The sequence below is a fragment of the Streptomyces sp. NPDC040622 genome, from assembly GCF_055593965.1.
In genome coordinates, this window is sequence record NZ_JBVIXD010000016.1 from 70,969 (window position 1) to 121,175 (window position 50,207).

Below are 50,207 nucleotides of genomic sequence, written 5' to 3' on the forward strand. Positions count from 1 at the left end.
TTGGTTTTTGTGGGTGTCGGGGAAGGGGGAGAGGGGGGGGTAGACGAGCTGTTCGGGGGGGGGGGGGCCAAGGAAAAATCCCCCTTGTTGTGGGGGGGGGGGGGGAGGCGCCCCCCCCCCCCCCCCCCACTCCGGACGGTGTTGTTCAGGTCAGACGGACGAGCGCCTGCTCAGACGGCGAGCGCCTGGGCGCGGCGCTTCACCTCCGTGCCGCGATTCTCACTCAGCGCCTGCGCGGGGGTGCCGGGCAGGGTCGGGTCGGGGGTGAAGAGCCATTCGAGCATCTCCTCGTCGGAGAAGCCGTCGTCCCTCAGGAGCGTCAGGGTGCCGGACAGGCCCTTGACGACCTTGTCGCCGTCGATGAAGGCGGCCGGCACCTGGAGCGCCCGGTTCTCACCCCGGCGCACGGCGATCAGCTGGCCCTCCTTGACCAGCTGGCGCACACGGGTCACCTCGACATCGAGCATTTCCGCGATGTCGGGGAGGTGCAGCCAGTCGGGTACGAGAGCATCAGTCTTTGCGTCAATCTCGGTCACGCGGTCCAGCGTATCCCTGGCCGGGGCAACCGCGCCGGGCGGTGGATCCGGGTCGCCTACAGAGAGGCCTTCTTCAGGGGGACGGAGGGGTCCGACGCCAGGGACGGGTCGAGCCGGGTGCCCGACTCGATCAGCTTGCGGCCCTGGGCCAGGTCGCGGGGGCGGCCCACCGCGAGCACCGCCACCAGGGCGCCGTCCCGCAGCCAGCACACCGACCAGGCCACGCCCGTCGGGTCGCCGCGCCACACCAGCTCGTCGGCCCCGGCGTGATGGCCCGCGTACTGCACGAAGCGGCCGAACTGCTCCGACCAGAAGTACGGCACGGGGTCGTACGCCGCCGGGGTCTCGCCGACGATGTTCGCCGCCACCGTGCGCGGGCCCTGCAGGGCGTTGTCCCAGTGGTGCACGAGAAGGCGCTCGCCGTACCGCCCCGAGGGGAAGGAGGAGCAGTCGCCGACCGCGTACACGTCGGGCGCCGAGGCGTGCAGCCCCTCGTCGGTCACGACCTCCCGGTGGGCGCCGAGCTCGATGCCGGAGCCGGTCAGCCAGCCCGTCGTGGGCCGCGCCCCGATGCCGACGACGACGGCGCCCGTGAGCAGCCTGGTGCCGTCGGACAGGACCACCGCGCCCGGTTCGACGCGCTCCACGCGCGCGTGGGTGCGCAGCACGGCTCCGGAGTCGGCGTACCAGCCGGCCATGGGGGCCGCGACTTCCTCGGGCAGCGCCCCGGCGAGCGGCCGTCCCGCCGCCTCGACCACGGTGACCGAGCAGCCCGCCTCGCGCGCGGCGGTCGCGAACTCCGCGCCGATCCAGCCCGCCCCGACCACCACGACGTCGTGCTGGTCGGCGAGGACGGGGCGCAGCCGCTCGGCGTCGTCCAGGGTGCGCAGGAGGTGGACGCCGGGGATGCCTTCGGTGCCGGGCAGCCGGATCGGCTCGGCGCCGGTCGCGACGACCAGGACGTCGTAGGCGAGGGGGCCGTCGGCGGTGTCCAGCTCGTGGTCGCCGGGGCGTACCCCGGTGACCTCACGGCCCAGGACCAGGTCGATGCCGAGCGCCGCGAAGTCGATGTCGAAGGCGGAGCCTTCCGCCTTGCCGAGCAGCACCGCCTTGGACAGCGGCGGCCTGTCGTAGGGCCGGTGCCGTTCCGCACCGACAAGGGTGACCGCACCGGCGAACCCCTGTTCGCGCAGGGCCACCGCGGTCTGCACCCCGGCCATCCCCGCGCCGACGATGACGACGTGCCGCTCCGCCTGCGGCGGCTTCCCGGTCTGCTTCCGCTGCTCGCTCACCCGATCACTCTAGGGCGGCCGCCCGGTACGCCCTCAGGTGGATACGAGGAGATCTCTGACACACCGTCACTGCCCATACCCGGACAGCTCCCCTACTGCCGCGCGAAGCGACGGGCTAGGGTGGCCGCTGCAGAGCACTCGCGGGAGCCCGGACGCACCGGGCTGAGAGGGAGGCTGGACGGCCTCCGACCGTACGAACCTGATCCGGGTCATGCCGGCGAAGGGAGGGGCTGGACGCCCATGCATCCACGGACGACATCCGATGCCGCCAAGAGCACGGCCGCGAACGCCACGAGCGACGTCCTCGTCGTCGGGGGCGGCATCATCGGCCTGGTCTCGGCCTGGCGGGCCGCGCAGCGCGGACTCTCCGTCGCGGTCGTGGACCCCGCGCCGGGCGGCGGGGCGGCCCAGGTCGCGGCGGGCATGCTCGCCGCCGTCACCGAGCTGCACTACGGCGAGCAGACGCTGCTCGGCATCAACCTGGAATCGGCCCGCCGCTACCCCGCGTTCGCCGCCGAGCTGACCGAGGCGACCGGGCACGGCCTCGGCTACCGCGCGTGCGGCACGCTGGCCGTCGCGCTCGACTCGGACGACCGCGCCCACCTGCGCGAACTGCACGCGCTCCAGCACCGTTCGGGCCTGGAGTCCGAGTGGCTGAGCGGCCGGGAGTGCCGCCGCCTGGAGCCGATGCTCGCGCCGGGCGTGCGGGGCGGGCTGCGGGTCGACGGCGATCACCAGATCGATCCGCGCAGGCTCGCGGCGGCGCTCGTGGTGGCCTGCGAGCGGGCCGGTGTGGTCTTCCACCGCGCCCTGGCCGAGCGCCTGACGGTCGTGCGCGAGCGGGCGCGCGGTGTCGTGCTCGCCGACGGGACCGAGCTGGGCGCGGAGCAGACCGTGCTCGCGGCGGGCAGCCTCAGCGGGCGGCTCGCGGGCGTCCCCGACGACGTCGTGCCGCCCGTGCGCCCCGTGAAGGGGCAGGTGCTGCGGCTGACGGTGCCGAAGCCGTACGCGCCGTTCCTGAGCCGCACCGTGCGGGCCGTGGTGCGCGGCAGCCACGTCTACCTCGTACCGCGCGAGAACGGCGAGCTCGTCGTCGGCGCGACCAGCGAGGAGCTCGGCTGGGACACGACCGTCACGGCGGGCGGCGTGTACGAGTTGCTGCGGGACGCCCACGAGCTGGTGCCCGGCATCACGGAACTGCCGCTGACCGAGACCCGCGCGGGCCTGCGCCCCGGCTCCCCCGACAACGCGCCGATGCTCGGCCCGACCCGGCTCGCCGGGCTCCAGCTGGCCACCGGGCACTTCCGCAACGGCGTCCTGCTGACGCCCCTGACGGGTGACGTCATGGCGCACGCCCTGACCACCGGCGAGCTGCCCGACGAGGCGCTCCCCTTCACCCCGCGCCGCTTCGACGGCGCCGTCCCCGGGGCGCTCGCCCCCTCCCCTTCCCGTACGCAGCCCTTCACGGAGCAGCCCGTATGAGCACGCCTTCCACCGTTTCCGTCCGCGTCTTCGTCAATGGGGAAGAACGCGATGTGGCCCCGGGCACGACGCTCGACGCCCTCGTGGCCACCCTGTCCGCGGCGCACTCCGGCGTCGCGGCCGCCGTCAACGAAACCGTCGTCCCGCGCGCGCAGTGGCCCGCCACGGCCCTCGCCGACGCCGACCGCGTCGAAGTACTCACCGCCGTCCAGGGAGGCTGAAGCACCATGGCAGACGACCCCTTCGTCATCGGCGGGCTCACCTTCTCCTCGCGCCTGATCATGGGTACGGGCGGGGCGCCGAGCCTCGACATCCTGGAGCGCTCCCTCATCGCCTCCGGCACGGAGCTGACCACGGTCGCGATGCGCCGCCTCGACCCGGGCGTGCAGGGCTCGGTGCTCTCCGTGCTCGACCGGCTCGGCATCCGTGTGCTGCCCAACACGGCGGGCTGTTTCACGGCGGGCGAGGCCGTCCTCACCGCGCGGCTCGCGCGCGAGGCCCTCGGCACCGACCTGGTGAAGCTGGAGGTGATCGCCGACGAGCGCACCTTGCTGCCCGACCCGGTGGAGCTCCTGGACGCCGCCGAGACCCTGGTCGACGACGGCTTCACGGTCCTTCCGTACACCAACGACGACCCGGTGCTCGCCCGCAAGCTGGAGGACGTGGGCTGCGCGGCGATCATGCCGCTCGGTTCGCCCATCGGCTCCGGGCTCGGCATCCGCAACCCGCACAACTTCCAGCTGATCGTGGAGCACGCACGCGTGCCGGTGATCCTCGACGCGGGCGCGGGGACGGCATCCGACGCGGCGATCGCGATGGAGCTGGGGTGCGCGGGTGTGATGCTCGCCTCCGCGGTGACGCGGGCGCAGGAGCCGGTCCTGATGGCGGAGGCCATGCGGCACGGCGTGGAGGCCGGGCGCCTCGCGCACCGGGCCGGGCGGATCCCGCGGCGGCACTTCGCCGAGGCGTCCTCGCCCGTTCAGGGCATGGCCAGGCTCGATCCGGAGCGGCCTGCGTTCTGAGGGCCCGCCCGGGCGGGGCGGGGAGCGTCACAGCTCGGCTGCAGTCACGCACCGAAGCCGCCCGGGCGGGGAGGGCCGACCGCGTCGCCTCGTAGACTCCCTGCGTGGACACGACCCTTCAGGACCCGCTCGTCGGGCAGCTGCTCGACAGGCGTTACCGGATCGACGGGCGCATCGCGGTCGGCGGGATGGCCACGGTCTACCGGGCCGTGGACACCCGCCTGGACCGCGTGCTCGCGCTCAAGGTGATGCACCCGACGCTGGCGGCCGACGCCTCCTTCGTCGACCGCTTCATCCGCGAGGCCAAGTCGGTGGCCCGCCTCTCCCATCCCAATGTGGTCGGCGTCTTCGACCAGGGCACGGACGGCTCGTACGTCTATCTGGCGATGGAGTACATCGCGGGCTGCACCCTGCGCGACGTCCTGCGCGAGCGCGGCGCCCTGCAGCCCCGGGCGGCGCTCGACATCCTGGAGCCGGTCCTCGCCGCGCTCGGGGCCGCGCACCGCGCCGGCTTCGTGCACCGCGACATGAAGCCGGAGAACGTCCTCATAGGGGACGACGGCCGGGTGAAGGTCGCCGACTTCGGTCTCGTCCGCGCGGTGGACACGGTCACGAACACGACCGGCACCGTCCTCGGCACGGTCTCCTACCTCGCCCCCGAGCAGATCGAGCACGGTACGGCGGACACCCGCGTCGACGTGTACGCCTGCGGGGTCGTGCTCTACGAGATGCTGACCGGCGCCAAGCCGCACTCCGGGGACTCCCCCGCCCAGGTCCTCTACCAGCACCTCAACGAGGACGTGCCGCCCCCGTCGGCGGCCGTCCCGGGGCTCGCCTTCGAGCTCGACGAGCTGGTCGCCTCCGCCACCGCGCGCACCCCCGACGTCCGTCCCTACGACGCGGTGGCGCTCCTCGCCCGGCTCAGGGAGGCGCGTGCCGCCCTGTCCGAGGAGCAGCTCGACGCGGTACCGCCGCAGGCGCACGCGACGGCCCACGACGCCCACGACAACGCGGAGGACCGTACGAGCGTCATCCCGCGCGCGGCACGCCCCGTGCAGCTCTCGCTGCCCGCGGAGGGCGAGCGGGAGGGCCGCGGCGGCGAGGACGCGCTGAACCGCACCAGCATCCTGTCGGCCCCGCCCGCGGGACCGCCCGCCCCCGCGAGGGCTTCCCGGCGCCGGTTCGACCCGCGCCGCCGCACGCTCGCGCTCATAGTCGGCGTCCTGCTCGTCCTGGGCCTCGGCACCGGTGTCTGGTACATCAACTCCGGTCAGTTCACCAAGGTCCCGCCGCTCCTGGCGAAGACGGAGGCGCAGGCGAAGCAGCGGCTCGACGACGCCGGCCTCGAGGTCAAGGACGTCAAGCGCACCTACAGCGACACGGACAAGCGCGGCACGGTCATGGACACCGACCCCGCGGTGGGCGAGCGCATCCGGCAGAACGACAAGGTGACGCTGACCGTCTCGCTGGGCCCGGAGACCGTCAAGGTCCCGAACGTCAAGGACATGCCGCTCGCGGAGGCGAAGAAGGAGCTCAAGAACTCCGGTCTCGCACCCGGCATGGTCACCAAGGCCTTCAGCTCCGGCATCGACAAGGGCTCCGTGGTCAGCACGGACCCGCGGGCCGGTTTCACCCGCAAGGCGGGCTCGGCCGTCGCCCTGGTCGTCAGCAAGGGCAACCCGGTCGACACCCCCGACGTGACGGGTGAGTCCGAGGCGGATGCCACCGCGGAGCTCGAGGAGGCCGGCCTCAAGGTCGAGATCGCCCCCTCGCGGATCAACTCCGACGAGGACAAGGGCGATGTCGCCAAGCAGTCCGTCCCCGAGGGCAAGCAGCTCGCCGAGGGCGACACGGTCGAGCTGACGATCTCCAAGGGCCCGCCGATGATCGAGGTCCCGGACGTGACCGGCATGGACGTCGACGAGGCGACGGACAAGCTGGAGGCGGCGGGCTTCGACGTGGAGAAGGACCGCGGTCTGCTCGGCCTCTTCGGCGACACGGTGAAGGAGCAGTCGGTGGACGGCGGGGACAAGGCGGCCAAGGGGTCGACGATCACCATCACGATCCGCTGAGGCCCGCTCCCCGGGGGGCCGCTCCCGGGGAACCGCTCCCGGGGAACGGGCCCCGGGAGTCCGCACGCGTACCGCGGCGGTCCGCCGGGACCGCTGTCGGAGCGCCTTCGCGCGCGTGCCACCCTTGACGGCGTGAGCAGCAACAACTCCCCCAGCGCAGCGTCCCGCAACCCCGTCGGCGGCCATGTCCCCGTCGCCGGTGGTCTCGCCTCTGTCGGCCTCTCGTACGCCCGTGACCTCGGCGCGGAGGCCGTCCAGGTCTTCGTCGCCAACCCCCGCGGCTGGGCGACCCCGCCCGGCAACCCGAAGCAGGACGAGGAGTTCCTCGCGGCCCGTGCCGCCGAGGGGATCCCGGCGTACGTCCACGCGCCCTACCTGATCAACTTCGGCTCGCACACCGAGGCGACCGTGGAGAAGTCCGTGGAGTCCCTGCGCCACTCGCTGCGCCGGGGCCGCGCGATCGGCGCGCTCGGCGTCGTCGTGCACACCGGCTCGGCGACCGGCGGCCGGGAGCGTGCCGTGGCCCTGGCACAGGTGCGCGAGCGCATGCTGCCGCTGCTGGACGAGCTGACGCACGACGACGACCCGTTCCTGCTTCTGGAGTCGACCGCGGGCCAGGGCGCCTCGCTCTGCTCCCGCACCTGGGACTTCGGTCCGTACTTCGAGGCGCTGGACTCCCACCCCAAGCTGGGCGTCTGCCTGGACACCTGCCACATCTTCGCCGCGGGCCACGACCTGACGGGCCCGAGCGGCATGAAGCAGACCCTCGACCTCCTGGTGGAGACGGTCGGCGAGGGGCGGCTGAAGCTCGTGCACGCCAACGACTCCAAGGACGTCGTCGGCGCCCACAAGGACCGCCACGAGAACATCGGCACCGGCCACATCGGCGAGGAGCCCTTCCGCGAGCTGATGGCCCATCCCGCGACCGAGGGCGTCCCGCTGATCATCGAGACGCCCGGCGGCAAGGAAGGGCACGCGGCGGACGTGGCGCGCCTGAAGGAGCTCAGGAACCCGTAGCGGAATACCCCTTGGGGGTATACGGTTCTTGCTGGACGGCAGGAACCGCTATCCGACGCCGGGGGCTTCCCATGCGGCACGACACGCACGCAGGGCACGGCACGGGACACGAGCTCGGCACGCACGACGAACACGCGCGCCACCACCACCAGCACCAGCACCAGCACCAGCACCACGCTCCCGGCCTCGGAAAGGTCAGCTGGCGTACGGCCGCCCAGGCCACCCTGCACTGCCTCACCGGCTGCGCCGTCGGCGAGGTGCTGGGCATGGTCGTCGGCACCGCGTTCGGCTGGGGCGACATGGCGACGATGATTCTCGCGATCGCCCTGGCCTTCGCCTTCGGTTACGCCCTGACGCTGCGCGGCATCCTCAGGGCCGGCGTCGATTTCAAGACGGCGTTCCGGGTCGCGCTCGCCGCCGACACCCTGTCCATCGCCGTCATGGAGCTGATCGACAACGGCGTCATCGCACTCTGGCCCGGCGCCATGGACGCGCACCTGACGGACGCGATGTTCTGGTGGATCCTGGCCATCGCACTGGCGGCGGCGTTCGTGATCACGACGCCGGTCAACACGTGGATGATCGGCCGGGGCAAGGGGCACGCGGTGGTACACCAGTACCACCACTGATCACCCGAAAATCGTCCCTGACCAGCACGGACAGCGTCGCGCAGGACTAGAGCTCGGGGCCGTCCCCGGGCTCTTCCTGGTAGGAGTAGCGCTGCTCGCGCCACGGGTCGCCCACGTTGTGATAGCCGCGCTCCTCCCAGAAGCCCCGGCGGTCCGCGGTCATGTACTCGATGCCCCTGACCCACTTGGGGCCCTTCCAGGCATACAGGTGGGGCACCACGAGCCGGAGCGGGAATCCGTGCTCGGCGGTGAGCAGTTCGCCGCCCTTGTGCGTGGCGAGAATCGCGCGCTCGGAGGCGAAGTCCGCCATCCGCAGGTTGGAGCTGAAGCCGTACTCGGCCCAGACCATCACGTGGGTGGCGTCCGGCGCGGGCGGCGCGATCTCCAGGAGCGTGCGGGTCGGGAGCCCGCCCCACTCGGCGCCCAGCATGCTGAACTTCGTGACGCAGTGCAGATCGGCGACCACGGTGTCGTAGGGCAGCGCGGAGAATTCCTCGTGCGTCCAGCAGTGCTTGTCGCCGTCCGCGGTGGCTCCGAAGACCCTGAACTCCCAGCGCTCGGGGCGGAACTTGGGCACCGGGCCGTAGTGCGTGACCGGCCAGCCGCGCTGCAGCCGCTGACCCGGCGGAAGCTCCGGCTCCGCCGCTTGTCGAGATGCGCGTTCCGCCGGCTGACCCATGGCTCCATCCTGACAGACCCGGGGCGGTGGACGTGACCAGCCGACGCCCCGCGGGTGCCGATCGGGGCAACTCCTACTAAGCGTGCACTTACTGGACGGCCTCCGAACACCGGTGCAAGGATGCGCGCTACCTGCCCAGTAACCCATGTGGAAGGAGCCTCTGCGATGCAGGGCGACCCCGAGGTCCTCGAGTTTCTCAACGAGCAGCTGACCGCCGAGCTCACGGCGATCAACCAGTATTTTCTCCACGCCAAGATGCAGGAAAACTTCGGCTGGACGAAGCTCGCGAAGTACACCCGGTCCGAGTCCTTCGACGAGATGAAGCACGCGGAGGTGCTGACCGACCGGATTCTGTTCCTCGACGGTCTGCCCAACTACCAGCGGCTCTTCCATGTGCGCGTCGGCCAGACGGTCACCGAGATGTTCCAGGCCGACCGGCAGGTCGAGGTCGAGGCGATCGACCGCCTCAAGCGCGGCATCGAGGTGATGCGCGGCAAGGGAGACATCACGTCCGCGAACATCTTCGAGTCGATCCTCGAGGACGAGGAGCACCACATCGACTATCTGGACACCCAGCTCGAACTGGTCGAGAAGCTCGGCGAGGCGCTCTACATCGCGCAGCTCATCGAGCAGCCGGAGAGCTAGGCCCGGAGAGCCGGAGCCGGAGCGTCAGGCCGCCTCGGGGAGCTCCGCGTCGGCGGTGAGCGCCACGGCGGGCTCGCCCTGGTCCACCAGCTCACGGCGGGGACACGCGCCCCGGCCGAGCAGCGCCTGGATGCGTCGTACGCACGAACCGCAGTCCGTGCCCGCCTTGCAGGCCGACGCTATCTGGCGGGGGGTGCAGGCGCCGTCGTCCACGTGCTTCTTCACCTGCGCCTCGGTGACCCCGAAGCAGTTGCAGACGTACACGCGGTTCACCTCCCGGACAGGACTGATCGGTAGCGCCGTCCCGATTAATCGGTGAGGCTAACCTAACCTTACCCGTGACGTCGGGCAGGCAAAAGCCCCGGATACGCCGGTGGGGCGCGGATCACACGGATCCGCGCCCCACACGTGCGTACTGCCGGGAATTACTGGTCGCGGTACATCTCCGCGACCAGGAATGCCAGGTCGAGCGACTGGCTGCGGTTGAGCCGCGGGTCGCAGGCCGTCTCGTAGCGCTGGTGCAGGTCGTCGACGAAGATCTCGTCGCCGCCGCCCACGCACTCGGTGACGTCGTCACCGGTGAGCTCGACGTGGATGCCGCCCGGGTGCGTGCCGAGGGCCTTGTGGACCTCGAAGAAGCCCTTGACCTCGTCGAGCACGTCGTCGAAGCGGCGGGTCTTGTGGCCGGATGCCGCCTCGTAGGTGTTGCCGTGCATCGGGTCGGTGATCCAGGCGACGGTCGCGCCGGACGCGGTGACCTTATCGACCAGCTCGGGCAGCTTGTCGCGGACCTTGTCGGCGCCCATGCGGACGATGAAGGTCAGCCGGCCGGGCTCGCGGTCGGGGTCGAGGCGCTCGATGTACTGCAGCGCCTCCTCGGCCGTCGTGGTCGGGCCGAGCTTGATGCCGACGGGGTTGCGCACCTGGGAGGCGAACTCGATGTGCGCGCCGTCCAGTTGCCGGGTGCGCTCACCGATCCAGACCATGTGGCCCGAGGTGTCGTACAGCCGGCCCGTGCGGGAGTCGGTGCGGGTCAGCGCCGACTCGTAGTCGAGCAGCAGCGCCTCGTGGGAGGCGAAGAACTCGACGGTCTTGAACTCTTCCGGGTCCGTGCCGCAGGCGCGCATGAAGTGCAGCGCGTTGTCGATCTCGCGGGCGAGCTGCTCGTAGCGCTGGCCGGACGGGGACGACTTCACGAAGTCCTGGTTCCAGGCGTGCACCTGGCGCAGGTCGGCGTAGCCGCCGGTGGTGAAGGCGCGGACCAGGTTGAGCGTGGAGGCGGATGCGTTGTACATCCGCTTCAGGCGCTCGGGGTCCGGAATGCGCGCCGCTTCGGTGAAGTCGAAGCCGTTGACGGAGTCGCCCCGGTAGGTCGGGAGCGTCACGCCGTCGCGGGTCTCGGTCGGCTTGGAGCGCGGCTTGGAGTACTGCCCCGCGATGCGGCCCACCTTCACGACGGGCACGGATGCCGCGTACGTGAGGACGGCACCCATCTGGAGCAAGGTCTTCAGCTTGTTCCGGATGTGGTCGGCGGACACGGCGTCGAAGGCCTCGGCGCAGTCCCCGCCCTGCAGCAGGAACGCCTCTCCCTTGGCGACGGAGGCCAGTCGGTCGCGCAGCTGGTCGCACTCGCCCGCGAAGACGAGCGGCGGATACGACTCGAGGTCCGCGATCACATCGCGCAGAGCCTCGGCATCGGGGTACTCGGGCTGCTGCGCCGCGGGCAGGTTGCGCCAGGTGTTGCCACCGGTAGCGGTGGTCTTAGCGTTCACGGTCACCTCGTCAACACTACGTGGTGAACCGGGTGGTCCATCCCCCCGCTCACCAAGTGAGACGGACCAGACACCGTGGGGTGAGCGCTTCCTCTTCGCCGCCCCGCCGATGCGCTAGGGTGCCGGACATGCGTACGCAGACGACGAACCAGAACTGGTGGTGGCCCGCCCATCCGGCGGCCCACTGACTCTGCGCACACAGACTCGCGAAGGCCGCCCGAGGGGCGGCCTTCTGTGTTTGCCGGGTCCTGAGGGCCCGCGGCCCGGGCCGTTCCTCTCCGAGTGAGAAGGAACCGACCCGATGCACCTCACCGACCTCCTGTCCGACGACCGCCCCTTCGCCCTGCTGCGCCGCCGCACGCCGGGCCGTGACCCCGACACGGTCGAGGTCCTCGTGGGCCCGACCCGGACCCACGAACGCCTCGCGGACCTCCCCGAGGGCCTCGCGCTCGTGCCCTTCCGGCAGATCAGGGAGCGCGGGTTCGACGTCCGCGACGACGGCACACCGCTGATGGTCCTGACCCCCGAGGAACGGTACGAAGTACCGCTCGCCGAGGCACTTCGGGCGCTGCCCGCGCACGAGGTGCGGGTCGAGGGCGGGGCCTTCGACGTTAACGACGCGGCCTACGCGGACATCGTGGGGCGGGTCCTGCGCGAGGAGATCGGGCGGGGCGAGGGCGCCAACTTCGTCATCCGGCGCACGTACGAGGGCGAGATCCCGGGCTTCCGCAGGGCCGACGCCCTCGCGCTCTTCCGGCGGCTGCTGGTCGGCGAGCGGGGCGCGTACTGGACGTACGTCGTGCACACCGGGGACCGGACGCTGGTCGGGGCCAGCCCCGAGGTGCACGTGCGGATGTCCGGCGAGACGGTCGTCATGAACCCCATCAGCGGCACGTACCGCTACCCGGCCGACGGCCCCACCCCCGAGGACCTGCTCACCTTCCTCGCCGACGGCAAGGAGACCGAGGAGCTCTCGATGGTCGTCGACGAGGAGCTCAAGATGATGTGCGCGGTCGGCGACATGGGCGGTGTCGTGGTCGGGCCGCGCCTGAAGGAGATGGCGCATCTCGCGCACACGGAGTACGAGCTGCGCGGCAAGTCGTCGCTGGACGTGCGGGAGGTCCTGAAGGAGACGATGTTCGCGGCGACCGTCACCGGCTCGCCCGTGCAGAACGCCTGCCGCGTCATCGAGCGCCACGAGCCGCCGGGTCCTGACGGCGTGGGCCGCGGCTACTACGCGGGGGCCCTCGCCCTCATCGGCAGGGACGCGGGCGGCGCGCAGACCCTGGACTCCCCCATCCTGATCCGCACCGCCGACATCTCCCCGGCGGGCCGGCTGCGGGTGCCGGTGGGCGCCACCCTGGTGCGCGGCTCCGACCCGATGGGCGAGGTCGCCGAGACCCACGCCAAGGCCGCCGGTGTGCTGGCCGCCCTCGGCGTGCGCCCCGGCCGCCCGCGCGGGGAGGGCACCCGGCCCGCTCTCGCCGACGACCCGCGGGTGCGGGCGGCCCTCGACGGCCGGCGGGCGTCGCTCGCGCCGTTCTGGCTGCGGATGCGGGAGCCCACCGGCGAGCTGAGCGGGCACGCGCTCGTCGTGGACGGCGAGGACACGTTCACCGCGATGCTCGCGCACGTCCTGCGCTCCTGCGGCCTGCGGGTCTCGGTGCGGCGCTACGACGAGGAGGGGCTGCGCGACACGGTCCTCGCGCACGAGGGCCCCGTCGTCCTCGGCCCGGGTCCCGGGGACCCGTCCGACCTCACCGACCCCAAGATGCGGTTCCTGCGCTCCCTGACGGCGGAGGTGCTCCGCGCCCACGGGCACGGCGTGCTCGGCGTCTGCCTCGGGCACGAGCTGATCGCGGCCGAGCTGGGCCTGGAGATCGTCCGCAAGGAGGTGCCGTACCAGGGTGCGCAGACGGACATCGACCTGTTCGGGCGGGCCGAGACCGTCGGCTTCTACAACAGCTTCGTGGCGCGCTGCGACGACGAGGCGGCCGCGGAGCTGGCCGCGCACGACATCGAGGTCAGCAGGGACGCGGCGAGCGGCGAGGTGCACGCGCTGCGCCGCCGCGCGGGCGCGCCGGGCATCGCGGTCGCGGGCGTGCAGTTCCATCCGGAGTCGGTGCTCACGCTGCGCGGGACCGCGCTCGTGCGGGACCTGCTCGGTCAGCTGACGGCGGGGGCGGGCACCAGGACGTTCTCGGAGCGGCGGCCCGCCCGGTAGTCCAGGACGTTCTGCACCGTGGTGTCGATGATCTGGCCGACCGCGTCCGCGGTGTAGTACGCCTGGTGGGAGGTGACCACGACGTTCGGGAACGTGACGAGGCGGGCCAGGGTGTCGTCCTCGACGACCTCCAGGGACTTGTCGAGGAAGAAGAGCCCCGCCTCCGCCTCGTACACGTCCAGGCCCACGCCCGTGAACCGGCCGGCGCGCAACTCCCTGACCAGGGCGTCCGTGTCGACGAGGCCGCCGCGGCTGGAGTTCACCAGGATCGCGTCGTCCTTCATCATCCGCAGGGCGTCGGCGCCGATGATGTGCTGGGTGGAGGGGAGCAGCGGCACGTGCAGGCTGATGAGGTCCGCCTCGGCGAGGAGCTGCTCCCTGGCCACGTACGTCATGCCGAGCTCGACGCAGGCGGGGTTCTCGGCGACGTCCCAGCCGAGCAGCCGCATGCCGAAGCCGTGCGCGATACGGGTGAACGCCTCGCCGATCTTGCCGGTGCCGAGCACTCCGACCGTGCGGCCCCGCAGGTCGCGGCCCATCAGGCCGTCGAGACGGAAGTCGAAGTCGCGGGTGCGGTTGCTGGCGCGGACGATGCGGCGGTTGACGGCCATCGCGAGGGTCCAGGCGAACTCGGCCACGGAGTAGGGCGAGTAGTACGAGACGCGGGCGACGGTGAGGCCCAGGCGCTCGGCGACCTCCAGGTCGATGTTGTTGAACCCGGTGGAGCGCTGGGCGATCATCTGTGTCCCGCCGGCGGCGAGGGTCTGCAGGACGCGGTTGTTCAGCGTGGCGTTGACGCTGGAGGAGACGATCTCGTAGCCCGCGGCGATGGGCGCGGTGTCCTCGTTCAGGAACACGTCCAGGCAGCGGACGTCGTGGTGCCCCTCGAAGGCCTTCTCGATCAACGGCTTCTCGTCGGACTGCACGCCGAATGCGAGGATCTCCACGATTTCTCCCGTACATCGCCAGGTGACCGTTATGCGGATCTGCGGCCGAATATACGGTGCCCAGGGCGGCGGTGCCGGGCGGGCGCCGCCGCCCCGGGGGACGTCGAGGAGCGGGTGGGATCAGCCGAAGAAGACGCCGACCTCCGCGTAGAGCGCGGGATCCACCGTCTTCAGCCGTGCCGTGGCCTCCGCGATCGGGACCCGTACGACGTCCGTGCCGCGCAGCGCGACCATCTTGCCGAAGTCGCCGTCCCGCACGGCCTCGATGGCGTGCAGCCCGAAGCGGGTGGCGAGCCAGCGGTCGAAGGCGCTCGGGGTGCCGCCGCGCTGGACGTGCCCGAGGACGGTGGTGCGCGCCTCCTTGCCGGTGCGCCCCTCGATCTCCTTGGCCAGCCACTCGCCGACCCCGGAGAGCCGCACGTGCCCGAAGGAGTCCTGCGTGCCGTCCTTGAGGACCATCTCGCCGTCCTTGGGCATCGCGCCCTCGGCGACGACGACGATCGGCGCGTACGACGCCTTGAAGCGCGAGGTCACCCAGGCGCAGACCTGGTCGACGTCGAAGCGCTGCTCGGGGATGAGGATGACGTTGGCGCCGCCCGCGAGGCCCGAGTGCAGGGCGATCCAGCCCGCGTGGCGGCCCATGACCTCGACGACCAGGACGCGCATGTGCGACTCGGCGGTGGTGTGCAGCCGGTCGATCGCCTCGGTCGCGATGCCGACGGCGGTGTCGAAGCCGAAGGTGTAGTCGGTGGCGGAGAGGTCGTTGTCGATGGTCTTCGGGACGCCCACGACCGGGATGCCGTACTCGTCGGTGAGGCGGGCGGCGACGCCGAGCGTGTCCTCGCCGCCGATCGCGATGAGGGAGTCGACCTCGTACTTGGTGAGGTTCTCCTTGATGCGGCGCACGCCGTTCTCCGCCTTGAACGGGTTGGTGCGCGAGGAGCCGAGGATGGTGCCGCCGCGCGGCAGGATGCCGCGGACCGCGGGGATGTCGAGCGGGACGGTGTCGCCCTCCAGAGGGCCGCGCCAGCCGTCCCGGAAGCCGATGAAGTCGTATCCGTACTCCTGCACGCCCTTGCGGACGACGCCCCGGATGACGGCGTTGAGCCCGGGGCAGTCGCCGCCTCCGGTCAGTACGCCAATTTTCTTGGCCCCCATGGGGAAGTCCCTTCGCCTCAGTGACCTGATGCGAGTCACGCTAATGGTGATCCAGGTCACTCCGGGACGGTGCGAACGGTCAATTCCTTTGCTGCGCAGGGGAGTTGATCATGCGCGTTCACTCGAACGAGGGTCAGGCGTCGTCGAGGCCCCGCTCGATGGCGTACCGCACGAGCTCCACCCTGTTGTGCAGCTGCAGCTTGCCCAGGGTGTTCTGGACGTGGTTCTGGACCGTGCGGTGCGAGATGACCAGGCGCTCGGCGATCTGCTTGTAGCTCAGGCCCTTGGCGACCAGGCGCAGGACCTCCGTCTCGCGGTCGGTGAGCTGCGGCGCCTTCGGGTCGTCCGGGGTGCCGGCCGCGGGCTCGGTGGCCAGGCGGCGGTACTCGCCGAGGACCAGGCCCGCGAGGCCCGGTGTGAAGACCGCGTCGCCGACGGCCGTGCGGCGGACCGCGTCGATCAGCTCCTCGGTCGACGCCGACTTCAGGAGATAGCCGGTGGCGCCGGACTTGACCGCCTCCAGGACGTCGGCGTGCTCGCCGCTGGCCGACAGGACGAGGACCCGCAGCGCGGGGTTGGCGCCGACGAGCTCCTTGCAGACCCGCACGCCCGGCTTCAGCGGAAGGTTCAGGTCGAGGACCAGCACGTCGGGGGCCGCGGCCTGCGCGCGGCGGACGGCCTGCTCGCCGTCGCCCGCCGTGGCGACCACGTCGAGGCCCGCCTCCGCGAGGTCACGGGCGACCGCGTCGCGCCACATGGGGTGGTCGTCGACGACCATGACCTTGATCGGGTCGGCCACCGCGCCGCCCCCCGCCGCCTCGGCGGCCCCAGAGGCCCCAGCCGTCCCACTGGCCCCGGTGAGTCCGCTCGTCCCCGTGGCCGAATCCTGCTGTCGCTGCTCGTTCATCTCGCCTTTTCCGCCTTCCCCCGTGCGTCCCACGCCTCTTCGCGCGGCACTTTCAGTTCCACTTCCGTGCCCTGGCCCGGCACCGAGATCAGCTCGGCCGTGCCCCCGATGTCCCGCAGCCGGCCCCGGATCGACAGGGCCACGCCCAGGCGCCCCTCCCCCTCGGCCTCCGCGAGCCGGCCCTCCGGGATGCCCGGGCCGTCGTCCCTGACGGTCACGATCACCCCGTCCGGCTCGTCCTCGACGAGGATCCAGGCGCGGGCGTCCGTACCGACGTGCCTGCGGACATTGTCCAGTGCGGCGCCGACGGCGGCCGCGAGCTCCCTGGCGGCCCCGGGCGCGAGGAGCACCGGCGCCCCGGGCTCGGAGAGCGTCACCTTCGCGCCCGCGTGCGGGACCAGGAGCGAGCGCAGATCGCACGGCGCCGCGTCGTCCCGCTCGTCGTCGTCCGGCACCTCCACCGCGCGGACGACGGCACCCTGCGAGGCGTCCTCCGACGCGTACGAGGCGGGCACCATGCCACCGGCGACCAGGGTGCGCAGCGCGACCTCCTGCTCACCGGCGAGGCGGCCGAGCTCCGCCGCCTCGCCGCCGAGCGCGGTGCCGCGCCGCTGCACCATGGCGAGCACCTGCAGGACGCTGTCGTGGATGTCGCGGGCGAGGCGTTCGCGCTCGCGGGTCGCGGCCTCGATCTCCAGGGCGCGGGCGAGGGTGCGCTCGGAGGCGCGGGCCAGCTCCACGACGTAGCCGATGGCGATGGAGGCGATGCAGACCAGCAGGACGTTGTGCAGGGTGTCGCGGCTGAAGGCGCCGCGCTGCACCACGTTGGCGACGCCCACCAGCAGGGACGCCGAGGCCGCCCAGCGCCAGCCGCCCTTGATCGCGAACGCGAGGACGGATCCCGCGGTCCATATGGAGGGCAGCGTCGGGCCGCCGTCGACGATCCGCTGCTGGGAGTCGGCGAGCGGTGTGAGCAAAATGCCCACGATCGCCACGGTCAGGTCCGCGACGAGGAAGCGCCGGGTGCAGCTCGCCGCGTTCGCGACGCGGGGCAGGGTGGCCAGGGTCCAGGGGGCGAGCACCGCGTAGTAGGCGACGGCCAGCCAGGGGCGGTCCAGCTTCTCGTGCGCCGCCACGAAGAGGCCGATCGCGTACAGCATCGTCAGGACCCGGTAGGCGGTGAGCGCGCGCCACAGCGGCTGCTCGACCGACATCCTCATGACTTTCTCGCGCTTGGCCATGTCCCCCACCGCCCTGTTCCCACCCCTGAACGGACGCGGCAGGGCGCCGGACCGTTCCTCGTCCGCCGCCCCGTCCTAGTCGCCCGTCTTCTCGCCCGTCTTCTCCGCGGCCTTCTCGACGCCCTTCTCAGCAGTCTTCTCAGCAGTCTTCTCAACGGACTTGGCGGCCTTCGCCGCCTCGCTGATCTGACGCTTGGCGGCCGTCGCGTACATGTCGACGTACTCCTGGCCGGAGAGCTTCATGATCTCGTACATGACCTCGTCGGTCAGCGCGCGCAGCACGAAGCGGTCCTGCTCCATGCCCTGGTAGCGCCGGAAGTCGAGCGGCTTGCCGATGCGGATGCCGGGGCGCATCAGCTTCGGCATCACCTTGCCGGGCGGCTGGATCTTCTCGGTGTCGATCATCGCGACGGGCAGCACCGGCGCGCCGGTGGCGAGCGCCACGCGCGCGAGGCCGCCCGGCTTGCCGCGGTAGAGACGCCCGTCGGGCGAACGGGTGCCCTCGGGGTAGATGCCGAAGAGCTCGCCGCGCTCCAGGACCTCGATGCCGCTCTTGATGGCCGCCTCGCCCGCGCCGCGCCCGCCGGAGCGGTCCACGGGAAGCTGGCCCACGCCCTTGAAGAAGGCGGCGGTGAGCTTGCCCTTCACACCGGGCGAGGTGAAGTACTCCGCCTTGGCGATGAAGGTGACCTTGCGGTCGAGGACCGCGGGGAGGAAGAAGGAGTCCGAGAACGAGAGGTGGTTGCTCGCCAGAATCGCGGGGCCTTCGGCGGGGACGTTCTCAAGGCCCTCCACCCAGGGCCTGAAGCCGAGCTTCAGCGGCCCTCCGATGGCAACCTTCATTGCGCCGTAGATCAAACCGAGTGCCTCCTGTTTCTGTGGATCAGACCTTAACCCGGGGTACGGCCAATGGGCCCGACGACCCTGGTCGGTGTCAGTCCGGTCGCGTACGGTGAAGTACTCCTCGAAACCCCCCGCTGATCCCCTTGCCACATCTCACGAAGGAGACCGAGGTGCCGGTCCTCCCCGGAGCCGAGCCGTACCGCCACGAAGGCGGCGAGATCGGCGTCCTGCTCTGCCACGGCTTCACCGGATCCCCGCAGTCGCTGCGCCCCTGGGCCGAGTACCTGGCGGAGCGCGGCCTCACGGTCTCGCTGCCGCTGCTGCCCGGGCACGGCACCCGCTGGGAGGACATGCAGGTCACCGGCTGGCAGGACTGGTACGCCGAGGTGGACCGCGAGCTGCGCGGCCTCCTGGACCGGTGCGAGCGGGTCTTCGTCTTCGGCCTCTCCATGGGCGGCGCGCTCGCCCTGCGCCTCGCCGCGAAGCACGGGGACGAGGTCGCCGGCCTCGTCCTGGTCAACCCGGGGAACAAGGTGCACGGCCTGGCGGCGCACGCCCTGCCGGTCGTGCGGCACTTCGTGACGACGACCAACGGCATCGCCAGCGACATCGCCAGGCCCGGCTCCGAGGAGATCGGCTACGACAAGGTGCCGCTGCACGCCGCGCACTCCCTGCGCCGTTTCTTCCGCGTGGTCGACGCCGAGCTGCCGCAGGTGACCCAGCCGCTCGTGGTCCTGCACAGCCCGCGCGACCACGTGGTGCCGCCCGCCGACTCCGCCCGGATCCTCAGCCGCGTCTCCTCCAGGGACGTCGAGGAGATCCTGCTGGAACAGAGCTACCACGTCGCGACGTTGGACTACGACGCGGACCGGATCTTCGAGGAGAGTTACGCGTTCATCGGCCGGCTCGCCCCCAGCGTCGGTAAGGAAGGGACGGCCACCGGTGGCTGAGCACGAGGCGGACCGCGACGAGAGCCGCGAGCCGGAGAAGAGCCCGGAGAAGAGCAAGGTCCCCGAGGACGCGGCCGCGCAGGACGGCGCGCCGCAGGAAGGTGTCCCGGCCGACGGGATGCCTCTGGACGAGGACGCCGCCTGGCGGGCGATCGTCGCGGGGTACGGCGAGGAGCCCGCGGACCCGCCGGGCGCCAAGCCCTTCAAGGCGATCGAGGACCTGGCACTCCTGGAGACGGAGACGAACGGCCCCTCCGGCGGCCCGGTGAAGGACTCCCCCGAGCCCGGCAAGGACGACAAGTCCGGCCCCGGCAAGGCGCTCGGCAGCTCCGTCTCCTTCGCGCCCGGCGTCGGCGGCCCGCGCGACTACACCGCGCCGGAGCCCACCGAGAGCGACTTCGACGCCGATGACGAGGGTCACTTCGTGCCTCCGGAGCCGCCGCCGCTCCCCGAGAGCGACGTGACGGCCAGGTTCGCCTGGCTCGCCGTGCTCGGCGGCCCGCTGCTGATCCTGCTCGCCGTGCTCTTCGGCTGGCAGATGACGTGGTGGCTGACGACGCTCGGCATCGGTGGCTTCCTGGGCGGCTTCGCCACCCTGGTGGTGCGGATGAACAGCGACGACGAGGAGGACGACGACCCCGGACGCGGCGCCGTCGTCTGAGCCCACGGACCGAAGAGGGCCCGCCCGGAGTCTTCCGGGCGGGCCCTTCGCATGCCGGGGGGATTCCGAAGGGAACTCGATTCCGCCGGGCGGCGAAGAGGAGGTGAACCACCGAACGAGCCCAAGCCTTCGAGGCGTTCAGACGAACGAAAGGAGCCCCGATGACCGTCGAACCCGGCGTTCCCCTCGGCACGCGGCCCGAGCCCCGCGCCGGTGCGCGGCAGCCCGAGGCCCGGGCGGGGTACGTGCTCCACAGGGGAGAGCACGTACCGCCGCCCGGGCAGCGCGAGCAGAGCGACGCCTGGTCCATCGAGCGGTCCCGGGACGAGCCCGAGCAGTTCGCCGTCCTCTTCGACCGGCACGCCGACTCCGTATTCCGGTACGCGGCCCGCCGGCTCGGCCCCGAGGCGGCGGAAGATCTGATGGCGGACACCTTCACCACCGCCTTCCAGCAGCGCCACCGGTACGACCTGGCGCGGGCCGACGCCCGCCCCTGGCTGTTCGGCATCGCCACCAACCTCGTCGGGCGGCACCGCAGGGCCGAGGCCCGCCGCTTCAAGGCGCTGGCCCAGGTGCCGGCGCCGGTGCCGCACGAGGAGCCGGTCGCCGACCGCGCGGTCGCCCGCGCGGGTGCCGAGGGACTCCGCGGGGACCTGGCGGCGGCCCTGGCCGGGCTCTCCGCCCGGCACCGGGACGTGATCCTGCTGGTGGCGTGGGCCGACCTCGGCTACGAGGAGACGGCCCAGGCGTTGGGGGTGCCCGTGGGCACCGTCAGATCACGGCTGCACCGGGCTCGCAGCAGATTGCGCGAAGCACTGGGCGGATCCGATCCGACAGCTTTCCAGGAGGCACACGCCCATGAATGAGCTCGATGAACTGCGCGGCTGGGATGCGGGGGCTCCCCCGCTGGACGACGACGCGCGCCACCGCGCGCGGGTGCGTCTGTTCGCCGCGATGAACGAACGGCCCGCGGCGGTACGGCCGTCGCGGCGCCGGCCCGTGTTGCGTATCGCCGTCACCGGCCTGGTGGCAGCCGCGGTGGCCGCGGCTCTCCTGGTCACCGACGACGGCGCGAAGGAAGGGCAGCAGGCCAAGCCGCCCGCCGTCAGCTCACCGAACGTGACCGAAGTCGGCGCGGCGAAGGTGCTCAACGGAGCGGCCGCCCGGGAGCGGAGGCACGAGAAGCGGACCGTGGTGCCCCACGACGACCAGTTCATCTACTCCAAGCGGATCATCACGGAGACGGAACAGAAGACCGGCGAGGTCAAGAGCTACACCGACGAGATGTGGGACTCGGTGGACGGTTCCCAGCGCTCCTTGAGCATGGAGCTCGGCAAGATCATGTGGGAGGAGCCCTTGGGCGAGGGCGAGGGGGTGTGGCCGCCCCGCCGGTGGGACGAACTGAAGAAGCTGCCCACCGACCCCGAGAAGCTCGTCCCGGCCATCACTTCCATGGGCACGTCCGACAAGCCGATCAGCGAATTGACCAAGGACGACCGGTGGCAGGCCTACTTCCTGCTCGGCGAGCTCCTGAAGGCTCCGACGCTGCCCGAAGGGCTGCGCGCCGCAGCCTACGAAGGGCTGGCGCTCGTGCCCGGCGTCAAAACGGTCGAAGGGGTCGAGGACTCCGCCGGGCGGACCGGTGTGGGGATCGCCTACCCCAGCCAGTTCAAGGGCAGGTACCTCATCTTCGACGCGAAGTCCTACGCATTGCTGGGCTTCCGCGACGAGCGGGTCTCGCGCGACGGAAAGAAGACATACATCCAGCTGTCGCACACGGTCGAGTGGGCGGTCGTCGACAAGGTGAGGCAGCACCCGTAGGCCTCACCAGCACTCGCGCCCCGCAGCACTCACCCGGCGGCGGGAACCCTGAGGGCGGCCAGGACCGGCAGATGGTCCGTGGCCGCCCTCAGGTCGTCCTCGCCCACCCCGGGGAGGCCGAGGGGCACCCCGCAGCCGAGGACCTCGACGCCCCGGGTGGCGAAGAGCGCGTCGATGCGCTGGTGGGGGTCGTCCGGCGTCGAGGTGTTCTCGCCGCCCCAGGGCTTCGCCGCCCAGCAGTCCTGGAGGGCTTCGGCGATCCTGCGGAACGTCCGGCCCGTGGGCCGCTCGTTGAGGTCGCCGCCCGCGACCGCGTGCTCCACGCCCATCCCGGCGAGCCGGTCGAGCAGCATCCCGCCCTGCGCGTACCGCTCGTCGCCCCGCAGGCTCAGGTGACAGCTCAGCACACCGATCCTGGCGCCGCCGAAGCGGACGACGGCGGTCGCGAAGCCGCGCCGGTGCAGCCCGGGGGTGAGCGGGAGCAGGACGTCCTCGGTGCGCTCGACCGTGGCGCGCAGCGAGCAGAGCAGCGCGGGTCCGGCCGCGCTGCCGCCCCCGGAGAGGATCACCAGGTCGGCGGCGCGCGCGAGGCGGGCCAGCTTCTTGCGCCAGCGGAAGAACCGCGGCGCCTCCTGGATCAGGACGAGGTCGGGCGCGCAGGCGGAGATGACCCGGGCGAGCGCGGCGGTGTCGTCGCGCATCGAGCGGATGTTGTAGCTGAGCACCCGGACGACGGCCGAACCGTCGGATTCGGTGCGGGAGTTGGGAAGCAGGTCGCTGGCCATGGCGATCAAGATACGACAGTGCCCGCCGCTCCCCGAGGGGACGCGGCGGGCACCGGCGCACGGACCGGGGTGCGGGCCGGAACGCGGCCCGGCGTGCGGGTGTCACATGACGGGGTCGGGCTCCCGCGCCAGGTCGGCCGCGCCGACCATGCCCGCCTTGTTGCCCAGCTGGGCGGCGATGACCTCGGCCTCGGGGCGCCAGGCCGCGCCGACGAGCCAGCGCTTGAAGGACTTGCGGATCGGGTCGAGGACCAGTTCGCCCTCGTCCGAGAGGCCGCCGCCGACGATGAACGCGGACGGATCGAAGAGCGAGGCCAGGTCGGCGAGACCGGCGCCCGCCCAGCGGGCCAGTTCGCGGTAGGAGTCGATGGCGACGGCGTCGCCCTGCCGGGCGGCCATCGAGATGTGCTTGCCCTCGACGCCCTCGGGGGTGCCGTCGCCCAGCGAAAGGAGGTACTCGGCGTTCTCCGGGGTGGCGTTGGCGCGCTGCTTCGCGTACCGCACGAGGGCGCGGCCCGACGCGTACTGCTCCCAGCAGCCCTGGCTGCCGCAGCCGCAGAGCAGGCCGTCCGGCACCATCCGGATGTGGCCGAACTCGGCGGCCACGCCGAAGTGGCCGCGGCGCAGCTTGTTGCCGATGATGATGCCGCCGCCGAGGCCGGTGCCGAGCGTGATGCAGATGACGTTGCGGTGGCCCTTGCCGCCGCCGAAGCGGTACTCGCCCCAGGCCGCCGCGTTGGCGTCGTTCTCGACGACGACGGGCAGGCCGACGCGCTTCTCGACCTCTTCCTTCAGCGGCTCCTGCCGCCAGTCGATGTTCGGCGCGAAGTAGACCGTGGAGCGCTGCCGGTTGACGTATCCGGCGGCGCCGATGCCGACGCCGACGATCTCGTGCCCGGCCCGTGCGCCCGCCACGGCGGAGGCGATCGCGTCGACAATGCCCTCGGAAGTACCAGGAGTCGGCACCTTGAAGGTCGAGAGGATGTTGCCGTCCTCGTCGACCACGCCGGCCGCGATCTTGGTTCCGCCGATGTCGACGCCGATGGTGAGTCCCATGAATCCCTCAGTTCGATCGAGCCCCGCTACGGCCCACCGTACCCGAGGGGGGTCAGTCCAGATCGATGTGTTCCCCGGCCGCGGGGCCCTCGTCACGGCGGTCCGGGCCGTCCGTGCTCTCCCCCGCGCCGGGGCCCGTGCCGTCGCCGCGGGTCCACCGGCCCTCCTGGCCCTCGACCGCGGAGCGGTAGGCGGCGAGCAGCTCGGAGCCGGCCGCGGCGAGGTGGTCGAAGACGTCGGGGTTGCGCTCGATGACCGGCTCGACGACGGCCTTCGCCTCCCTGACGACCTGCTTCAGGGTCTGTTCGACGGCGCCCTGCGCCACCGCGCCGAGCAGCGGTGACTGCAGTCCGGAAAGCTTCTCCGAGACGGCGTCGACGAGCTTGCGCAGCTCCTCGGCGGCCGAACCGGGCGGGGGGCCGTACTGCGTGCGGCGGCGGGCCTGCTCCGCCGCGAGATCCTCGGCGCACGCCTTCTCCCAGGCGTCGGCGTCGGTTTCCGGGGCGTCCGGGGCTTCGCGCTCGGTGGCATCGCTCATACCACTCGACGTTACCCGAATGGCCGTAGGGCGTTCACCGTCCGTGTACGAGCCATCCCATGTACGAGCCATCCCGGGTACGAGCGGAGTATCAGTGGCCGCGGGGCCACAGGGCGGGGTCGGGCGCGAACCGCACCCGCAGCTCGCCCTCGCGCAGCCCGGCGCCCTTGACGGTGCAGCGGCGCAGCGCGGACGGCAGAGTGACGATGCGGCGGAAGGGGCCCGCGGTGACGACGAGTTCGTCGCCGCGCCGGATCAGGCCGAGCTCCTCGCGCGTGACGCCGGGGAGCGGGATGTGCCATACGTATGTGTGGCTGCCGTCGTCGGCGGGGGCTTCGGTGACCGGCCAGGCGGCGGGCCGGGCGTCCTCGGCGGCGGGTGCCGTCAGGCCGAGGGCGACGAGGTCGTCGGCGCCGCGCGGGTCGCGCCCGAGGTGCGGGACCGTGCCGACCCGGTCGTACGCGGCCCGCCAGTCGTCCAGCGTCTTGAGCTGCTGGGCGGCCAGGCCCGCGAGCCAGGTGTCGGCGCTCGCGTCGGGCAGCATCCGGTTGGCGACGAGGAGGTCGGTGCGCAGGCCGTGCAGGGCCAGCCCCGCCGCGGCGGTACGCACGGCGTCGGCGCCCGCGGGGCCGGGCTCGGCGACCAGGCGGACGGTGGTGGCGGGGGCCTCGATCACCCGCTGGGCGGCGGCGAGTTCGTCCTCCCAGCGGGCCGCGGTGTCGTACAGCCAGGCGGCCGGCATCGGAACGCCCGCGAGGCGGCCGAGCATGGGGCGCAGCGCGCGGGCCGCCTGTCGCTCGGGCGGCAGCAGCCTGCGCAGATAGCGGCGGAGCTGCTCGGGGAGCGCGAGGGTGGCCAGCGCCCTGGGGGTGGCGGGCAGGTCGACGACCACGGTGTCGTACGGGGTGTCGCGGGCGGCGTCGCGCAGCGCGCGCAGCAGGGCCAGCTCCTCGCCGCCGGGCAGCGGGGTCAGTTCGTCACCGTCGAGCCGCTCGGCACCGAGCAGGTCCAGGACGGAGGCGGCACGTTCCTGCAGGGCGAGCAGGTCGTCCCGGAAGCGGTCGTCGGGGGCGAGCCGCCGGGCGGTGAGCCCGGGGTGCGCGTCCGGTGCGCCGAGGACCGTGCCGAGGGTGTCGGCGCGGTCCGCGGAGAGCACGAGGACCCGCTGCCCCGCGCGGGCCGCGGCGAGCGCGGTGGCCGCGGCGACGGTGGTCCGCCCGGAGCCGCCGGGGCCGGTGACGAGAAGGGTGCGCATAAGGGTGAACGGTACGTCAGCGGTCGTTCCGCCCGAGCGGCCGCCGGCCGGCGGCCGCTCCCGTCGTGACGCCTACTTCGGGCCGGACTCCACGCGCTTCTTCAGGCCCGCGAGTGCCCGGTCGATGATGACCTTCTCCGCCTTGCGCTTGATCATGCCGAGCATCGGGATCTTGACGTCGACGGTGAGCCGGTAGGTGACCTCGGTGCCCGCGCCGGCGGGCTTGAGGTGGTAGGAGCCGTCCAGGGAGCGCAGCATCTGGGACTTGACGAGGGTCCAGCTGACCTCGTCGTCGCCGGTCCAGGTGTAACCGAGCGTCTGGTCGTCCTTGATCGCGCCCGCGTCCATGACGAGGCGGACCTCCTTGGCGCGGCCCCGCTCGTCGGTGGCCAGGACCTCGGCCTCCTTCACCTCTCCCGTCCAGTCCGGGTAGCGAGCGAAGTCGGCGATCACTCCCATCACCTCGGCCGGTGCCGCCTCGATCGTGATGCTCGAGCTGGTGTGTTCCGCCATCGCTGTGGCTCCTCCAGATGCGGTCCGGGACGGGGTGGTGTGTACCGCGTGAAGGCTACCGCGCCACCAGGGGGACGGCTCGCGTCGCCTCCCTCCCCCGGGCCCGGGTGGCCGGGGGTCACCACTCCAGGGACCAGGGCCTGGAGGTTGTGGCGAAGTGCCCCACGTTGACGCACTCGGTCGCGCCGACGCGCATGCGCCGCACCAGCGGCTGGTGGACGTGGCCGAAGAGGGCGTACCGGGGGCGGGTCCTGCGGATCGCGTCGAGCAGCGCGCGGCTGCCGCGTTCGAAGCGGCGCGCGACGGTGTCGTAGAGGAGCTCGGGCAGGTCCGGCGGAATGTGTGTGCACAGGACGTCGACCTCGCCGACCGCCTCGATCTTGGCGGCGTACTCCTCGTCGCTGATCTCGTAGGGCGTCCGCATCGGGGTGCGCAGGCCGCCGCCGACGAACCCGAAGACGCGGCCGCCGATCTCGATCCGTTCGCCGTCCAGGACGGTGGTGTCCGGGCCCGCGTACTCGGGCCACAGGGTGGGGATGTCGACGTTTCCGTAGGTGGCGTACGTCGGGGTGGGGAAGGCCGCGAAGAGTTCGGCGTACTGCTTGCGCACCGCGCGTTCGATCGCAGGGCCCCGGTCGATGTCCGCCCACAGCTCCCGGCCGAACTCCCTGGCCTCCTCGAAACGGCGGGCGGTCCGCAGCTCCACCAGCCGCGATGCGTTCGCCGGGCCGAAGAGGTCGGGGAAGATGCCGCGCGAGTGATCGGCGTAGTCGAGGAAGAGCACGAGATCGCCGAGACAGACGAGCGCGTCCGCGCCGTCCCCCGCGCGGGCGAGCCCTTCGGCGTTGCCGTGCACGTCACTGACCACATGGACCCGGAAACCTGGCATGCCGATCACCCTAGAACGGCCGCCCCGCAGGGGGTAGAGGCCCTGTACAACGGCCGGACCTGCGGTTACTTCCGAGTCGGGAAGACCGTGGCGTACTGTGCGATGCAGACCACGACGACGTGTGACGCACCGAACATCTGGGCCCGACCCCCTACCGAACCAGCCATACCGATGGGTAACGTCCGGGCAGTCCAGTAGTGCTCAGCCCCCCACTCGACTGAGCACCTGCCCGATCTTGGACCGCACCGTCGCAGCACACAACGTCGTGGCGCCGGCGCCCTATGTAGGAGCAGCAGTCTTGCGCGAGTTCAGCCTTCCGGCCCTGTACGAGGTCCCTGCGGACGGCAATCTGACCGACATCGTCCGCCGAAATGCCGCGCAGCACCCGGATGTCGCCGTCATCGGCCGCAAGGTCGACGGCCGCTGGCAGGACGTCACCGCCAAGGCCTTCCTCTCCGACGTGCGTGCCACCGCCAAGGGTCTGATCGCCGCCGGTGTGCGCCCCGGCGACCGCGTCGGCCTGATGTCCCGCACCCGGTACGAGTGGACGCTCCTCGACTTCGCCATCTGGAGCGCGGGCGCGGTCACCGTGCCGGTGTACGAGACGAGCTCGGCCGAGCAGATCCAGTGGATCCTGGGCGACTCCGGCGCCGTGGCCTGCGTCGTCGAACTCGACGCGCACGCCGGTGCCGTCGAGTCGGTGCGCGACAGGCTGCCCGCCCTGGAGCACGTCTGGCAGATCGACAAGGGGGGCGTCGACGAGCTGCACCGTTCCGGCGCCGACGTCCCGGACGCGACCGTCGACGAGCGCAGCGCGGTGGCGGGCGCCGACGACCCGGCCACCATCGTCTACACCTCGGGCACCACGGGACGCCCCAAGGGCTGCGTGCTCACCCACCGCAGCTTCTTCGCGGAGTGCGGCAACGTGGTGGAGCGCCTCAAGCCCCTCTTCCGCACCGGCGAGTGTTCGGTCCTGCTCTTCCTGCCCGTCGCGCACGTCTTCGGGCGGCTCGTCGAGGTCGCCGCGCTGATGGCACCGATCAAGCTCGGCCACGCGCCCGACGTCAAGAACCTCACGGACGAACTGGCGTCCTTCCGGCCGACGATGGTCCTCGGCGTCCCCCGCGTCTTCGAGAAGGTCTACAACTCGGCGCGCGCCAAGGCCCAGGCCGACGGCAAGGGCAAGATCTTCGACAAGGCCGCGGACACCGCGATCGCCTACAGCCGCGCGCTCGACACCCCCGCGGGCCCGTCCGTCGGCCTGAAGGTCAAGCACAAGGTCTTCGACAAGCTGGTGTTCAGCAAGTTGCGCGCCGTCCTCGGCGGCCGCGGCGAGTACGCGATCTCCGGCGGCGCCCCGCTCGGCGAGCGCCTCGGCCACTTCTTCCGCGGCATCGGCTTCACGGTCCTGGAGGGCTACGGCCTGACGGAGTCCTGCGCGGCCACCGCCTTCAACCCGTGGGACCGCCAGAAGATCGGCACGGTCGGCCAGCCGCTGCCGGGCTCCGTCGTCCGCATCGCCGACGACGGCGAGGTGCTGCTCCACGGCGAGCACCTGTTCAAGGAGTACTGGAACAACGAGGGTGCCACCGAAGAGGCCCTGGCCGACGGCTGGTTCCACACCGGCGACATCGGCACCCTCGACGAGGACGGCTACCTGCGCATCACCGGCCGCAAGAAGGAGATCATCGTCACCGCGGGCGGCAAGAACGTCGCCCCCGCCGTGATCGAGGACCGCATCCGCGCCCACGCCCTGGTCGCCGAGTGCATGGTCGTCGGCGACGGCCGTCCCTTCGTGGGCGCGCTGGTCACGGTCGACGACGAGTTCCTGGGCCGCTGGGCCGCCGACCACGGCAAGCCCGCCGGGTCGACCGCGGCCTCGCTCCGTGACGACCCGGAGCTGCTCGCGGCGATCCAGAGCGCGGTGGACGACGGCAACGCGGCGGTCTCCAAGGCGGAGTCCGTCCGCAAGTTCCGCGTCCTCGGCTCGCAGTTCACGGAGGAGTCGGGCCACCTGACGCCGTCGCTGAAGCTGAAGCGGAACGTGGTGGCGAAGGACTACGCGGACGAGATCGAGTCGATCTACGGCTAGATCCGGGGCGGGGGCGCCCACTCGCCGTGGAGGGCTCCTTCGTTCGCGGCTCCCGGTCAGCGGTGGTCGCTCGCGCAGTTCCCCGCGCCCCTGAAGGCTGGGGCTGCGCCCCGCTTCCCCCAATGGCCCCCCGTAGGCGCTACAGGAGTTCCTTGAGGCGCTCTGCCAAGAGGTCCCAGCGCCACTTCTCCTCCACCCACTCCCGCCCCCGCTCCCCCATGCGCCGCCGCAACTCCGCGTCGCCGAGGAGTGCGGTGATCCGGTCGGCCGCCTCTTCGGGGGCGCCTCCCCGCACGACCCAGCCCGTCTCCCCGTCGAGCACCGCGTCCGGCGCGCCGCCGGAGTCGCCCGCGACCACGGGCAGGCCCGTCGCGGACGCCTCCAGGTAGACGATGCCGAGTCCCTCCACGTCCAGGCCCCCGCGCCGGGTCCTGCAGGGCATGGCGAAGACGTCGCCCGCGCCGTAGTGCGCGGGAAGCTCCGCCCACGGCACCGCGCCGGTGAACCGCACGGAGTCCGCGACGCCCGTCCCGGCGGCGAGCCTGCGCAGGTCCTGCTCGTAGGGGCCGCCCCCGACGATCAGCAGGACCGCTTCGGGCTCCCGCGCCAGGATCCGCGGCATGGCGCGGATCAGCGTGTCCTGGCCCTTGCGCGGCACCAGCCGGGAGACGCAGACGACGACGGGCCGGTCGGTCAGGCCGAGCCGGGCCCGCACCTCGGCGCCACCGGATCCGGGGTGGAAGGTCTTCTCGTCGACGCCGGGCGGCAGTTGGACCATCCGGCCGGCCGCGGCGGGGGTCAGGGCCCCGGCGATCCGCGAGCGCGTGTACTCGCCGAGGTAGGTGATCGTGTCCGTCGACTCGCCGATCCGGCGCAGCAGTTGCCGTGCGGCGGGCAGCTGGGCCCAGCCCGCCTCGTGGCCGTGCGTGGTGGCGACGAGGCGGGTCGCCCCGGCCTTGTGCAGCGCCGGCCCCAGCAGGCCGAGCGGGGCGGCCGCCCCGAACCACACCGACGTGCAGTCGTGTTCGCGCAGCAGCGAGACGGCACGGCGGGTGACCCGCGGGGTGGGCAGCAGCATCGTGGTGCGGTCGCGTACGACCTGGAAGGGCTGCTCGGCGTCGAAGGCGGCGGTGGCCTCGGCGCCCTCGCGGCCGTGCTTCCAGGTGGAGGCGTAGACGACGAGCCGCTCGGGGTCCAGGCGCAGCGCCATGTTGTGCAGGAACGCCTGGATGCCACCGGGCCTGGGCGGGAAGTCGTTCGTGACGATCAGGGTCTTGTGCATCGCGCACGACAGTACCGAAAGCCGGGGGCCCGGCCGAAAGCCGTGGACCGGCCGGGGCCCGCCGGCGGTACCGATCGGCCCAGCCTCTTCGCCCCCGCACGGGCCCGCCCGGCATCATGGCTCCTCGAATCACAATGAAGTATGCGAAAAGGGGCGAGGCACACATGGCGCGCATCCTGACCGTCTGGGTCCTGACCAGAACCGTCCTGCTGCTCTGCGTCCTGCGCCTGCTCACGGCCCCGGGCCCGGACGTGACCAGCGACGTCTCCGTCATCTACCAGGGCTGGTACGAGATCCTGCGCACCGGCACCTTCCCGCTCGACGACGTCACCTGGCAGTACCCGCCGGCCGCGGCCCTCGCGATCCTCTCCCCCGGCCTGCTGCCCTTTCTCGGCTACGAGTCGGCCTTCTTCGTCCTCGCCCTGCTCTGCGACGCGGCGGTGTGCGGGCTGCTCGTGCACGCGGCCCGGCGCCCCGGCACGTCGGCCGGGGGCGCCTGGGTGTGGGTCGTGGGCGTGGCCCTGCTCGGGCCGATCGTGTACGCGCGCTACGACGTGATGGTGGTGGCCGTCGCGGTGGCCGCGCTGCTCGCCGGGGCGCGGCACCCGCGGACCATGGGCGTGCTCGTGGGGTTCGGGGCGCTGCTCAAGGTGTGGCCGGTGCTGCTGCTCGTCGGCACGCCGCGCGGGCGGGCGACCCGGCGGTCCTGGAGCACGGCGGCGGGCACGGCCGCCGCCCTCACGCTGGCGTTCCTGGTGGCGATGCCGGGGGCGCTCGCGTTCCTCACCTTCCAGCGCGACCGGGGCACCGAGGTGGAGTCGCTCGGCGCCCTCGTCCTGCACGTGGCGCGCCACGTCGGCTGGCAGGGCGAGGTGCGGCTCAACTACGGCTCGGTGGAGTTCCTGGGCCCGTACGTCCCGCTGGTGAGCACGGCGGCGCAGGCCCTGACGGCGGCGGCCTTCTGCTGGCTGCTCCTGTGGCGGCTGCGCGCCCGCGCCTGGTCGGCGAGCACGCCGGCGGACGCGGCCTTCGTGGCCGTGCTGCTCTTCACCGCCACGAGCCGGGTGATCAGCCCGCAGTACATGCTCTGGCTGGTCGGGACCGCCGCCGTCTGCCTGGCGTTCCGCGGCACCCGCATGGCCGTCCCTGCGCGCCTCGTCCTCGCGGCCACGTTCGTGACGTTCCTGGAGTTCCCCGTGTGGTTCTCGCACGTGGTGGCCAGCGATCCGCTGGGGGTGGCCCTGCTGTTCGTGCGCAACGGCCTGCTGGTCGTGGCGACCCTGCTGGCCTGCCGGAACCTGTGGCGCCAGGCGGTGTCCGAGCCGCGCGGGGCCCCGCAGCCGGTCCCCGGACGGGTCAGCCAAGCTCCGCACGCAGATACGTACGCCAGCGCGCCGTGAAGTCCGCGGTCGTCGTGTCCAGGACGTCCCGCAGCGCGTCCGCGACCGAGCCCGCCCGCTTCTTGTGGGCGCCCACCGCCCGGTAGAACTCCGTCAGCTTCCGCTCGCCCCACTGCTCCGCGATCATCCGGCAGGCCAGCCAGGAGCCCTCGTACGCGCCCGCGAGCCGTTCCGCGTCCCCGCCGAAGCCGAAGTCCTCGTCCTTGGGGAGCGCGCCGGGCAGCTGCCCGCGCTGCACCGCCCGCCGCAGTTCGGGGGCGGCCTGCGCCGCGGTGCGCCCCGTGCCCCGGTAGCCCACCCAGTCCGCGAGGCCCTCGGAGAGCCACAGCGGGGTGGCCGCGGAGGTGTCGGCGCGGGTCGCGACGTGCGTCGCCTCGTGGGTGAGGACGACCTGCTTGCCGAAGTCGCCGAGGACCCCGTACGCCTCGGGGTTGACGATGATCCGGTCGGCGGGTGCCCGGCCCGACCCGCCCGTCTCGCCCGTGGTGACCGCCGCGATCCCCCGGTAGCCGGAGGCGGGCGCCCCGAGCAGCCCCGCCATGCCGTCCAGGGACCGGGGCACGAGGACGACGACCCGCCCCGGCCACTTCCCCGGCCAGGCGTCCCGCACCAGGGGCACCGCACGGTCGGCGAGCTCACGGTGGACGCGCAGCTCGGCGGCGCTCTGCCCGACGCCGAGGACGAGGCTGCGCTCGCTCCGCTCGGCGCGCACGCGCCCCTGGTCCCAGAGCTGTTCGCCGGACTTCTTCGCGGGCCGCTCGCCGGTGACGTACCAGCGCTTGGCGCGCCGTTCCAGGGTGAGGGTGCGCGCGGCGGTGACCGGCGCGCGGTCGTAGCCCTTGACGCGGTAGTGGAGTTCGGCGCTCGCCGTGGCCTCGTCTCCGGAGCGGTCGAGGCGGGTCAGCCGGTAGTCCCAGGAGTCCAGCGGGACGTCGCGGACGTGCCCGAAGAGGTCGGGGGTGCCCTTCGCGGGCCGCTCGGTCCCGTCGTACGCCTTCTCGTCCCCGTCGAGGACGGCCTGCGCACGCCGGTCGAGGAGCCTGCGCACGTCGTCGGCCGCGGTGTCGGGGACCGGATCGGCGCCGCACCCGGCGAGCACGGCGAGGCAGAGCGCGACGCACAGCGCCACCACCCACGACCCACGCCTGTGACCAGCCACCTTCCTGATCGTACGGGGCGCGGGCGGCCGGTGGCCGGTCAGATCCGCGTCACGGAGGAGACCGGCATCATGCCGACGGGGTCGTAGCGGACCGGCGCACCGGGGTAGGGGGCGTGCACCACCTGGCCGTTGCCCATGTACATCCCGATGTGGCTGGCGTCGTCGCGGTAGGCGACGAGGTCGCCGGGCTGTGCCTCGGAGAGGGACACCTGGCGCCCGGCGTACCGCTGCGCCTGCGAGGTGCGCGGCAGACCGACGCCCGCCTGCGCGTACGACCACTGGGTCAGGCCCGAGCAGTCGAAGCCGGAGGGGCCGTTGGCGCCCCACACGTAGGGCTTGCCGACCGCGGAGCGGGCGGCGGCGATCGCCGCGGCGGCCCGCGAGGAGGACGGGGCGCCGCCGAGGGCGGGCAGGTCGGTGCGGTCGGCGCCGGAGCGCGAGGACCGGTCGTAGGCGTCGCGCTCCTCGTTCGGCAGGGAGTTGAGCAGCCGTCTGGCCTTGGCCAGTTTGTGTTCGACGGTGCGCTTGTGGCGGGCGACGGCGGTACGGCTCTTCTCCAGCTCGGCGAGCTGCCGGCTCGCCTCGGCGCGCTGCTGGGAGAGGCTGCGCTGGGCCCGCTGCAGATCGGCCAGTTCGCCCGCCTGCCGGGCGCTGACGCGGTCCATGACCGAGGCCCGCTCCAGGTAGCCGTCCGGGTCGGAGGAGAGCATCAGGGCCAGCGAGGGGTCGATGCCGCCGGAGCGGTACTGCGCCCCGGCGAGCGAACCGAGCGCGCCACGCATCCGGTTGATGCGCTCCTGGCCGCGCGCGACGCTGTCCTTGGCCCGCCCGACCTGCGCGCGCAGCTTGTCCGCGCGCTCGTCGGCCTTGTTGTACGACTCCGTCGCCTGCTCGGCCTGCTCGTAGAGCCGGTCCACCTTGGCGCGGGTGTCGGACGGCTTGTCCTGCGGCGCGGCGCCTGCGGGCGCGGCACCGAGGGCCGCCGCCGCGGTGGCCGCTGCCGCTGAAAGGACGGTCACGCGCGTGCTCCGGTCGAGACCGGGCTGTGCGGGACGGCGATGAGACCCCACGGGAAGCCGCTCTCCCTTCCGCTGACGACCCCCGGCCGTCCGGGGGAATGCGCGCTGACAGTAGCCGCGCGGCCACGGTGCGCCAAAGACCCGAAGGGGCGCGGAAAGGGGGCGGACAGCCCGACGCCCCGCTTCAGACGCAGGTCATCAACGGGGCGTGGGGTCAGCGGGAGTTGCCGTAATTCGCCCGTTTGGGCGGTGTCGGCACGGCGTTGACGCCGGGGGTGGCGGTGCGGGTCAGATGCGGACGCCGAACTGGAAGGAGCCCAGGTACGACATCGACTCGTAGCGCACCACGGCGCCGGGCTTCGGGGCGTGCAGCACCTGGCCGTTGCCGGCGTAGAAGCCGACGTGCGCGAGGTTGTTGAAGAACACCAGGTCGCCGGGCTTGAGCTCGCTGCGGCCTATCTTCGTGCCGTCGTTCTGCTGCGTGTACGTGGTCCGGGTGATGGAGACGCCGGCCTGCGAGTACGCCCACTGGGTGAGCCCGGAGCAGTCGTAGGAGTTGGGGCCCGTGCCGCCGGAGACGTACGGCTTGCCGAGCTGGGTGGCGGCGGCGCTCAGGGCGGCGGCGCCGCGGCCGGAGGCGGGCGCCTCGTCGCCGAGGTCGGCGCGCTTGTCGGCGGAGCGGCTCGCGCGCTGCTGCTCCTTGGCGGCCATGGCCGCCTTCTCCTTGGCGGTCAGCGTGTTGAGGAGCTTCTGCGCCTCGCCGAGCTTGCCCTGGACTTCCTTCTTCTTCTTGCCGAGCTCCGTGCGGGTGTCCGCGAGGTCGTCCAGCTTGCCCGCGGCCTCCTTGCGCTGCTGCGCGAGGTCCCGCTGCTTCTTCTGGATCTTCTTCAGCGACTCGACCTGCTGGCTGCTCAGCTGGTCGAGCGTGGACGCCTTGTCGAGGTAGTTGTCCGGGTCGGAGGAGAGGAAGAGCTGCAGGGAGGGGTCGATGCCGCCGGAGCGGTACTGGGCGCTGGCCATCGAACCGAGGCCGTCGCGCAGGTCGTTGAGCTCCTCCTGGCCGCGGGCGACCTTGTCCTGGAGATCGCCGATCTGCTTCTCGAGCTTCTCCTGCTTCTCCTTGGCCCCGTTGTACTTGTCGGTGGCCCGCTCGGCATCCTCGTAGAGCTTGTCGACCTTGGACTTGACCTCGTCCTTGCTCGGCTTCGGCGCGGCCTGGGCGGCGCCCTGCGAGGTGAGGGCCACGGCAGCGGCGGCGGTCGCGGTGAGCACGGTCACGCGGGTGCGGCTCGGCTGCTTGGGTCGACGGTGGGACGCCACGAAGGCGGCTCCTTCTTCCTCCAGCCGCCTACCGAGACCCGGTGGGCGGGTACCGCCGCCGTCACCCCGGATGGGTGATCAACCGAGCGGAGGTTCGAGGCGAGACATTAGTGACCTTCTTGTGATCAGTTCAAATCTCATCGGCAAAAAACCGGTCGCGAAGCGCATTCTTTACCGATAACGCACAGCCAGTAATGATCTTCTGGCGCTACGTCACATCCGGTGACGCTCAATTCGGGCATAGGGCCCAGGAGTTACGCGAGACCCCTTAGCCCCGCGAAAGCCCCGTCCGTCAGCCCCGCGAGAGCCTCTTCAGGAGCACCACCGAAGCCACCGGGCGCGCCCCGGCCTTGGCGATCCCGTCGGCCACCTCGCGGTCGGTCGAGACGACGACCACGGGCCGCCCCGGCGGCTCCGCCCGCACCAGCTGACGGATCAACTCATCGGCGGTGACACCGGGCTTGGAGAACAGCACCCGCACCCCGCGCGGCGGCGCGAGGAGCACCGGCGCCGCCAGCTCCGCGCCGTCGAAGACGCAGGTGACCTCGGCGCCCGACTGCAGGGCGAGCTGCGAGAGCGAGCCGAGCAGCCGCAGCCGCTGCTTCTCCAGCGGCATGGTCGGATAGCCCGTCTTGGTGACGTTGTAGCCGTCGACCACCAGGTGTGCCTGCGGCAGCGCGAGGAGCTGGTCGAGGATGGCCGGATCGTTCTCGGACAGGGCGCGGGCGGCGATGTCCTTGGGCGACATCCGACCCGGCTCCACGGCGTCCACGGTCTCCGCGGGCCGCACCGAGACGGGCGGCAGCGCCAGCTCGCGCCGCAGCCCCTGGGCGGCGTCGAGGACCGTGTCGAGCAGCAGCCGCAGCCGCATGTCCTCGACGCTGCGTCCCTCGCGCGCCGCCCTGCGGCTGGCCTCCAGGGCCGCCTCGGTCTCGCCGAGCCGCGCCTTGAGCCGCCGTGTCTCGCTCTCGGCGGCGGACACCTGGGCCTGTCCCTCGGCGCGCACGGCCTCGGCCTCGGCGGCGGCCTTGCGCAGCGCGGCCTCGCCCCGCTTGACGTCGCTGAGCGCGCCGCGCAGCTTGCGGTGCACCGCTTCGGCTTCCCTGCGCGCCGCTTCGAGCTCCACGCGCAGCCGCTCGGTCTCCGCCTTGGTCTGGCCGCGGGCGGCGGCGAGTTCTTCCCGCAGCCGCTCCAGCTCCGCCCTGGTCTCGTCGTCGACGCGCTCGGCGTCGGCCCGCTGGGCCTCCTCGCCCGCGGCGGTGACCAGCTTCACCCAGCCCGCGGGGCGCAGCACATAGGCGGCGGCCGCCACGTCCTGGGGGTCGGCGGCGGGGGGCGGCGAGCCCGCGTCCAGGGCGCCGGCGAGCTCGGGCTGCACCTCCCTGAGGCGTTCGCCGATGCGCTGGCGGAAGAGGGTGTCGTTCTCCACCGCCGCCGCCATGGCGTTCGCCGCGAACTTCGCACGCCGGGTGGGCGTGAAGCGCGCGTACTGCCGCAGCTGGGCGGGCAATTCGGCCAGGGTGAGACCGCCGAAACCGTCCGAGACGATCTGGACGACCCGCCGGCGCACCCCGTCGGGCAGCGGGCGGTCGAGCACCTCAGCGGCGCCGTCGTCCGGCTCCCCGCCTGCGCTCTCCACCATCCGTCACCCCACTAGCTGTGCGGGCCCCGCTCCTTCAGGAGTCGGCGCCCGGCCTGTCCACGAGTTCGACCTGATCCACCGCGTTGCACCACCGGCAGCGCACCGACTCGATGGTCTCACTGACCACCTCTCGTTCCTCGACGTTCGACTCTCCGGCCAGGTCGAGATGGACATACTCGACGACCTTGGAGCTGCGGGTCACGTCGAAACGCGTGAGATTGCCGCACAGCGTGCAGCGCCACCGGGTGGTGGCGGTCGGCAGGGGAACCGTCATCGTGGCTCTTCGCTTTCTTCGGAGACTTGTCCGTCGACGTCTTCGGCGACCGAGTTGCCCACGCGGGATTCCGCGGCGCGTAGTGCCCGTAACCCTAAGGCCTGTAAGGGGCGCCATGCTGCGCCCTCCGACGCGGCATGGCGATCTGTGCGCGTAGCGCCCGTTACGTCATGCTCTGTTCATGATCCACACATGGGGTTCGAAGGCGGGCCGGCTGCTCAGGGGGCAGTCCGCCCCGGTGACGTACGGGCTGATCGCCGTCTGCTGCCTGGTCTTCGTCGTCTCCCCCGTGTCCGGGTTCAACCCCGTCTACGGCAAGGGTGACGAGCTGCTGGCGGCGCAGCAGGCCTACTTCGAGCGGTGGGGAGTGGTACCCGTCGAACTGTTCAGCGGGGTCCCGCGCGCCGCCCTCGGACCGTTCACCGCTCTCTTCGTGCACGGAAGCTGGCTGCATCTGCTCGGGAACATGATGTTCTTGTACGTGTTCGGGGCCATGGTCGAGGAACGCATGGGACACCTCCTGTACGCGCTCTTCTACGTCTGCTGCGGATATCTCGCCCTGCTGGCCTACGCGGCCGCGCACGCGGGCTCCGACCAGACGCTCGTGGGAGCGTCCGGAGCGATCTCCGCCGTCCTCGGTGCTTTCCTCTATCTCTTCCCGCAAGCTCGCGTCACCAGCCTCTTCCCCTTCCTCTTCTTCCTGCCGCTGCGTTTCCCTGCGTGGGTGGTGCTGCCGTTCTGGGTGACGCTGCAGTGGCTGGCGGCGGGGCAGGGCGGCAAGGGGACGGGTGTGGCGTACCTGGCGCACCTGGTGGGTTTCTCGCTCGGGTTCCTCTTCGCGTGGGGGTGGTGCGTGCGGCAGCACAGGGGGTCGCGGAGCACGTCCGTGCGCGCGCCGGAGCGGGAGACGGGAGGGCTAGAGTGAAAGGCACAGCACCGGCCACCGAGGGAGACAGCCAGCCGTGATCACCGCGATCGTGCTCATCAAGACCAGCGTGGACCGGATCCCGGAGATCGCCGAGTCGATCGCCGCGCTCGACTCCGTCAGCGAGGTCTTCTCCGTGACCGGCACGTACGACCTGATCGCGATGGTGCGCGTGGCCCGCCACGACGACCTCGCGGACGTCATCCCGGGCCGGATCAGCAAGATCCCCGGCGTCGAGGGCACCGACACGCACGTCGCCTTCCGCACGTACTCGCAGCACGACCTGGAAGCGGCCTTCGCGATCGGCCTCGACTCCTAGGCACGCTCCCCCGCCGTCCCGCCCGCCGGGTCGGTCCTCGTACGCACGGGCCCTGACGAGGGTTTCTTCCTCAGCGCCTCATCCTGGCGGTGCACCGCGACGGCCACCCTCGCTGTCATGGTCTTCTCCCACCGCATGGCCGCCCTGGCCGCCGTCGTGGCGATTCCGCTGGGCATCACCGCGACCAGCTACGCCCTCACCGACCGGCCCGAGCAGCCCGAGGCCCCGCCCGAGGCGGAGCTGGAGAGCGGCTCGCCCTCCTCGCCACCGGGCGCGCCCCGGCCCTCCCCCAGCGACGAGAAGGTGTCCCCACCTCCGGTGAGCGAGACTCCCTCGGACGATGGCCATGACGCCAGCGCCGACGACGGCCGGGGCGAGCGCGACGACGACGGGCCCGGAGACGACGGCTGAGCCCCGGCGCCGCCGGATACCGGCCCGTGTCCGCGTCCTGCTGTGGCTGCTCGTCGTGATGGCCGTCGCGCTCGGCGCGGTCGCGGCCACCACCCGCTCGGTCCTGCTCCGCGACGTCGAGCACCGCATCGACCGCCTCCTGGCCCAGGAGACCGGCGAGTTCACCAAACCTCGCGCGCGAGGGCGTCGGCCCGCACACGGGTGAGAGGTTCACCGACCCCGACGAGGAACTCCTCGGCCTGGTCGGCCGCTCCGGCCGGGCGCCCGCCAAGAAGCAGCAGTCCCGCGAGCCGCGCATCGACCACCCGCCGGCCGAGGACCCCGCCGCGATGAGGGCCGTCTTCGCGTCCCCCGACGCGACCGGCACGCTCCACCGCGACCGGGGCGAGATCCGCTGGGCGAAGGGGGAGATCGGGGCGGGCGAGGGCCACCCGGCGGCCGCGTTCGTCGTGGCCATCCACCCGGCGGGCGAACGGGCCAAGGCCGCCGACGTGTTCACCGTGCTGCCCGCCATCTCGGGCGTCGCGCTCCCGATGGCGACGGCCATCGGCCGGGCCGTCGCCGGACGCGTCCTGGTCGGCTGTGGCGACCCGGGCACGTCGGACGGCGGCACGGGCGCCCTGCAGGCCCTCGGCGCCCTCCTCCTGGACGCCGACGGCTGGGAACCGGGACCCGGCGGGCGGGAGTTGACGCGCCTGAGCCGCATCGACGCGAGCGGCCTCGACGCGCGCCTCGCGCACACCGGGATCCGCGTCGCCTGCGGCCCCTTCAACGTGCTGTGCGGTGAGCGCGGCGTCGCCCGCGTCTTCGGCCCGCAGAAGGGCGCGACCCCCACTCAGGTCGAACAGCTGACCGCCGCCCTGGAGCACTGGGCGCACATCCTCACGCGGGACCTGCGCGTACGCGCCGACCTGTGCACGGGCGCGTCGGGCGGCCTGGGCACCGGACTCGCCGCGCTCGGCGCCGCCCTCCTGCCCCGTTTCGACGTCCTGCTCGACGGAGTCGGCCTGGACGGCAGGCTCGCCCGCGCCGACCTGGTCATCACCGCCGAGGGCGCCCCGGACCACCGGACGCCGCGCGGCGATCCCCGCCGAGGTGGCCCGGCGCGCACACGGTCCGCGCGCTGGGCGTGGACGCCTGCAGCGCCATCCTGCCCGCCCCGGTCCCGCCGACCGAGGCGCTCGGCAGGGGCGGCGAGTTCCTCACCGACGCGGCCGAGCGGACCGTGCGGATGATCCGGCTCGGGTCACGGCTGCTGTCTCCGGCTCAGGCGGCGGCGCTGGTGTCCGGCACGCAACGCCCGTCCTCGGTGCGGTAGTTCCACCGCGCTCCGTCGGCGACCAGTTCCTTGACGGCGCGCACGAAACGCTCGACGTGCTCGTCGGGGGTGCCCGCGCCGAAGCTCACGCGGATGGCGTTCAGGGACTTCTCGCCGGGCGCGGCCTCGGGGGCACCGCACTCGCCGGGCTCGTCGGGCTCGCTGCCGAGCAGGGTGCGCACCAGCGGGTGGGCGCAGAAGAGGCCGTCCCGCACGCCGATGCCGTACTCGGCGGAGAGCGCGGCGGCGAAGTGCGAGCTGTTCCAGCCGTCCACGACGAAGGAGATGACGCCCACGCGCGGCGCGTCGTCGCCGAACAGCGAGAGGACCCGCACCTGCGGCACCTCGGCGAGGCCCTCGCGGACCTTCCCGATGAGGTACTGCTCGCGAGCGACGAGGTCGTCGAAGCCCGCCTCGGTGAGCGCCTTGCAGGCGGCGGCGATCGAGTACACGCCGATGACGTTGGGCGAACCGGCCTCGTGGCGGGCCGCGGTGTCGTGCCACTCCACGTCGACGCCGCCGTCGGCGCGGCGCGCCACCTTCCGCGAGGCCCCGCCGCCGGCCAGGTAGGGCTCGGCGTCACGCAGCCAGTCGGAGCGGCCCGCGAGGACGCCCGAGCCGAAGGGCGCGTACAGCTTGTGGCCGGAGAAGGCGACCCAGTCGACGTCCAACTCGTCGATGGAGACGGGGTGGTGGGGCGCGAGCTGCGCGGCGTCCAGGACGATCCGGGCGCCGTGCGCGTGGGCGGCGGCGGCCAGCTCGCGCACCGGCCAGAGCTCACCGGTGACGTTCGAGGCGCCGGTCACGCACACCAGGGCGGGGCCGTAGGGGTCGCGCTCCGCGAGGGCGCGCTCCAGGGTCTGCACGGCCTCGCCGGGCGTGCGCGGCGCGTTGAGGTAGGTGACGCGGGCGTCGCGCCACGGCAGGAGCGAGGCGTGGTGCTCGGTCTCGAAGACGAAGACCTGGCAGTCGGCGGGCAGCGCGGCGGCCAGCAGGTTCAGCGAGTCGGTGGTGGAGCGGGTGAAGACGACCTGGTCGCCGTCGCGGCAGCCGAGGAACGCGGCGACGGTCTCGCGGGAGTTCTCGAAGAGGTCGGTGGAGAGCTGCGAGAGGTAGCCGGCCCCGCGGTGCACGCTGCCGTAGTAGGGCGCGTACGCCGCCACGTCGTCCCAGACCCGCTGCAGCGCCGGGGCGCTCGCCGCGTAGTCGAGCGCCGCGTACGTCACCTCGCCACCGGTGACCAGCGGAACGGTGACGTCCCTGCCGAGGACGGCCAGCGGGGCGCAGACGGACGGGTCGACGGCAACGGCGGAAACAGACATGGCGAACTCCCGTGAGAGACAAGTGAGTTCACTGCGACGACAGCGGCACGACAGGGGTGCGGCGGTGCAGTGATGAAGAGAAGAAGGGTGTGCGGAAAGGGGCCGAAGGCCCTAGCACATTCGCTTGCTCACGAGACTGCTCCCTTGAGGACCAGGACCCCAGGGTTGAGAGGGGTCCGCGCTTGCCATACGCCTCGCTGCGCACGGCCTGGTCTTCACCCGGGGCACCCCGCCACGGACGGAGGGTTGCCGGACAGCGGGCCGGGGCCGTAGTCGCTGTCACTCATGACCTGTGCAGCATCCTGCCACACGATCTTCGGCGCGCAAGGCGCAGTCCAGATTCCGGACTGCGCCGTGCGTCACACCGGAGGGTTCTCCTCAGCGGTTGCTCGCGGACACCCAGCGCTCCAGGGCCCGCTTCGCGGCGCCCGAGTCGATCGCCTGCGCCGCCCTGACCATCTGGGCGCGCAACTGCTCCACCAGGGGCTCGTCGGTCGGCCTCAGGGCCACCAGGGCCGCCGCGGAGTTCAGCAGCACCGCGTCCCGCACCGGCCCGCTCTCCCCGTCCAGCAGCCGCAGCGCCACCTCCGCGTTGTACGAGGCGTCGGCGCCCCGCAGCGCCTCGACCGGCACCACGTCGATGCCGACGTCACGCGGGTCGAAGGCCTCCTCGCGCACCGCGCCGTCCCGCACCGTCCAGACCCGGGACGTCGCCGTCGTCGTCAGCTCGTCGAGCCCGTCGTCGCCGCGGAAGACGAGCGAGGAGTTGCCGCGCTCGGCGAAGACGCCGGCCACGACGGGCGCCATCTTGGGGTCGGCGACACCGACGGCCTGGGCCCGCACCTGGGCGGGGTTGGTGAGCGGGCCGAGGAGGTTGAAGACGGTCCTGATCCCCAGCTGGCTGCGCGCGCCGCCCGCGTGGCGCAGCGCGGGGTGGAACTTCACGGCGAAGCAGAACGTGATGCCGGCCTCGTCCGCGACCTCGACGACCCGCTGCGGGGTGAGGTCCAGATTGACGCCGAGCTTCTCCAGGACGTCGGAGGCGCCGGACGCGCTGGAGGCGGCGCGGTTGCCGTGCTTGACGACCTTCGCGCCCGTGCCCGCGACGACGATCGCCGACATGGTCGAGATGTTGACGGTCTTGGCGCCGTCGCCGCCGGTGCCCACGATGTCGACGCTCGGGCCCGGCACGTCGATGACGTTGGCGTGCGCGTACATGGCGCGGACGAGTCCGGAGATCTCCTCGACGGTCTCGCCCTTGGCCCGCAGGGCGACCACGAAGGCCGCGATCTGCGCGTCGGTGGCCTCGCCCCGCATGATGCGGTCCATGGCCCAGGCCGTGTCGTCCGCGCTCTGGTCGCGCCCGTCGAGCAGGCCGTTCAGCACGTCGGGCCAGGAACGGTCCGCCGCGGTGTCGCCTCCTGCGGGGGTCACAGCGCTCATAGCCGCTCCTGGTCTTCGTCCGTGGGTGACAAGGGCCCCCGCACAGGGGGTGGCACCACCCTATCCAGCGTCCGGGACGGCAAAGAGCCCCGTCCATGCAATGGACGGGGCTCCTGCCGTGGCGACCTTGTGGTCAGAGCTCGTGGAGCTCGGTTTGATCAGTGGTGGCCGTGGCCGCTCGTGATCTCCTTGTACTCCTCGGCGGTGGGCTTGGGGATCTGGTTGTCCTCCCCGAAGTAGCCCTTGGAGAGCTTCGCCCGGAGCTTCTGCGAACCGGACAGCTTGCGCTCGACACCGTTCTCGTCGACCGCGGGGCCGATCTCGACCGGCTTGTACTGCTCGTGCGCCGTGAGCGTGTGCAGCTGCTCCTGGCTGAGCGGCTCGTGGACCTCGATGAACTCACCGTGCGGCAGGCGCTTGATGATGCCCGACTCGCGGCCGTGCAGCACCTTGTCCTTGTCGCGCCGCTGCAGACCCAGACAGATCCGCTTGGTGACGATGAAGGCGAGGACCGGACCGACGAAGAAGCCGATCCGCACGAACCAGGTGATCGCGTTCAGCGACAGGTGGAAGTGGGTGGCCCACAGGTCGTTGCCACCACCGACCAGCATGACCATGTACGCCGTGATCCAGGCGACACCGAAGGCCGTACGGGTCGGGGCGTTGCGCGGGCGGTCCAGGATGTGGTGCTCGCGCTTGTCGCCGGTGACCCAGGACTCGATGAACGGGTAGACCGCGATGGCCACGAGGACCAGCGGGAAGACCACGACCAGCGGGATGAACACGCCCAGGGCGAGCGTGTGGCCCCAGAGGTTGATCTCCCAGCCCGGCATCACACGGATCAGACCCTCGGCGAAGCCCATGTACCAGTCCGGCTGGGCGCCCGTGGACACCTGATCCGGCCGGTAGGGGCCGATGGCCCAGATCGGGTTGATCGAGGCGATCGCCGCGATGACCGCGATGACACCGAAGACCAGGAAGAAGAAGCCTCCGGCCTTGGCCATGTACACCGGCAGCAGCGGCATGCCGACGACGTTCTTGTTGGTCTTGCCGGGGCCCGCGTACTGCGTGTGCTTGTGGTAGAAGACCAGGATCAGGTGCGCCACCACGAGGCCGAGCATGATGCCCGGCAGCAGCAGGATGTGGACCGAGTAGAACCGCGCCACGAAGTCGCCGCCGGGGAACTCCCCGCCGAACAGGAACATCGAGATGTACGTGCCGACGATCGGCATCGACAGGATGGCGCCCTGCATGAAGCGGACGCCGGTTCCCGAGAGCAGGTCGTCCGGGAGCGAGTAACCGGTGAAGCCGGTGAACATGCCGAGGACGAACAGCAGGAAGCCGAAGAGCCAGTTGACCTCGCGGGGCTTGCGGAACGCACCCGTGAAGAACACGCGCATCATGTGCACGAACATGCCGGCGAGGAAGATCAGCGCCGCCCAGTGGTGGATCTGCCGGATCAGCAGACCACCGCGCACATCGAAGGAGATGTGCATGGTCGAGTTGAACGCCTCCGACATCAGCTGTCCCTGCATCGGGATGTAGCTGCCGGAGTACTCCACCTCGTTCATCGACGGGTGGAAGAACAGCGTCAGGTACACACCCGTGAGGATGATGATGATGAAGCTGTACAGGCAGATCTCGCCGAGCATGAAGGACCAGTGGTCCGGAAAGATCTTGCGCATGTTGGCCTTGGCCAGGGAGTAGATCCCCAGCCGGCCGTCGGCCCAGTCCGCGACGCGCTCGCCCGCGGGGGCTTGCTTGCGGTTGTCGTTCGAAGAAGTGGTGGTGCTCATCCGCGCTCCCAGAAGGCAGGACCGACGGGCTCTTCGAAGTCGCCGAGCGCCTCGAGGTAGCCCTTTTCGTTCACGCCGATGCGCAGCTGCGGCAGGGCGTGACCAGCCGGGCCGAAGATCACTCGGGCACCGTCGGAGAGATCGAAGGTGGACTGGTGGCACGGGCAGAGGACGTGGTGCGTCTGCTGCTCGTACAGGGAGATCGGGCAGCCCACGTGGGTGCAGATCTTGGAGTACGCCACGATGCCCTCGTGCGACCACTCCAGCTCGCGCTTGTCCTTGATGTTCTCCGGCTGGATCCGGACGATCATCAGGGCGGCCTTGGCGATCTGGGTCTGGAAGTCGTGGTCGTGCTCCGACATGCCCTCGGGCATGGCGAAGGTCAGCGAACCGACCTGCACGTCCGCGGGACGCAGCGGCTCGTGCGTGTTCATGTTCACGAGCATCTTGCCCTTGGCCCACTTGGTGTGCCGGAGCTTGTCCTCGGGCAGCGGCCCGAGGTCACGCAGCAGGACGACACCGGAGAGCGGGACCAGGGCCAGCGCGCCGAACATCGTGTTGCGGATCAGCTTGCGCCGACCGAAACCCGACTCCGCGGCGCCCTGCTTGAAGTCCTCCATGACCTTGGCACGGACCTCGGGCTCCGCCGCGATCTCGTGCCGCTCGTCGGCCATCTCCACGTCGGACATCAGGGTGCGGGCCCAGTGGACCGCGCCCGCGCCGATGCAGAACAGCGCCACGCCGAGGGTCAGGCCCAGGGCGAAGTTCAGGCCGCTGATGTGCCCGATCGGGAAGACGTAGATGCTCTTGTCGGCCGGGATCGCCACGTACGAGGCGATGAAGCCGACCGTCGCGATCATCGAGAGCGTGAACAGGAAGGCCACGGCACGCTCGGACCGCTTGGCGGCCCGCTCGTCGATGTCCTGGACGCGGTGCTCGTGGGGCGGCAGCCCCGGGTCGGCGAACGGGTTCTCCTCCGTGACCGCCACCGAGCCGTGCTCGGTCTCCTGCTTGCTGGGCAGGTTCTCTTCTGGAATCTCTTGGCTACTCATGACTTCTTGGCCTTTGCGGTCCGAGCGGCGACCCACACGGCGACCGCGATCAGCGAACCGAGACCGAAGATCCAGCCGAAGAGGCCTTCACTGACCGGACCCAGACCGCCCAGCTTGAGACCGCCAGGGCTCTCGGTCTTCTCACCGTTGACCGCGTCGAGGTACGCGATGATGTCCTTCTTGTTCTTCTCCGGCATCGTGGTGTCGGGGAAGGACGGCATGTTCTGCGGGCCGGTCTGCATGGCCTCGTAGATGTGCTTCGGGGAGACACCCTCCAACGAAGGCGCGAACTTGCCGTGCGTCAACGCGCCACCTTCACCGGTGAAGTTGTGGCACTGGGCGCAGTTGGTGCGGAAGAGCTCGCCACCCTTGGCGATGTCCGCACCGTCCGGGCTGTACTGCTTCTCGGTCGGGACCGAGGGACCGGCACCCAGCGACGAGATGTACGCCGCCAGCTGGTCGATCTGGGCCTGGTTGTAGATGACCTTCTTCTTCGGCGCCTGGGCGCCCTGCTGCTGGAGCGGCATGCGCCCGGTGCCGACCTGGAAGTCGACAGCCGCGGCGCCCACGCCGACCAGGCTCGGACCGTCGGAGGAGCCCTGACCGCCGGTTCCGTGGCAGCTGGAGCAGCCCACGGCGTAGAGCTTCTTGCCCTCGTCGATGGCGAGGGACTGGGCGGTGTCGTCGGCCTGCGCCTTGTCCGCCGGCGCGAACGCGGCGTACAGCCCCCCGGTGGCCGCCAGCGCGAGGAGTAGGACGACGACCGCCGCCAGCGGATGGCGTCGTCGTGCGGAGAGCTTTTTCACGGATTACCCCGGTGTCAGGATCTTCTGCGTCGATGCTGCTGGAATGTTCGGATGCGTCGCGTCAGCGACCTGCCGATTACTTGATCATGTAGATCGTGGCGAAGAGGCCGATCCAGACCACATCGACGAAGTGCCAGTAGTAGGACACGACGATGGCTGCGGTCGCCTGCTCGTGGGTGAACCTCCTGGCCGCGTAGGTGCGGCCGAGGACCAGCAGGAAGGCGATCAGGCCGCCCGTCACGTGCAGTCCGTGGAAGCCGGTGGTCAGGTAGAAGACCGAGCCGTAGGGGTCCGACGAGAGCGAGAGGCCCTCGTGCTTGACCAGCTCGGTGTATTCGTACACCTGACCGCCGATGAAGATCGCACCCATGATGAAGGTGACGATGAACCACATCCGGAGCTTCTTCACGTCTCCGCGTTCAGCGGCGAACACGCCTAGCTGACACGTGAGAGAGGAGAGCACCAGGATCGTGGTGTTCGTCGCTGAGAACGGGAAGTTCAGGGCCGAGGCCATTTCCTTCCAGTGATCAGGACCTGTCACCGATCGCAGGGTGAAGTACATCGCGAAGAGGGCCGCGAAGAACATCAGCTCGGAACTCAACCAGATGATGGTTCCGACGCTGGTGAGGTTCGGTCGATTGACCGGCGGGTGCGCGTGCCCGGTATCTACTGTCGTTGCTGTCGCCACGACCGACATTATGTCGGTCGCTTATCCCGCCCTCACCCCGGGGGGTGCCGTTCGGAGTGTCTACGGGGTGTGTCCAGCCCGGATGGCCCATCGGAGGCCTGTCCGAAGCGGTGTTGACGGGGTGTCGGGAGGAGTAGCATCCGCGCATCGGTTCCGCACTGCACAGCACTGCTCAACGTACGGACGTACTGGAGGAACAATGCAGCCGACCGCCACGGTGCTGGTCTACAGCGACAACGCGAGCACGCGCGAGCAAGTCCGGTTGGCCACGGGCCGCAGGCCGGCCACGGACGTTCCCGAGGTCCAGTTCGTCGAGTGCGCCACCCCGCACGCGGTCATCAAGGAGCTGGACCACGGCGGCATCGACGTCTGTGTGCTGGACGGCGAGGCGGCGCCCGCGGGCGGCATGGGCGTCTGCCGCCAGATCAAGGACGAGGTCTTCCAGGCCCCGCCCGTGCTGCTGCTGATCGGGCGCCCGCAGGACGCCTGGCTGGCCACCTGGAGCCGGGCCGAGGCCGCGGTCACCCTGCCGGTCGAGCCGGTGGAGTTCGCGAACGCACTGGCCGCGCTGCTCCGCAGCAAGCAGGCCGTGGAGGCCTGAGGCCCGCTCGAGCCCCACTGGACTGCGGCGTTTCTCACGAGATCGCACGAGAGGGGCCCGCGCCGTTCGGCGCGGGCCCCTCTCGTGCGTCCCTGAGAGCCGCTCTGCGGGATCGCTAGACCCGCGGCCGCAGCCTGGCCGCGTCGACCGCCGCGGGGCCGTCCTTGGTGCCGGAGAGCAGCTCGCTGCCCTTGCGCCACTTCTTCCAGCTCATGTTCCAGTCGCCGAGGCCGTTGCCGAAGGTCGGCATGTCCTCGCCGTAGCTGTTCACGACCTCCACCAGGTCGCCCTGGCGCACGGTCTCGTAGAACCAGGCGGCGTCGCCGGTGCTCATGCCGGTGCAGCCGTGGCTGGTGTTCGCATAGCCCTGGGAGCCCACCGACCAGGGCGCGGCGTGCACGTACTCGCCGGAGTCGGTGACCCGCGTCGCGTAGTAGACCTGCTTGTCGTAGAAGTCCGATGCGCCGATGCTGGCGCTGGTCATCCGTACGGAGTACTCCTTGCCCAGCACGACCTTGACGCCGTTGCGCGTGGAGTAGCCGGGCTTGCCCGTGGTCACCGGCATGGAGTTGATCTCCTCGCCGTTGCGGTAGACCGTCATGTAGTGCGACGAGGCGTCCGTGACGGCTTCCACGCGGTCGCCGATGGTGAGCTTCAGCGGCTTGGTCTCGGCGCCCCAGAGCTTGTCCTTGATCTTGAGGCCCTCGAGGTTGCTGGAGACGTTCACCTTCGCGTTCGCGGGCCAGTACTCCCGCGGGCGGTAGTGCAGCGTCTCGCTGTCCACCCAGTACCAGGACCCCTCGGTCGCGGGCACCGAACGGACCTTCAGGGCGCGCTCGACGATCGCCCGGGCCTTCTTGCCCTTCACCGGGGTGCTGAGCGAGGCCGTGACGGGCTGTCCGACGCCGTACGTGCCCTTGTCGGGGCCGAAGGTGACCTTCAGCCGCTTCTTCTTGGCGGGGGCAGTGGTGTCGAAGGTCATGACCTTGCGGCCGGGTGCGCCTTCCTCGTCCTCGGCGCTCACCCGCACCGTGTAGTGGGCGCCCGCCGCCAGCGGGGTGGTGCTGTGCCACCGGGCGCCGTCGGCGGCGAGTTCGCCCGCCACGTAGCGCCCCATCGCATCGGTGGCCGTCACATCGGTGATGCGCCCGTCCTCGCCCTGGGCGGTTACCTCGAGGGGCTTGTCCGGGTCCGCCTTCTGACTGCCCACGGGGCCGTTGAAGGCGATCTGGCCGGCCGCGTCGTACGGCTTCGCCGAGAGCGGATGGCCGTCGGAGCTGCCGCAGGCCGAGGTTCCCGCACCGAGGGCGGCCACCAGCATCGTGCAGCTCAGTACCGTGCGAATTCGCGGTGAGTGGCTCATAAACACACGGTATGAAGGTTCATCAGCTCCGGCGCGGCGAGTGACCCGTCCGAGGGTGTGTCGGTACGCCGAAGGGCCCGGACGCTCCGTTTCGGAGTGTCCGGGCCCTTCGGGTGCGTCGGGAACTACAGACTCACTGGGTCTGGTTCTCGCCGCGGTAGTACTCGAAGACCCAGCCCCACAGGCCGATCAGGATGATCGGGGCCGAGAAGTACAGCAGCCACCAGCCGAAGACGACGCCCATGAAGGCGAGCGCGCCACCGACGGCCAGCGAGAGCGGCTGCCAGCTGTGCGGGCTGAAGAAGCCCACCTCGCCGGCCTCGTCCGCGACGTCGGCCTCCGTGTTGTCCTGTGCCGAGGCGTCGACCCGCCGGGCCGTGAAGGCCAGGTAGTAGCCGATCATGATGCACAGGCCGAAGGCCAGGAAGAGCGCCGTGGTACCGGCGGGCTCCTTCGACCACACGCCATAGACGATCGCCATGGCGAGGACGAAGACGCTCAGCCAGATGAACATCTTGCCCTGGATCTTCACTTGCCGGCCTCCTTGCCGCCCGCGAGCGCAGCCTTTTCTGCGGACCCGACACCGTGCTCCTCGAGGTGGTCGAGGGCCGCGATCTCAGGGTGGTGCAGGTCGAACGCCGGCGATTCCGAGCGGATGCGCGGCAGCGTGAGGAAGTTGTGCCGCGGCGGCGGGCAGGACGTCGCCCACTCGAGCGAGCGGCCGTAGCCCCACGGGTCGTCGACCTCGACCTTCTTGCCGTACTTGGCCGTCTTCCAGACGTTGTAGAAGAACGGCAGGATCGACAGGCCGAGCAGGAACGAGCAGATCGTCGAGATCGTGTTCAGCGCGGTGAAGCCGTCGGCGTCCAGGTAGTCCGCGTAGCGGCGCGGCATGCCCTCGGCACCCAGCCAGTGCTGGACGAGGAAGGTGCCGTGGAAACCGACGAAGAGCGTCCAGAAGGTGATCTTGCCGAGCTTCTCGTCGAGCATCTTGCCGGTGAACTTCGGCCACCAGAAGTGGAAGCCGGAGAACATCGCGAA

The 50,207-nt window shown here is 71.5% G+C and carries 50 protein-coding genes, 1 pseudogene and 2 riboswitches; of the genes and pseudogenes, 20 read left to right on the forward strand and 31 right to left on the reverse strand.

From position 1 onward, the window contains the following. Nucleotides 1-170: 170 nt before the first annotated feature. Together ACZ592_RS35740 and ACZ592_RS35745 are read right to left on the reverse strand one after the other, a co-directional pair. Nucleotides 171-536 (reverse strand): Rv2175c family DNA-binding protein, encoded by a 366-nt coding sequence (locus ACZ592_RS35740; protein ID WP_471585886.1) that lies wholly within the window; start codon nt 534-536, stop codon nt 171-173. Nucleotides 537-592: 56 nt separating this feature from the next. Next, complete coding sequence (locus ACZ592_RS35745) at nt 593-1,756, reverse strand: NAD(P)/FAD-dependent oxidoreductase (protein WP_471585932.1); 1,164 nt, start codon at nt 1,754-1,756, stop codon at nt 593-595. A gap of 202 nt (nt 1,757-1,958) precedes the next feature. After that, nucleotides 1,959-2,071: riboswitch (TPP riboswitch) on the forward strand. On the opposite strand from ACZ592_RS35745, the gene thiO reads away from it, so the two are divergent. From thiO to ACZ592_RS35775, 6 genes are all read left to right on the forward strand, one after another. Then, nucleotides 2,069-3,310 (forward strand): glycine oxidase ThiO, encoded by a 1,242-nt coding sequence (gene thiO, locus ACZ592_RS35750; protein ID WP_471585887.1) that lies wholly within the window; start codon nt 2,069-2,071, stop codon nt 3,308-3,310. It overlaps the preceding riboswitch by 3 nt. Further along, entirely contained in the window at nt 3,307-3,531 is a 225-nt protein-coding gene (thiS, locus tag ACZ592_RS35755) for a sulfur carrier protein ThiS (protein ID WP_471585888.1), read from the forward strand. The genes thiO and thiS overlap by 4 nt, the downstream gene beginning before the upstream one ends. Before the next feature lie 6 nt (nt 3,532-3,537). Further along, the gene (locus tag ACZ592_RS35760) at nt 3,538-4,332 is read left to right on the forward strand and encodes a thiazole synthase (RefSeq protein WP_471585889.1); all 795 of its coding nucleotides are present in this window, start codon (nt 3,538-3,540) and stop codon (nt 4,330-4,332) included. A 104-nt stretch (nt 4,333-4,436) separates the two neighbouring features. Further along, nucleotides 4,437-6,404, forward strand: coding sequence for a Stk1 family PASTA domain-containing Ser/Thr kinase (gene pknB / locus ACZ592_RS35765; RefSeq protein WP_471585890.1), 1,968 nt, complete (start codon nt 4,437-4,439; stop codon nt 6,402-6,404). A 132-nt stretch (nt 6,405-6,536) separates the two neighbouring features. Continuing rightward, a complete protein-coding gene (locus ACZ592_RS35770) occupies nt 6,537-7,421 on the forward strand; it encodes a deoxyribonuclease IV (RefSeq protein WP_471585891.1) in 885 nt (294 codons plus the stop codon). Nucleotides 7,422-7,492: 71 nt separating this feature from the next. Continuing rightward, nucleotides 7,493-8,050 carry a DUF4396 domain-containing protein gene (locus tag ACZ592_RS35775; protein WP_471585892.1) on the forward strand — a complete coding sequence of 186 codons (558 nt, stop codon included), beginning with the start codon at nt 7,493-7,495 and terminating at the stop codon, nt 8,048-8,050. A gap of 46 nt (nt 8,051-8,096) precedes the next feature. Here the strand turns inward: ACZ592_RS35775 and ACZ592_RS35780 are convergent, their stop codons facing one another. After that, complete coding sequence (locus ACZ592_RS35780) at nt 8,097-8,729, reverse strand: sulfite oxidase-like oxidoreductase (RefSeq protein ID WP_471585893.1); 633 nt, start codon at nt 8,727-8,729, stop codon at nt 8,097-8,099. A gap of 165 nt (nt 8,730-8,894) precedes the next feature. Here ACZ592_RS35780 and bfr point away from each other — a divergent pair, with 165 nt between their 5' ends. Next, on the forward strand, nt 8,895-9,374 hold the full coding sequence (gene bfr, locus ACZ592_RS35785) for a bacterioferritin (protein WP_471585894.1): 480 nt from the start codon (nt 8,895-8,897) through the stop codon (nt 9,372-9,374). 24 nt (nt 9,375-9,398) lie between these two features. Here the strand turns inward: bfr and ACZ592_RS35790 are convergent, their stop codons facing one another. Together ACZ592_RS35790 and ACZ592_RS35795 are read right to left on the reverse strand one after the other, a co-directional pair. Further along, the gene (locus ACZ592_RS35790; protein WP_471585895.1) at nt 9,399-9,647 is read right to left on the reverse strand and encodes a (2Fe-2S)-binding protein; all 249 of its coding nucleotides are present in this window, start codon (nt 9,645-9,647) and stop codon (nt 9,399-9,401) included. A 152-nt stretch (nt 9,648-9,799) separates the two neighbouring features. Continuing rightward, nucleotides 9,800-11,152 carry a class II 3-deoxy-7-phosphoheptulonate synthase gene (locus tag ACZ592_RS35795; protein WP_471585896.1) on the reverse strand — a complete coding sequence of 451 codons (1,353 nt, stop codon included), beginning with the start codon at nt 11,150-11,152 and terminating at the stop codon, nt 9,800-9,802. 295 nt (nt 11,153-11,447) lie between these two features. Between ACZ592_RS35795 and ACZ592_RS35800 the strand changes: the two genes are divergently transcribed. Next, nucleotides 11,448-13,370, forward strand: a complete 1,923-nt coding sequence (locus ACZ592_RS35800; RefSeq protein ID WP_471585897.1) for an anthranilate synthase family protein — start codon at nt 11,448-11,450, stop codon at nt 13,368-13,370. Here the strand turns inward: ACZ592_RS35800 and ACZ592_RS35805 are convergent. The 5 genes from ACZ592_RS35805 to ACZ592_RS35825 form a co-directional block, all read right to left on the reverse strand. Further along, nucleotides 13,313-14,317, reverse strand: coding sequence for a 2-hydroxyacid dehydrogenase (locus ACZ592_RS35805; RefSeq protein WP_471585898.1), 1,005 nt, complete (start codon nt 14,315-14,317; stop codon nt 13,313-13,315). The genes ACZ592_RS35800 and ACZ592_RS35805 overlap by 58 nt on opposite strands. Nucleotides 14,318-14,437: 120 nt before the next feature. Next, entirely contained in the window at nt 14,438-15,475 is a 1,038-nt protein-coding gene (locus ACZ592_RS35810; protein ID WP_471585899.1) for a 6-phosphofructokinase, read from the reverse strand. 133 nt (nt 15,476-15,608) lie between these two features. Continuing rightward, complete coding sequence (locus ACZ592_RS35815) at nt 15,609-16,253, reverse strand: response regulator (protein ID WP_471585933.1); 645 nt, start codon at nt 16,251-16,253, stop codon at nt 15,609-15,611. Between the two features lie 125 nt (nt 16,254-16,378). Continuing rightward, the gene (macS, locus tag ACZ592_RS35820; protein WP_471585900.1) at nt 16,379-17,623 is read right to left on the reverse strand and encodes a MacS family sensor histidine kinase; all 1,245 of its coding nucleotides are present in this window, start codon (nt 17,621-17,623) and stop codon (nt 16,379-16,381) included. Between the two features lie 75 nt (nt 17,624-17,698). Further along, entirely contained in the window at nt 17,699-18,478 is a 780-nt protein-coding gene (locus ACZ592_RS35825; protein ID WP_471585934.1) for a lysophospholipid acyltransferase family protein, read from the reverse strand. Between the two features lie 158 nt (nt 18,479-18,636). On the opposite strand from ACZ592_RS35825, the gene ACZ592_RS35830 reads away from it, so the two are divergent. From ACZ592_RS35830 to ACZ592_RS35845, 4 genes are all read left to right on the forward strand, one after another. Beyond that, a complete protein-coding gene (locus ACZ592_RS35830; RefSeq protein WP_471585901.1) occupies nt 18,637-19,416 on the forward strand; it encodes an alpha/beta hydrolase in 780 nt (259 codons plus the stop codon). Next, the gene (locus tag ACZ592_RS35835) at nt 19,409-20,077 is read left to right on the forward strand and encodes a hypothetical protein (protein WP_471585902.1); all 669 of its coding nucleotides are present in this window, start codon (nt 19,409-19,411) and stop codon (nt 20,075-20,077) included. Before ACZ592_RS35830 ends, ACZ592_RS35835 begins: the two co-directional genes overlap by 8 nt. 161 nt (nt 20,078-20,238) lie before the next feature. Continuing rightward, nucleotides 20,239-20,943 (forward strand): RNA polymerase sigma factor, encoded by a 705-nt coding sequence (locus ACZ592_RS35840; RefSeq protein WP_471585903.1) that lies wholly within the window; start codon nt 20,239-20,241, stop codon nt 20,941-20,943. After that, entirely contained in the window at nt 20,936-21,898 is a 963-nt protein-coding gene (locus tag ACZ592_RS35845; protein ID WP_471585904.1) for a CU044_5270 family protein, read from the forward strand. The genes ACZ592_RS35840 and ACZ592_RS35845 overlap by 8 nt, the downstream gene beginning before the upstream one ends. 29 nt (nt 21,899-21,927) lie before the next feature. On the opposite strand, the gene ACZ592_RS35850 is transcribed toward ACZ592_RS35845, so the two are convergent. The 6 genes from ACZ592_RS35850 to ACZ592_RS35875 form a co-directional block, all read right to left on the reverse strand. Next, nucleotides 21,928-22,683, reverse strand: coding sequence for an endonuclease/exonuclease/phosphatase family protein (locus ACZ592_RS35850; RefSeq protein WP_471585905.1), 756 nt, complete (start codon nt 22,681-22,683; stop codon nt 21,928-21,930). A 102-nt stretch (nt 22,684-22,785) separates the two neighbouring features. Next, nucleotides 22,786-23,739, reverse strand: a complete 954-nt coding sequence (locus tag ACZ592_RS35855; protein ID WP_471585906.1) for an ROK family glucokinase — start codon at nt 23,737-23,739, stop codon at nt 22,786-22,788. Between the two features lie 52 nt (nt 23,740-23,791). Then, nucleotides 23,792-24,277 (reverse strand): DUF5304 domain-containing protein, encoded by a 486-nt coding sequence (locus tag ACZ592_RS35860; protein WP_471585907.1) that lies wholly within the window; start codon nt 24,275-24,277, stop codon nt 23,792-23,794. A 91-nt stretch (nt 24,278-24,368) separates the two neighbouring features. Beyond that, a complete protein-coding gene (locus ACZ592_RS35865) occupies nt 24,369-25,532 on the reverse strand; it encodes an ArsA family ATPase (RefSeq protein ID WP_471585908.1) in 1,164 nt (387 codons plus the stop codon). Between the two features lie 72 nt (nt 25,533-25,604). Continuing rightward, complete coding sequence (locus tag ACZ592_RS35870) at nt 25,605-26,045, reverse strand: SRPBCC family protein (RefSeq protein WP_471585909.1); 441 nt, start codon at nt 26,043-26,045, stop codon at nt 25,605-25,607. A gap of 118 nt (nt 26,046-26,163) precedes the next feature. Beyond that, nucleotides 26,164-26,934 carry a metallophosphoesterase family protein gene (locus ACZ592_RS35875; protein ID WP_471585910.1) on the reverse strand — a complete coding sequence of 257 codons (771 nt, stop codon included), beginning with the start codon at nt 26,932-26,934 and terminating at the stop codon, nt 26,164-26,166. A gap of 298 nt (nt 26,935-27,232) precedes the next feature. On the opposite strand from ACZ592_RS35875, the gene ACZ592_RS35880 reads away from it, so the two are divergent. Continuing rightward, on the forward strand, nt 27,233-29,026 hold the full coding sequence (locus ACZ592_RS35880; protein ID WP_471585911.1) for an AMP-dependent synthetase/ligase: 1,794 nt from the start codon (nt 27,233-27,235) through the stop codon (nt 29,024-29,026). A 139-nt stretch (nt 29,027-29,165) separates the two neighbouring features. On the opposite strand, the gene ACZ592_RS35885 is transcribed toward ACZ592_RS35880, so the two are convergent. Beyond that, nucleotides 29,166-30,308 carry a glycosyltransferase family 4 protein gene (locus ACZ592_RS35885; RefSeq protein WP_471585912.1) on the reverse strand — a complete coding sequence of 381 codons (1,143 nt, stop codon included), beginning with the start codon at nt 30,306-30,308 and terminating at the stop codon, nt 29,166-29,168. Between the two features lie 164 nt (nt 30,309-30,472). On the opposite strand from ACZ592_RS35885, the gene ACZ592_RS35890 reads away from it, so the two are divergent. Then, complete coding sequence (locus ACZ592_RS35890; protein WP_471585913.1) at nt 30,473-31,708, forward strand: glycosyltransferase 87 family protein; 1,236 nt, start codon at nt 30,473-30,475, stop codon at nt 31,706-31,708. Here ACZ592_RS35890 and ACZ592_RS35895 read toward each other — a convergent pair. The 5 genes from ACZ592_RS35895 to ACZ592_RS35915 form a co-directional block, all read right to left on the reverse strand. Next, entirely contained in the window at nt 31,665-32,867 is a 1,203-nt protein-coding gene (locus ACZ592_RS35895; protein WP_471585914.1) for a hypothetical protein, read from the reverse strand. The genes ACZ592_RS35890 and ACZ592_RS35895 overlap by 44 nt on opposite strands. 38 nt (nt 32,868-32,905) lie before the next feature. Beyond that, on the reverse strand, nt 32,906-33,937 hold the full coding sequence (locus tag ACZ592_RS35900; protein ID WP_471585915.1) for a C40 family peptidase: 1,032 nt from the start codon (nt 33,935-33,937) through the stop codon (nt 32,906-32,908). 237 nt (nt 33,938-34,174) lie between these two features. Beyond that, nucleotides 34,175-35,206, reverse strand: coding sequence for a C40 family peptidase (locus ACZ592_RS35905; RefSeq protein WP_471585916.1), 1,032 nt, complete (start codon nt 35,204-35,206; stop codon nt 34,175-34,177). Between the two features lie 292 nt (nt 35,207-35,498). Next, complete coding sequence (locus tag ACZ592_RS35910; RefSeq protein WP_471585917.1) at nt 35,499-36,848, reverse strand: NYN domain-containing protein; 1,350 nt, start codon at nt 36,846-36,848, stop codon at nt 35,499-35,501. Between the two features lie 34 nt (nt 36,849-36,882). Next, on the reverse strand, nt 36,883-37,122 hold the full coding sequence (locus tag ACZ592_RS35915) for a hypothetical protein (protein WP_055566221.1): 240 nt from the start codon (nt 37,120-37,122) through the stop codon (nt 36,883-36,885). Nucleotides 37,123-37,303: 181 nt separating this feature from the next. Between ACZ592_RS35915 and ACZ592_RS35920 the strand changes: the two genes are divergently transcribed. From ACZ592_RS35920 to ACZ592_RS35940, 5 genes and pseudogenes are all read left to right on the forward strand, one after another. Then, nucleotides 37,304-38,047 (forward strand): rhomboid family intramembrane serine protease, encoded by a 744-nt coding sequence (locus tag ACZ592_RS35920; protein WP_471585918.1) that lies wholly within the window; start codon nt 37,304-37,306, stop codon nt 38,045-38,047. A 37-nt stretch (nt 38,048-38,084) separates the two neighbouring features. Next, the gene (locus ACZ592_RS35925) at nt 38,085-38,366 is read left to right on the forward strand and encodes an Lrp/AsnC family transcriptional regulator (RefSeq protein WP_161699606.1); all 282 of its coding nucleotides are present in this window, start codon (nt 38,085-38,087) and stop codon (nt 38,364-38,366) included. 117 nt (nt 38,367-38,483) lie between these two features. Beyond that, complete coding sequence (locus tag ACZ592_RS35930; protein ID WP_471585919.1) at nt 38,484-38,777, forward strand: small secreted hydrophilic protein; 294 nt, start codon at nt 38,484-38,486, stop codon at nt 38,775-38,777. Next, nucleotides 38,713-38,982, forward strand: coding sequence for a hypothetical protein (locus tag ACZ592_RS35935; protein ID WP_471585920.1), 270 nt, complete (start codon nt 38,713-38,715; stop codon nt 38,980-38,982). Before ACZ592_RS35930 ends, ACZ592_RS35935 begins: the two co-directional genes overlap by 65 nt. 355 nt (nt 38,983-39,337) lie before the next feature. Then, nucleotides 39,338-40,095, forward strand: a pseudogene (locus tag ACZ592_RS35940) (glycerate kinase); the annotation flags it as partial. On the opposite strand, the gene ACZ592_RS35945 reads toward ACZ592_RS35940, so the two are convergent. From ACZ592_RS35945 to ctaE, 6 genes are all read right to left on the reverse strand, one after another. Further along, complete coding sequence (locus ACZ592_RS35945) at nt 40,044-41,417, reverse strand: aminotransferase class V-fold PLP-dependent enzyme (RefSeq protein ID WP_471585921.1); 1,374 nt, start codon at nt 41,415-41,417, stop codon at nt 40,044-40,046. The pseudogene ACZ592_RS35940 and the gene ACZ592_RS35945 sit on opposite strands and share 52 nt — an antisense overlap. Nucleotides 41,418-41,590: 173 nt before the next feature. Then, nucleotides 41,591-41,708, reverse strand: a riboswitch (SAM riboswitch). 87 nt (nt 41,709-41,795) lie between these two features. Continuing rightward, complete coding sequence (gene trpD, locus ACZ592_RS35950; RefSeq protein WP_471585922.1) at nt 41,796-42,860, reverse strand: anthranilate phosphoribosyltransferase; 1,065 nt, start codon at nt 42,858-42,860, stop codon at nt 41,796-41,798. 158 nt (nt 42,861-43,018) lie between these two features. Then, nucleotides 43,019-44,656, reverse strand: a complete 1,638-nt coding sequence (gene qcrB / locus ACZ592_RS35955; protein WP_471585923.1) for a cytochrome bc1 complex cytochrome b subunit — start codon at nt 44,654-44,656, stop codon at nt 43,019-43,021. Then, nucleotides 44,653-45,708, reverse strand: a complete 1,056-nt coding sequence (gene qcrA / locus ACZ592_RS35960) for a cytochrome bc1 complex Rieske iron-sulfur subunit (RefSeq protein WP_471585924.1) — start codon at nt 45,706-45,708, stop codon at nt 44,653-44,655. The genes qcrB and qcrA overlap by 4 nt, the downstream gene beginning before the upstream one ends. Beyond that, nucleotides 45,705-46,514 (reverse strand): cytochrome bc1 complex diheme cytochrome c subunit, encoded by an 810-nt coding sequence (qcrC, locus tag ACZ592_RS35965; protein WP_361730142.1) that lies wholly within the window; start codon nt 46,512-46,514, stop codon nt 45,705-45,707. The genes qcrA and qcrC overlap by 4 nt, the downstream gene beginning before the upstream one ends. A 76-nt stretch (nt 46,515-46,590) precedes the next feature. Then, nucleotides 46,591-47,211, reverse strand: coding sequence for an aa3-type cytochrome oxidase subunit III (gene ctaE, locus ACZ592_RS35970; protein ID WP_055566234.1), 621 nt, complete (start codon nt 47,209-47,211; stop codon nt 46,591-46,593). Between the two features lie 190 nt (nt 47,212-47,401). On the opposite strand from ctaE, the gene ACZ592_RS35975 reads away from it, so the two are divergent. Continuing rightward, nucleotides 47,402-47,803, forward strand: a complete 402-nt coding sequence (locus ACZ592_RS35975) for a hypothetical protein (protein ID WP_471585925.1) — start codon at nt 47,402-47,404, stop codon at nt 47,801-47,803. A 115-nt stretch (nt 47,804-47,918) separates the two neighbouring features. Here the strand turns inward: ACZ592_RS35975 and ACZ592_RS35980 are convergent, their stop codons facing one another. The 3 genes from ACZ592_RS35980 to ACZ592_RS35990 form a co-directional block, all read right to left on the reverse strand. Beyond that, complete coding sequence (locus ACZ592_RS35980) at nt 47,919-49,166, reverse strand: L,D-transpeptidase (protein WP_471585926.1); 1,248 nt, start codon at nt 49,164-49,166, stop codon at nt 47,919-47,921. Nucleotides 49,167-49,299: 133 nt separating this feature from the next. After that, nucleotides 49,300-49,698: a cytochrome c oxidase subunit 4 gene (locus ACZ592_RS35985; protein ID WP_471585927.1), complete on the reverse strand. Its 399-nt coding sequence runs from the start codon at nt 49,696-49,698 to the stop codon at nt 49,300-49,302. Further along, a partial coding sequence (locus tag ACZ592_RS35990) for a cbb3-type cytochrome c oxidase subunit I (RefSeq protein ID WP_471585928.1) occupies nt 49,695-50,207 on the reverse strand: 513 nt, incomplete at its 5' end. The genes ACZ592_RS35985 and ACZ592_RS35990, both read right to left, overlap by 4 nt.

Excerpts from the sequence above, each read along its gene's own strand:
- ACZ592_RS35915 (WP_055566221.1), bottom strand. The coding sequence starts at position 37,122 with ATGACGGTTCCCCTGCCGACCGCCACCACCCGGTGGCGCTGCACGCTG.
- ACZ592_RS35810 (WP_471585899.1), bottom strand. The coding sequence starts at position 15,475 with ATGGGGGCCAAGAAAATTGGCGTACTGACCGGAGGCGGCGACTGCCCC.
- thiS (WP_471585888.1), top strand. The coding sequence starts at position 3,307 with ATGAGCACGCCTTCCACCGTTTCCGTCCGCGTCTTCGTCAATGGGGAA.
- ACZ592_RS35910 (WP_471585917.1), bottom strand. The coding sequence starts at position 36,848 with ATGGTGGAGAGCGCAGGCGGGGAGCCGGACGACGGCGCCGCTGAGGTG.
- ACZ592_RS35855 (WP_471585906.1), bottom strand. The coding sequence starts at position 23,739 with ATGGGACTCACCATCGGCGTCGACATCGGCGGAACCAAGATCGCGGCC.
- bfr (WP_471585894.1), top strand. The coding sequence starts at position 8,895 with ATGCAGGGCGACCCCGAGGTCCTCGAGTTTCTCAACGAGCAGCTGACC.
- ACZ592_RS35945 (WP_471585921.1), bottom strand. The coding sequence starts at position 41,417 with ATGTCTGTTTCCGCCGTTGCCGTCGACCCGTCCGTCTGCGCCCCGCTG.
- ACZ592_RS35745 (WP_471585932.1), bottom strand. The coding sequence starts at position 1,756 with ATGGCCGGGGTGCAGACCGCGGTGGCCCTGCGCGAACAGGGGTTCGCC.
- qcrA (WP_471585924.1), bottom strand. The coding sequence starts at position 45,708 with ATGAGTAGCCAAGAGATTCCAGAAGAGAACCTGCCCAGCAAGCAGGAG.
- ACZ592_RS35930 (WP_471585919.1), top strand. The coding sequence starts at position 38,484 with ATGGTCTTCTCCCACCGCATGGCCGCCCTGGCCGCCGTCGTGGCGATT.
- qcrB (WP_471585923.1), bottom strand. The coding sequence starts at position 44,656 with ATGAGCACCACCACTTCTTCGAACGACAACCGCAAGCAAGCCCCCGCG.
- ACZ592_RS35760 (WP_471585889.1), top strand. The coding sequence starts at position 3,538 with ATGGCAGACGACCCCTTCGTCATCGGCGGGCTCACCTTCTCCTCGCGC.
- ACZ592_RS35865 (WP_471585908.1), bottom strand. The coding sequence starts at position 25,532 with ATGCGCACCCTTCTCGTCACCGGCCCCGGCGGCTCCGGGCGGACCACC.
- ACZ592_RS35885 (WP_471585912.1), bottom strand. The coding sequence starts at position 30,308 with ATGCACAAGACCCTGATCGTCACGAACGACTTCCCGCCCAGGCCCGGT.
- ACZ592_RS35815 (WP_471585933.1), bottom strand. The coding sequence starts at position 16,253 with ATGGTCGTCGACGACCACCCCATGTGGCGCGACGCGGTCGCCCGTGAC.
- ACZ592_RS35845 (WP_471585904.1), top strand. The coding sequence starts at position 20,936 with ATGAATGAGCTCGATGAACTGCGCGGCTGGGATGCGGGGGCTCCCCCG.
- ACZ592_RS35935 (WP_471585920.1), top strand. The coding sequence starts at position 38,713 with ATGACGCCAGCGCCGACGACGGCCGGGGCGAGCGCGACGACGACGGGC.
- ACZ592_RS35870 (WP_471585909.1), bottom strand. The coding sequence starts at position 26,045 with ATGGCGGAACACACCAGCTCGAGCATCACGATCGAGGCGGCACCGGCC.
- ACZ592_RS35775 (WP_471585892.1), top strand. The coding sequence starts at position 7,493 with ATGCGGCACGACACGCACGCAGGGCACGGCACGGGACACGAGCTCGGC.
- ACZ592_RS35980 (WP_471585926.1), bottom strand. The coding sequence starts at position 49,166 with ATGAGCCACTCACCGCGAATTCGCACGGTACTGAGCTGCACGATGCTG.
- ACZ592_RS35780 (WP_471585893.1), bottom strand. The coding sequence starts at position 8,729 with ATGGGTCAGCCGGCGGAACGCGCATCTCGACAAGCGGCGGAGCCGGAG.
- ACZ592_RS35875 (WP_471585910.1), bottom strand. The coding sequence starts at position 26,934 with ATGCCAGGTTTCCGGGTCCATGTGGTCAGTGACGTGCACGGCAACGCC.
- ACZ592_RS35860 (WP_471585907.1), bottom strand. The coding sequence starts at position 24,277 with ATGAGCGATGCCACCGAGCGCGAAGCCCCGGACGCCCCGGAAACCGAC.
- macS (WP_471585900.1), bottom strand. The coding sequence starts at position 17,623 with ATGGCCAAGCGCGAGAAAGTCATGAGGATGTCGGTCGAGCAGCCGCTG.
- ACZ592_RS35890 (WP_471585913.1), top strand. The coding sequence starts at position 30,473 with ATGGCGCGCATCCTGACCGTCTGGGTCCTGACCAGAACCGTCCTGCTG.
- ACZ592_RS35800 (WP_471585897.1), top strand. The coding sequence starts at position 11,448 with ATGCACCTCACCGACCTCCTGTCCGACGACCGCCCCTTCGCCCTGCTG.
- thiO (WP_471585887.1), top strand. The coding sequence starts at position 2,069 with ATGCATCCACGGACGACATCCGATGCCGCCAAGAGCACGGCCGCGAAC.
- trpD (WP_471585922.1), bottom strand. The coding sequence starts at position 42,860 with ATGAGCGCTGTGACCCCCGCAGGAGGCGACACCGCGGCGGACCGTTCC.
- ACZ592_RS35920 (WP_471585918.1), top strand. The coding sequence starts at position 37,304 with ATGATCCACACATGGGGTTCGAAGGCGGGCCGGCTGCTCAGGGGGCAG.
- ACZ592_RS35840 (WP_471585903.1), top strand. The coding sequence starts at position 20,239 with ATGACCGTCGAACCCGGCGTTCCCCTCGGCACGCGGCCCGAGCCCCGC.
- ACZ592_RS35850 (WP_471585905.1), bottom strand. The coding sequence starts at position 22,683 with ATGGCCAGCGACCTGCTTCCCAACTCCCGCACCGAATCCGACGGTTCG.
- ctaE (WP_055566234.1), bottom strand. The coding sequence starts at position 47,211 with ATGTCGGTCGTGGCGACAGCAACGACAGTAGATACCGGGCACGCGCAC.
- ACZ592_RS35975 (WP_471585925.1), top strand. The coding sequence starts at position 47,402 with ATGCAGCCGACCGCCACGGTGCTGGTCTACAGCGACAACGCGAGCACG.